This is a genomic window from Pseudomonas sp. IT-P171 (assembly GCF_949767765.1).
Taxonomy (GTDB): domain Bacteria; phylum Pseudomonadota; class Gammaproteobacteria; order Pseudomonadales; family Pseudomonadaceae; genus Aquipseudomonas; species Aquipseudomonas fluorescens_B.
On record NZ_CATKQN010000044.1, the window covers coordinates 337,113 to 392,095 of the forward strand.

A 54,983-nucleotide genomic window follows, 5' to 3' on the forward strand; every position below is an offset into this window, starting at 1 on the left:
ACGCGGTAATGACCGTCAACTGCTTGACCGTAAACGGAGGATCTTCCGCACGTCCCAGCTGAAAGAACGACAAGATGCCCGCAACGGCAATCAGGAAGATCAGAAACACCGTGATGGAGCGCTCACGAACTGCGATCGCGGAAAGATTGAAGCGCCCCTCGCTCATGGACGACCCCCGGCAACTTTGGCGTCATCCTGTTGAGGCAATCTCACCTCTTCACCTTCGCGCAACAGATGTGCGCCTAACGCTACGATCTGCTCGCCGGCTTTGAGGTCGCCCGCGACTCGCACTGTGTCGTCGCTCAAGCCCAGGACTTGTACAGGTCGCCAGGCCACCTTCGCTGGTGTACCGGCGATGACCCACACGCCAGTGCCTTGGCCTGGGTCATAAATGGCAGCGATCGGTACTCGCAGCTCCTGCCTTTGCGTGGCGCCTTCAGCGATCCGAAGCGTGACGGTCGAACCTATCGGCGCATTGGCCAGCGCGCCCTCAAGCACATACCGCGCCTCGAAGGTTCGTGTCATGCGGTCGGCCGAGTCAGACAGCAGCCTCAGCTTCGCTGTAATAGCGTCCGTGGTATTGCCATAAAGCGTTGCCTGCGCAGTGGATCCTGTTGCGGGGCGCAACGTCTCGGGCAGGTGCACGATGGCTTCGCGCTGCCCTGCCCGCGCCAGTCGAACCACGGGCTGTCCCGGGCTGACAACTTGTCCGGGCTCGGCGAGCGTCTCCACCACCACGCCGTCGGAATCCGCAACCAGCACCGCATAACCAGAAGCATTGCGGGCTACATCAGCCTGCGCTTCAGCGGCGCCAAGCTGCGCCTTTGCGGTATCCGCTGCGGCTTTGATCTGGTCGTAGGCCGATGCAGAAATAGCGCCAGCGGCGACCAGGTCGCGATATCGAGCTTCGTCATCTGCTGTCTGTTTGGCTCGGGCCCGAGCGGCTATGACTGACTCTTGCTGTGCTCGCGCCTGTAACCCCAGGTCGATTGGGTCGAGGCGCATGAGTGGCTGACCACGTTTAACGGTCTGACCGGTGTCAACCAGACGCTCAAGCACCTTGCCTGATACCCGAAAACCCAGATCGCCCTGGACGCGTGCAGCCACGACACCAGTGAAAGAACGTGAGGCGTCGGAGGAACCCTGAACCGCTGCGGACCTGACCAGAGGAGCATGCGTGCGCGGATCTTCAACGGTGGATGAGTCGCCACATGCCGTCAGGACAAGAGGCAACAAGCAAGCGGCAATGGGGAAAGGTCGAAGCCGGCGCATAGGTTCCCTTACTTAAAATAGGACGAGCGCCACATTCTCAGTCTAGTGACCATTTATGTCAATGGTCACAAATAATGAAATATTTAGCTTCTCAAGCTCAACACATAAACCGCCGAAACCAATGAAAACCCAAAATTTTCTCAAGCCACCTCAATTGACAGAGTGTGACTATTGCGTAACATGGTCACAAATATCCTCTATTGAAGGAATCTCAATGCCTCCCCTCCGTCCAATTGCTCTTTTGGTCAGCGCCGGCTTATTGGCAGGTTGCGCGGTTGGTCCGGACTACAATCGTCCAGACGCTCCGCTTTCGGATCGTTACTTGGGTCAGCATTCTGTCGAACAGCGTCATGGAGTGACGCCGACCAGCCTTGTAGCCTGGTGGGAAGGCTTTGGTGATCCAGTGCTAACCGACTTCATCTCCAAGGCGCTTGAGCAGAATCTGGACCTGGCGCAGGCGTCGGCGCGAGTCACACAGGCGCGGGCCGGACTAGGTGCTGCAAATGCCGCTTTACTCCCCTCAGGGAACATCAGCGGACAGGGCGCACGCTCCTACCAGTCAATCGAGACATCGCTCGGCCAGGTGTTGAACTCAACGCCTGAATATGACCGGTACGGAAGCTCCTACGAGGCCAACCTCGATGCCAGCTGGGAGGTAGATGTCTTCGGCGGACTGCGACGCGGACGCGAGGCTGCACTGGCCGAGTACCAGGCTTCCGAGGCGGGTGTCGCTGCCACACGACTGGCCATCGCCGCGCAGACCGCCGATATCTACATCACTGTCCGCGGATTGCAGGCCCGGCTGGACATTGCGAATCGGCAAGTCAAAACGCAGCAGGCGCTGCTAGATAAAGTCCAATTGCTCTACAGCAAGGGGCTCGCCGCAAACTATCAGGTTCGCCAGACAGAGGGTGCGCTATCGCAGGTCCAAGCGACAGTGCCGGTCCTGCAGACCGGTCTGGATGCGGCCATGAATGCGCTGGATGTCATGCTCGGCACGCCGCCAGGCACTCACCGCACGCAACTGGCAAGTGCGGCGAGCATTCCTGTAGCGCCGCAGTTGAAGGCAATGGGAACGCCGGCCGATTTGCTGCGCCGCAGGCCAGACCTCATTGTGGCTGAGCGCCGTCTTGCGGCCTCGAACGCTCGCATCGGGGAGGCGATTGCTGAGTACTACCCGAAATTCTCCCTTGGCGCATTGCTGGGCAGTGCCACGGCTGTCTCCGCAGGCAACCTGTTTACCGGCGGTGCCAGCCAGTCGGCGGGTGTATTGGGACTGCGCTGGAGACTCTTCGACTTCGGTCGCATAAACGCCCAAATCGACCAAGCCAAGGGACAGGAAGCCGAAAACCTGGCCGCTTACCGTCAGTCCGTGCTGCGCGCCACCGAGGATGTCGAGAACGCGTTCTCCGCACTGGTGAATCGGGAAGCTCAAGCAGCCACCCTCACTGGGGGAGAGGCGTCTCTGACTCAGGCTCGCCAATCGTCGTTCATTGCTTATGAGAAAGGCACGGCCAGCCTGATTGATGTCCTGCACGCTGACGAGACGATGCTGCAGGCTTCCGATGCTCGGGCGCAAGCGCGAACGGAGTCGGCACGGGCGGCGGTCGCGGCATTCAAGTCGCTAGGTGGTGGCTGGCAACTTCCTGGAGTACAGCCTGTTGCGACACGATGATTTAATCAGGTGCGGTAGCACTTGATGCACGCACCTGGTATCACTGAGATGAAACAGTAGAAGCGACGCATCACCCTATTTGCTCATGCGACCAATACAGTCAATAGTCACTACACAGACAAATAGAATGCCCTTCGACGGATGGAAGAAGGGCAAAGTGAGAGCGTTTTGGTGATCGGTCGCTTACCCGGGTATGCCGTAAACTGTTAACCGAAGCTCAGGGCATGAGGCTACGCAGGATGAGGTTGGAGGTAAGCGTGGGCGCCTCCTCGACGAAATCGAGGTTGTATTGCAACAGCAAAGGGTTGACGAATGGTCGCAGCGCGAGATGTATCGCTTCTACTGTCTCGTCCAGCGGAGTCTTGCGTTCAAATTCGCCAATCTCTCGCCCCTCTCGCACGATTTGCGACACGAAGCGTTTGATCTGTGCGTCATAAGCCTGCGTACTGAGCCAGCTTTCCGACGCCGCGAATGCTGCAATGTCATAGAGTTTTCGGTCGTTAAAGAAAAGATTCACACCTGTGGCGATCACTGTTTTGACCAAACGTCGAAAGCGCTCCGTCGGCGACAGGCCTTCTACATTGATAGCCTGCTCCACAGTCGCGACGATTTCTGCCAGACAATTAGCGCAGATGGCTTCACCGATCGCCTGCTTGGAATCAAAAAATTTGTAGATGTAGGCCTTTGAAAACCCGATGGCCTTAGCCAGGTCGGAAACCGTGGTTTTGCCGTAGCCATACTGACTGAAATGTTCATTGGCCGCCGCGACAATCTGGTCTCGAATGTCGTGATCGGCTGGGCCACGGGGGCTGGGCGAAGATGAAGATATTGATGGCTGATTCATGGGAACAGCTTACCCACCCTATCGAGGACTGACAACTTGTGACCGACAGGATAAATAGTCACAAATCGACTATTTTGGTACCCGGCCCCCCCACACCTGGTCGGTACCATTGCGAAACAAAGTCCAAGGCAATCAAAAAGGCGCCCCGAAAGGACGCCTTTTGAATTTACGAGGAGTAGTCGCAGCGATTCTTTAGCTCCCGGCCACGAATGACCTTGGGTTCAGAATCCGACCAGCATGCCAGTCGCCACTACATCAGAGGGCGCCAGTTTCTCTGCTGCCAACAGGATGGGGGCCAATACTGGAGGCCAAGCCCAAGGATCGCAATTGCGGACCTCGATCCGAATTTCGATCATCGGTGGAGCGTCACTCGTACCGAATTTTCCTGCAGTCAGACATGCTCACTGCTTTTCGCAGGCAACTCCCGTGGTTCTCCATGCCCATGATCCACCTCCACCACCGGGACCTCTTTACCGTCGCAGTCGTGCAACTTGCCTTCGCTGAAGTAATCCCCTTCGCGCAGCGCGGCCAGATCCTGATAACGCAGGACCCGTTCAGTACCCGCCGCAAACACCGACTGCTGATCCGAGTTACCGGCAGTAAGGTGGTTGAAGGTCAGGTTCAGCACGATGGCCATGATCGCCGAGGAGCTGATGCCCGAGTGGAAGATCGTCGCGAACCAGCTTGGGAAGTGGTCGTAGAAATTCGGCGCAGCGATGGGGATCATGCCGAAACCGATGGAGGTGGCGACGATGATCAGGTTGACGTTGTTGCGGTAGTCGACCTTGGACAGTGTGCGAATGCCGCTGGCCGCCACGGTGCCAAACAGCACGATTCCGGCACCACCCAGCACGGAAGTCGGCACGGCGGCGATGACTCGGCCCATGAATGGCAGCAGGCCGAGGATCACCAGAAACAAGCCGCCGGTGGCCACCACGAAACGGCTCTTGATCCCGGTCACCGCCACCAGGCCGACGTTCTGGGCGAACGCGCTTTGGGTGAAGGAGCCGAAGATCGGCGCGATCATGCTCGACAGCATGTCGGCGCGCAGGCCATTGCCCAGGCGTTTGGAGTCGACCTTGGTGTCGATGATTTCACCGACGGCGAGGATGTCCGCCGAGGTTTCCACCAGTGTCACCATGACCACGATGCACATCGACAGGATCGCTGCGAAGTGGAAGGTCGGCATGCCGAAGTGGAACGGTGTAGGGAAGCCGAACATCGGGCCCTGGGTGACGGACGAGAAGTCTGCCATGCCGAGAAACACCGCGATGACGGTGCCGATCACCATCGCCAACAGAATCGAGAGCCGGGAAATGGTCGCGCTGCCAACCTTGCTCAGCAACAGCACCAGCACCAGCGTCACTGCCGCCAGACCGATGTTCGCCATGCTGCCGAAGTCTGGTGCATGACTGTTGCCACCCATGGCCCAGCGCGCGGCCACCGGCATCAGCGTCAGGCCAATGGTCGTGATCACGATGCCCGTCACCAGCGGTGGGAAGAATTTGGTGATGCGCGAGAACACCGGCGTGATCAGCAATCCGATCAACGACGCGGCAATCACCGCCCCGAGAATCGACTGAAACCCGCCCTCGCCACCACTGCTGACGATCGCCACCATCGTCGCGACGCCAGAGAACGACACGCCCTGCACCAGCGGCAACTGGCAACCGAAAAACGGTAAACCGAGGGTCTGCAGCAACGTCGCCAAGCCCCCCGCAAACAATGAAGCAGCAATCAACAAGCCGATGTCCGCCGGCGAGAGCCCGGCCGCCTGGCCGATGATCAAAGGCACCGCGACGATACCGCCATACATGGTCAGAACATGTTGCAGGCCGTAAGCCATATTCGCGCCGACTCCGAGGTTTTCGTCCTCAGGCCGTTGGTGTGAAACATGGGGCGTTTTCATGGTTGGGGGGTTCCCTGGTTTTTTGTTATGCGCACACTGTATGCAAGACTCAGGACAAATGTCTATAGAGTTGTATACAACTGACCAGTCAGATTATGGACAGGTGTCCATCCCCACCCGCAGCATCCTTCAATAAACCTTGAAATATATCCGTCCCGAGCCTCGTTCGTTCCCCCGCTAGTCTTTTGAGTTCCTGGCGACCGCCGGTAGCGTCGCTCTCTTTTTTATACATATAAAGTATGCATAATGAAGCCATTCGAAATTCAGTATCACAAGGCAAAAAACGCGGCGAACAAACTGAAGCACCAAGGCATCAGCCTCGCAGAGACTGACGCCGTGTTCCATGACGAACGGGCGCTGACGCTCCAGGATGATCTTCATGACGAGCAACGATGGATCATCATGGGGCTGGACGCCAAAGGTCGCCTGCTGGTCGTCGCGTACACCTACCGTGAGCCGAATTTCGTTCGAATCATTTCCGCGCGTCTCGCCACAAAAAACGAGCGTCGCCAATATTTGGAGGCTTGAGTAATGAAAGATGAATACGACTTCAGCAATGCCAAGCGTGGGGCGGTTGCCCCCGGCAAAGGCAAGACCCGCATTACCATCATGCTGGATGAAGCGGTCATAGAAGCCGCTCGCACGCTTGCGGAAAGCGAGGGGTATGGCTACCAGACGGTGATCAACAACACACTGCGACACGCGTTGCTCAGCGACAGAAACACACCTGCCGGGACCGGGCATCTCAAAAAGGGCATAACGCCCTCCGATCTGAAAAGCCTGGAAAAGAAGTTGCTGGATGCCGTCAGCGAAATCCGTCAATTGATGGAGCCTGACGTCCGCCCCTAGTCCTGTTCGATCAACCGCCCAAGCACCTGCTTCAAATGTGCGTGCTCAGGCACCCGGATCCCGAACTCGCTCGCCAGCAACCGGACCAGATCAGCCACCTCAGTGATCTGCCGCCGCTCGCTCTCGCTACCGATCCGGTGGATGGCAAAACTGCCATTGTTCAGCGTACGGCGCCACCCTTCCCCTGTCCGCGCCACCATAAGCTGTTTGGCAAAAGATGATTCGGGATGGGTTGAGACATACCAGTTGCCGACGGCGTAATCGATGTCTTCCTGGCGTTGCAGGTCGAAGATGTACATCGCGCGCCACTCACCAGCGACATTGGCGCGCAGGGTGTAGCCGTCTGCGTGGCGTTCAATCCGATAAGGTTCATGAGGCGTGAGTTGCTCCTCCGGAGTGTCGAGCAGCAGCGGCGCGGTGGGGACCATACCGCCGAATCCCACATCGGTGATGTAGCGCGCGCCCCCCAGGGTGACCAGGCTCAAGCGGTGCGTACGCGCGGTCCACGCCCCCTCGGGCTGGCCCATGACCACGCGGCCGGAAATGCCGCAAGCGTCGAAACCCAGCGCCTGAAGCAGGGCCAGGAACAGGTTGTTGAGTTCATAGCAGTAACCACCGCGGCCATCGTGCAGGACTTTTTGCTCGATGGACGGCAAGTCGATGAGTACCGGCTCGCCAGACAACGTGGTGAGGTTTTCGAACGGGAACGCAGCGGTGTGACGAAACTGCAGCTGACGCAGGGTTTCCAGGGTTGGCGCCGGTGGCGCGTCGAAACCCAGACGTTGCAGGTACAACGCAAGATTGCTCAGACGTAGCTCGCTCATTGCTCGATCCTTATGCATGGGGCCGCGGATCTCTCCGCCGATGGGCGCCATGTATAAGGGAAAAAGCGGTCCGCCCGACAATTGATTTCGCCAATCGCCACGCATGGACAATCAACGGCGCTTGCGTGAACCCAGTTGAATCCACGTCGGGGCATGGTCGCTGGCATGTGGCTCGTTGCGCACCCACGCATCGACACCCGCGTCTTGCAAATAAGGACTCAGCGCCGGGTTGAGCAACAGATGATCGATGCGCAACCCGGAATTTTTCTGCCAATGCTGTCGGAAATAGTCCCAGAAGGTGTAGAGCCGATCCTCCGGATACAGATGGCGCAGGGCGTCGGTCCACCCCTGATCCAGCAACCGTTGATAACACTCGCGGCTTTCCGGTTGCAGCAGCGCATCCTTGAGCCAGGACCGTGGGTTATAGATATCCAGGTCAGTCGGCACCACGTTGTAGTCACCGGCCAGCACCACCGGGTGTTCGCTGCTCTGGAGATCCTTGGCGTAGGCAATCAGCCGCTCGAACCAGGCCAGCTTGTAATCGAACTTCGGCCCCGGCTGCGGATTGCCGTTTGGCAGATACAGGCAGCCCACCAGGACACCGTGCACGGCGGCCTCCAGATACCGACTGTGGGTATCACCGTCGTCACCCGGCAAACCACGGCGACTCTCCAGTGGTTGCGCATCCCGGGCCAGAATCGCCACCCCGTTCCACGAGGCTTGACCCTGCCATATCGCGCCGTAGCCGGCAGCCTCAAGCTCTGCGGCAGGAAATGCACTGTCCACCGACTTGAGCTCCTGCAGGCAGGCGATGTCCGGTTTCTCCCGCTCCAGCCAGGCCAGCAGGTTTGGCAGCCGGGCGCGCATGCCATTGACGTTGAACGTTGCGACTCGCAGATTCTTCATGGGCCAGCGCTCCGGACATGTGTGTTCAGTGTGTGACATCCACGCATTCCGGTGGTTGCGTCGGCCGGATCGACGATGGCGCCCAACAATGATCCCGGTGAGCCTTCCGGCGGCCACAGCAGCGACGGCGGCAATAAGGGCGATGGCGGCTCGGGCTCTTCAAGCGACAGCTCCGGCGAAACGGGCAGCTCCAGTCGCTCAGGTGCGGGAGGCGAAACTGGCGGTAGCTGACCGTGCGCAAGCCGACTTCATCTCAACGATCCGAGCGCATCAGTTCCCCGACACCGCCGTCCATCGACAGCACCGCCGAACGGTTTCGTCCGGAATGCTTGGCCTGATACAACGCTGCGTCCGCGCGCTCAATGAGCACTTCGGTGCTGTCCAGGCGCGTCGGTACGAAGGCATAACAACCGAGACTGACCGTCACATAACCACTGGGCGCGGCGCTGTGATTGATGTTCCGGGTCATGACGCTGCGGCGGATCTGCTCGGCAATGACCATCGCACCCTGAATATCCGTATTCGGCAGCAACACAGCGAATTCCTCGCCGCCGTAACGCACCGCCAGATCGGTGGTTCGATGGCAGCAACTCTTCACCACCCTCGCCACTTCGGCCAGGCAATGGTCACCCGCGACATGGCCGTAAGCGTCGTTGTAGCGCTTGAAGTAATCGATATCGAGCATGATCAGGCTCAACGAACTCGACTGCCGGATTCCACGGCCAAACTCGAGGTCCAGCGCTTGTTCGAACAGTCGGCGATTGGCCAGGCCGGTGAGACTGTCATGGGTCGCGATCAGCTTCAGCGCCTCCTTGGCCTTGCGCAAATCCTTCTCGACCCGTTCACCGAGGCGCACCTGGCGCACGAACACCCAACCGAACAGCCCCACGCCCAGCACAACCAGCGCCACAATGACGCTGGATTTAAACGCCGTGTCATACCAGCCCTTGAGAATCGAATCCCGGGACGAGGCCGCGGACACCACCAGCGGATAGGCGTCGAGTTGCCGGTAGCCTTGCAAGCGGACAGTGCCATCGAGTACAGAACTGATCATGGCGTTGCCGGACATTGCGCCTGCCAGGTACTTGCTGAAAATCTCCCCTTTGGCCAGTGACTGGCCAATCTGCGCTTCCACAAACGGCCGTCGCGCCAGCAGCGTTCCGTCAGTCAGCGCCAGAAAAATAGAGCCGTCGTCATCGATACTGAAGCTTTTGAAAAACTGATCGAAGTAGGACATTTTGATGCCGGCCAGCAACACGCCCTGAAAATGGCCGTCCTTGTCATTCACCCGCTTGGAAACCGGAATGATCCACTCGCCATTCACGCGACTGCGAATCGCCGGGCCGATGTGCGCCAGGGACGATACGTTCTGCTGGTGAAACAGGAAATAGTCGCGGTCCGCCACGCCGGGGCCGCGGGGCAGATCCTCGAATGAGGTGACGACCCATTGCCCCTTTTGATCGAACAGGAAGATCCCGTGCAACTGACTGAGTGTCTGTACCCGTCGGGCAAACGTTTTCTGTAGACGCGGGATCTGCGCCGGGACGAACCCGTCAACCTGAATCCAGTCCGCCAGGCTGGTCAGTACCAGGTCGGCTTTCATGAACGTGTCTTCAGCCTGCTGGGCCATGGCGCGGGTGAGGTTCGAAGACGCCACTTCGGCCACCGCCAGATCGTGCCGGCGCGATTGCTCCAGTTGCAGATAAAGCAAACCGCACAGGCACAGACACACCACGACAATAAACAGCACCGCCGCCTTGCGCAGGGGTAGCCGTTTCAAATTGACGCCACTGGCGTCGCGCGGGTCGTCACCGGAGATAGGCAAAAGCTCGTCCTGCAAGGGTAAGGCATGGGCGAAGGCCCAAAACCCTTAATGTTTGCGAGCTTAGTCTACGGGATGGTGCGGGGCAATTGTCCTTTGGGCAGGCGTCGCATTGCACTGCGCAAATGCGCTTGAGCACTTTCTGCATCTCCCAGGCGCATTTGTTCGTAGGCACGTTGCGCAATGGCGGGAGGCACTGGCTTGAGATCGCGCTGGGTCGCCATCGCCATCAATTGCACCTGGGCGGCGCGTTCCAGGTAATACAGATCATCCCAGGCTTCGGCGATGGTCGGCCCTGCGACGATCACGCCGTGGTTCTTCAAAAACAGGACGTCGGCATTGCCCATGACGCTGGCAATCCGGTCACCTTCGGACTCATCGAGGGCCAGGCCGTTGTAATCCTCGTCCACCGCCGTACGCCCGTAGAATTTCAACGCTGTTTGCCCCAGCCACAATAGCGGCGGGCCTTGCAGCAAGCACAACGCCGTGGCGTGGGGCATGTGCGTGTGGAACGCCACTTTGACCCTCGGCAGCAGTTTGTGCAGGCGCGCATGGATGTAAAACGCGGTCGCCTCGGGCTGGCCTTCGCCGGCCACGACGTTGCCGTGGAAGTCGCAGACCAACAGGTTGTCCGCAGTGACTTCTGCAAACGCGTAGCCGTAGGGGTTCACGAAAAACAGATCATCGCGCCCCGGCACCATGGCGGAAAAGTGATTGCAGATCCCCTCCTCCAGCCCATGCAGTGCCGCCAGTTGAAAGCACGCCGCCAATTCCGAGCGCGCCGTGATGACAGCCGGCAAGTCCAGGTTCAGGTCGGTGTAACGGGCGGAACGGGAACCGCCTGCAAGAGTGTGTGCCATGGCAATGACTCCGGGGTTTACCAGCCAAGGGATTCGAACAAGGGCAGGACTTGATCCAGCGTGCTCAATATCGCATCGGGTTGATAGTCGGGCAGCAATTGGCGACCGGTGCCGCGGTCGATCCACACGCAGCGAAAATGCATATCGCGCGCGGCGGTGTGGTCCAGCGTCGGGCTCGCGCAGATGTGCACCACCTGATCACGACTGACGCCCAGCTGCGCGTGAGCGTAGTCGAACAACCGCGGATCGGGCTTGTAGGCGCCGGCCTGCTGGGCGGTGATGACCCGATCGATGTGGCCACCGAGTTGCGCCACGTTGCCGGCGATGATGTCGTCATCGGTGTTGGACACGATGCACAACTTGAAGCCCATCGTCTTGAGCCGGGCAAGCGTGTCGATCACCTCGGGAAACGGCGGCATTTTCGGGATTGCCGCTGCCAGCCGTTGACTGTCTTCGTCCGAGCTCGCCAACCCCAGATCCTCCAGCGCCATTTGCAACCCAAGGGTGCTCAACTGCCGGAACGCACGATGCGGCGGTGTCTGCTCCAGCCGGTGTTCGTGCCGGTCATACACCTCGATCAGGCGATCGACATCGACGGTGTGATCACCCTTGTCGCGCAGGATCTGCGCGACCACGGCTTTCAAACCTTCATCCCATTGAATCAGCGTGCCGTAGCAATCGAAGGTCAGCCATTCGGGGCGTGGAGCGTTTTTGAGTGCCATGGTCATATCCTCTGAAAAGTGATCTTCAGGTTACGAGCGAACGGTGATAGTGTGAAATTAAATTAATATCGACTCGTCAGTGATAAATCGAATATCAAAGGAGCCCGCCATGCTCGATCTCGAACTGCTCAAGAGCTTCGTCTGCGTGGTGGACGAAGGCAGCTTCACCCGCGCTGCCGAACGTGTACACCGCACCCAATCCACCGTGAGCCAACAGGTTCGCAAACTGGAAGAACTGGTCGGGCATGCGCTGCTGCTTCGCGACCGCACAGGACAGAACATCAGCGTCACCGAGCACGGCGAGCTGCTGATTCACTATGCCCGGCGGCTGTTGGCCCTGTCCTCGGAGGCGGTGGAAGCCCTCGCCAGTGATCTCGACCTGGAAATACTGCGCATTGGCGTACCGGAGGATTTCGATGCACGGCGTATGGCTGTGATCCTCGCCGGCTTCAACCGCAGCCGACCTGAAGCGCGGCTGGAAACCGTCAGCGGCATGAGCACCGATCTCAAGCAAAAGCTCGCGACGGGCGCCATCGACATTGCACTGGTCAAGCGTGAACCGGACAGCGGCCCAAGCTGGGCGGCGTGGCCGGAAGCACTGGTGTGGGTCAAAGGTGCAGGGGTCGACTCCGCCCAGGGCGTCTTGCCGTTGGCGCTGTTCCCACAAGGCTGCATTTATCGGCAACGGGCAATCCGCCTGCTGGATGTGGCACAGCGACCGTGGCGGGTTGCGTTTGGCAGCCACAGCCTGACGGGGATTCAGGCGGCGGTGGCGTCCGGATTGGGCCTGTCGGTGCTGCCCGCTTCGGCGGTGTTGCCAGAGCACACCGTGTGCACTGATCTGCCCGAATTACCGCCAACAGAATTGGCGCTGATCAGTCGCGAAGGCGCGCTGACCGGATTGCAGCGAGGGCTGGTGGAGTTTTTGCGGGAGGCGCTGGGCAAGGCATGAACAGGAGAAATGGGCGTGAGATGAACGCCCGTTTCTCTATGCGGCTCAACTTCAAGGCGTCAGTTTCAAGTGCGCGTTGACTCTGCCGCTCTTCGGATCGACAAACCAATACTCATTGTTAGCGGTCTTCACCTGACCGCATTCGGTTGGGTAGCCTTTCGCTTCAATACAAATCACCCCGTCCTTCAGCGTCCACTTTTCCTTCTCCGGTTTGTAGGGCGCCATCTCGAATGTCTCGACTCCGTTCGGCGCAAAACTCATCGAATAAGGGTGACTGCCTTCTCGGGTGGTTCCGTAAAATTTCCTTCCCACCAGCGTGCTGGTTATCTGCGCGTCATCAAGGGCCACCGCCGATGCAGGCACCGGCGGTGGCTCGTAGTTACTACGCGGAGTGGTTGCGCAGCCTGCCAGGCAGACCAACAGGATGGACGCGCCGAACTTTAATGAAGTCATGCCACACCTTCCTTGTAAGTACCGGAAGAATTTCCAGTAAATCAAAGATTAGGCGATGCTGTTTTGGCGCCCCGGCGCAAGTGCCGAACGGTTGACAGCCATTTCCCCTACGGCTGCCCAGTTCCCGCCGATGCTGTCGCCGCATGTAGATTCAACACCGGCATTTGCGAAGGTCGATTCAATGCCCGCAGCAAGGGTTCATCGTAGCCATACACATCCGGTTTGAATGAGACGCGCCCGTCGCTGCCCAGATCGACTGTCCAATAGGCCAACAACACCGGCACCTTCACCGGTAGCCGAATATTCTCGGTCTTGCCATTGGCCAGCTGTTTCTGAATACCGGCGCTGTTCCACTTAACCGGGTCGTTGAACAGCAACTCCACCAGTTGCAGCGGGTTCTCCACCCGGATGCAGCCCGAACTGGTCGCGCGGACAGTCTTGGCAAACAGCTCGCGATGCGGCGTGTCGTGAAGATAAATCGCGTAGTTGTTGGGAAAGCGGATGACCACCTGGCCCAATGAGCTATCGGGCCCGGCATCCTGGCGCAAACTGATGCCACGCGGGTTGGTCCAGTCAACGGCCGCAGGATCCAGTTCGTGGCCTTCGCGATCGATCACACGAATACGGTTGGCGGCCAGGTAGCCGGGATTGCTCTGGATCTTCGGCAGCACGTCTTCCTTGAGGATCGTCGGCGGCACCGTCCAGGTCGGATTAAACGTGACGTAGGTGATCTGCGCCTGAAAGATAGGGGTATTGCGCGCCGCTTTACCAACCTGCACCCGGGATCGCCAGATCGGCTGGCCATCGCGGTACATCGCTACTTTGTAGCCGGCAATATCGACGATAACGAACGTGCCTTGAAGCTTGTAAAGCAGCCAGCGCGCCCGCTCCATGTTCACCCGAACCTGATCAATGCGTGCGTCAACGGGCACATTCAAAGCCGCCAGCGTCGTCGCCCCCGCTATCCCATCCGCTCCGAGGTATTGCTCGTTCTGATACTTTTTCACTGCGGCGGTGACGGCGCCATCGTACTTCGTACCATGGATCAATCGCGGATCGAGAAAACCTGCCGCGACCATCCTCGCGCGCAACTGCGCGACAGCCGGTTCGTCCATGCCAGGCTTGAGCGAATGGTCTACAACCACTTGCGGCCAGCCGCCCCGGTCCCGAATACCACGCAATTGCGCCAGCGCCTGACGCAATCCCACGTACACCGCTTCTTGCGGCGGAGCGATGGCAAATGCCTTCGCTACATCGTGATTGTCGAGCGCCGCGAAGAAAGCATTGACGTCGTCGCGCGGGTCGACGCCATCGGCGTCAAAATTCCAATGAATGTCGAGCCGCGCGGGATCGACCTTGCCCCGCCGCAGCTGCAGCAGCGCGGTAATAAACGTATGCGTCGTCGCCAAATCAAAGGCCGCCCGTTGCTCGGGGGTGACGGGCGTAGTCTGCATCGTGGCCCGGGATCGGATCAGCTCATCAATATGAAAATCCGTCGGGTTCAAACCATCGGCGTCAGTCGCGCTCAAGCTGGCGATCAATTGTGCGACGTCGCGGTCATCGGTCCACGCTGCGCGATAAGCGCGATGCGTATAAAAATCCATCACCAGACGGCTGACATCCACCCGCCGATGACGCGGCGCGGTCAGCAACGGCGGAAACGCGGTTTTCAGCGGCTCAAGCGAGGTCTGAATCGCCTGACCGACGTTATCGCCTGCTTCCGCCTCGATAACGGAGCTAGGCGCAATTGTCGGCTCAATCGGCGAAGTTTCCGCAAGCGCTGTGCCGCTGATCAGAAAGCCCATAAAAAATACGCGGCTTATGACGAATAACCTTGTTAAAAGCACCATGGATAATCCTTAATCTCCCGCATTCAACGCCTGGCTTTCAATGCACTGCTAGACTCGAACTTAACATGATGAGACATCTATATGGCGCCACTACGTATTGGCTATCTGCTGCCGGCCCTGCTATTGACTGCAATGTCCGTACCGTTAGCCTACGCCGATTCGCTCGCGGCCGCCCTCATCAAAGCGGCCCCGAAAGCCAACGCCAACGTCATTAACCTCGCCGTTCGCGCCTCGCAATGCAGCATCGCCCAAGGCGCTGCGCCTGTCCAAAGACTTGCGGTGATCGATTATTCCCTGCCCTCGACCGAACAGCGCCTGTGGGTGTTCGATTTGAAGAAGCGCAAGTTGCTGTTTCATGAACTGGTCGCCCACGGCCGCAACAGCGGCGAGAACATGGCCGTCAACTTCTCCAATCAAAATGAAAGCTTTGCCACCAGTCTCGGGCTGTATCGCACGCAACAGAGCTATGTCGGGCAAAACGGTTATTCGCTGCGCATGGAAGGCCTGGAGCCGGGTTTCAACGACAATGCGTTTGACCGGGCAATCGTGATTCATGGAGCGCCTTACGTCAGCCCGGTGCTTGCACGGGCCAATGGCCGAATCGGCAGAAGCCTGGGTTGCCCGGCGGTACGGCCGGCGATTGCACACAAGCTGATTGATTCGATGAAAGACGGGCAGTTGCTGTTTTCGTACTACCCGGATCAGCGCTGGTTGAAGAAATCTTCGTACATCAATTGCGGTAGCGGGACCGTGGCCACGGCGTCGAAATCCACAACCAACCGTTGACGCTTACTGTCCAAGTGACAACGCGTGACCGGTACCCGCGACGATCCAAGCTCCCCAACACGACAAAATAATCGGTGGCGGGCAGCCCCTTTGTAGAAGCTGCAGAAGACAGCACCTACGGCGCCAACCCGAAAAACGCCTGTATCAACCTCAAGTCCCTGCGCCGCTCCATACACCCGATCATGTGCCGATTCACCAATCCCTCACCCATGATCGGCACCGCCGCTACCCGAGGGTCATGGCTGACTTCCACCGATGACACCACCCCGACCCCCAATTGCGCCGCGACCGCCTCGGTCACGGCCTCGCGACTGTCCAGCTCCAGCAACACTCGCGGGTTTACCTTGGCCTGAACACAGGCTTCATCAAACGTGCGCCGGGTGATCGAACCTGGCTCGCGCAATACCATGATGACCTGATCCAGTTCCTTGAGCTGCACGCCCTTCGACTTTTGTGCCCACGGATGACCGGCGGGCACCAGCGCACATATCCGCGACTCGCTCAGTGCCTGCAAATGCAAACCCTTGCGCGGCTCGACCTCCGTCAGCACTGCCACGTCGGCATGTTCCGATAACAACGCCGCCAGGGTTTCCTGGGCATTGCCCAGGCGCAGGTTCACGGTGATCCCCGGATAACGCACGCGCAAACTGGCCAGCATCGGCATGACCATGTGCGGCCCGTCCGCCGCCACTTCCAGGCGGCCGGTGAGCAACTGACGATTGGCCTCCAGCATTACCTGCGCTTCTTCGGCCAGACCAAACATCGCCCGAGTGATCGCTGCGAGTTTGGTGCCCTCCTCCGTCAGCTCCACCCGTCGGGCGGTGCGCCGCAGCAAAGTGATCTGGTAGTGCTCCTCCAACGCCTTGATGTGGCCGGTGACTGCCGGCTGGCTAATGAACAGCCGCGCGGCGGCCCGGGTGAAGCTGCCCTCGCGGGCCACCGCATCAAAGGCGCGGAGCTGGAACAGGTTCATGAATAACCCTCACTGATGGCTGGCATAACAACAAACAATTTGATTGATAGCACGGCAAATTGCAATTTAAGCCCCGTAGCTTCATCCCATCGATTGCGAGGACACGAGAATGAGTACTGCCGAACCCATCCTGCTCACCCCCGGCCCGTTGACGACTTCGGCCCGCACCCGCCAGGCGATGATGGTCGACTGGGGTTCATGGGATGACCGCTTCAATCAACTGACCGCCAGCCTCTGCGAGCAATTGCTGGCGATCATCAACGGCGGCGACAGCCACCACTGCGTGCCTCTGCAAGGCAGCGGCACCTTCGCGGTCGAAGCGGCAATCGGCACGCTGGTGCCGCGCGACGGCAAAGTCCTGGTGCTGATCAACGGCGCCTACGGCAAACGCCTGGCGAAAATCTGCGAAGTGCTCGGCCGTTCCTTCAGCACGTTTGAAACCGCCGAAGACGAACCCACCACTGCCGCCGACGTTGACCGTCTGCTGCGGGCCGACGCCAGCATTACCCACGTCGCGCTGATTCACTGCGAAACCAGCACCGGCATCCTCAACCCGCTGCCGGAAATCGCCCAGGTCATTGCGCAACATGGCAAACGCCTGATCATCGACGCCATGAGTTCTTTCGGCGCGCTGCCGGTGGATGCGCAACAGGTGCCGTTCGACGCGCTGATCGCCGCTTCGGGCAAATGCCTGGAAGGCGTACCGGGGATGGGTTTCGTCTTCGCTCGCAAAGCATCGCTGGCCAATGCCGCCGGTAACTCGCACTCGCTGGCGATGGACCTTTTCGACCAGCACACCTACATGGCAAAGACCGGCCAGTGGCGCTTCACACCGCCGACCCACGTAGTCGCCGCGCTGCACGAGGCCCTGCTGCAATACAACGAAGAAGGTGGCTTGCCGGTCCGGCATCAGCGCTACGCCGACAACTGCAAAGTGTTGCTCGATGACATGGCGAAACTTGGCTTGCGCAGCTTCCTGCCCGCCGCCATCCAGGCGCCGATCATCGTCACTTTTCACGCACCGAAAGACCCGCGCTACCAGTTCAAGGAATTCTACGAACGCGTCAAGGCCAAGGGTTTCATTCTGTACCCCGGCAAATTGACCCAGGTCGAAACCTTCCGCGTCGGCTGCATCGGCCACGTCAACCAGACCGAGATGCACGCGGCCGTGGCGGCGATTGCCGACGTGCTGCGCGAGATGGAAGTGTTAGAGATCTAAACCACACCGATTTCCCCTGTGGGAGCGGGCTCGCGAATACGGACTGACATTCAACATAAATGTCGCTCGCTGCACCGCTTTCGCGAGCAAGTCGAATCGTCGCACCGCCGCTCCCACCAAAAGCAGCTCCTCATTAATCAGTTGCCACAGGATTTGATCACCATGAACTACACAAACCCAACCAAACTCCAGGCCGCCATCCTCGACTGGGCCGGTACCGTCGTCGACTTCGGTTCCTTCGCTCCCACGCAGATTTTTGTCGAGGCCTTCGCCGAATTCGACGTCCAGGTGTCCATCGAAGAAGCCCGTGGTCCCATGGGCATGGGCAAGTGGGACCACATCCGCACCCTGTGCGATCAGCCGGCAGTCGCCGAACGCTATCGCAAGGCATTCGGCCGCACGCCGACCGATGATGACGTCACCGCCATCTACCAGCGCTTCATGCCGTTGCAGATCGAGAAAATCGCCGAGCACTCGGCACTGATTCCGGGCGCGCTGGACACTATTGCCAACCTGCGCCAGCAAGGGATCAAGATCGGCTCGTGCTCCGGTTACCCGAAACAGGTCATGGACAAAGTGGTCGAGCTGGCTGCCACCAACGGCTACATCGCTGATCACGTGGTGGCTACCGACGAAGTGCCTAACGGCCGTCCATGGCCGGCTCAGGCGTTGGCCAACGTCATCGCCCTGGGCATCGACGATGTTGCTGCTTGCGTGAAGATCGACGACACCGTGCCCGGCATTCTCGAGGGCCGTCGCGCCGGTATGTGGACCGTCGCGCTGATCTGCTCGGGCAACGCGCTGGGCCTGGACTACGAAGGTTATCGCGCCCTCGGCAGCGATCAACTGGCGAGCGAGCGCAAGCGTATCCACGCGCTGTTCGAAGGTTCGCGCCCGCACTACATGATCGACACCATCACCGATTTGCCGGAAGTGATCGCCGACATCAACAAGCGTCTGGCCAAGGGTGAAATGCCGCAAAGCTACTGATTCACCAGCCAAAGTGCCGCGTTCCTACAAGGGAACGCGGCGCTTTTTTTTGCTCGATCACCTGATCTAGAGCATTGAACCGCCACTGGCGTCAGGCAAACCCGGCGAAACAGGATTACAGTGAAAGTGCACCGTCGACCAAGAAAGGTGGCTTGACCCGACCTGTGAGGATCACCGAATGCCGTGGAAAAACTCCGATTCACGCTACAGCACCGTCTCGATCACCCCGCACTGGTTGATGCTGGTCCTGCTGGCGCTGGTGTATGCCTGCATCGAATTTCGCGGGATCTTTCCTAAAGGCAGCGGCGGCCGAACGCTGATCACCGAATCGCACTTCATGCTGGGGCTGACTGTATTCGTGCTGGTCTGGCTCAGATTGTTCGCCCGCAGCCTCGGCCCGGCACCGCAGATCTTCCCCGCCTCACCGCACTGGCAAACCATCCTCGCCAGGTTGATGCACTGGGCGCTGTACATTTTCATGATCGCGATGCCGATCCTCGGTTGGCTGGTCACCAGTGCCAAGGGGCATCAGGTGATGTTCTATGGCTTTGATTTGCCGCTGCTGGTGTCGGAGGACAAGGCGCTGGCCAGGCAGATCGAAGGCTGGCATGTGCTCGGCGGCACCATCGGTTATTGGCTGATCGGGCTGCACGCCGTGGCGGGGCTCTATCATCACTATGTGGTGGGCGATAACACCTTGTTGCGGATGATGCCCAAGCGCGGTTGAACGCCTTTTATTGAAACCCGCGGCGGCCCTGCAAGCCGCCGGTGTGGACAAAGATCAGGCGAGTGCCCTTGGCAAATCGACCCGCCTCGATGTGCTGTTTGAGCGCCAACAGCGCTTTGCCCGTATACAGCGGCTCGAGGGGAATGCCGCTGGCCTGTTCGGTCTGCGCGATGAAGTCCAGTAACAACGGATCGACTTTGGCGAAGCCGCCGCGACTGGCGTCAAACAGTTCACACACGGGGTCGCGCAAGCCTGCTTCTTGCACAATCGATTCGACCTGCTGCGCCACACCATGGTCGTCGGGCACAGCAAGCGCGCCGTAAACCGGATGCTCCCCCGCTTCGGCCAGCACCAGGCCGGCCAGCGTGGTGCCGGTTCCACAGGCGAGCCACCAACCGTCGTAGCCGCTCCAGCCCAGACTGTTCAGTTGCTCACTGGCCATCACCTTCAACCGCATGCAGCCCTTTGCGCCGGGCAATCCTCCGCCACCTTCGGGCACCGGAAGCAGATCGGGATATTGCGCCCGCCAGGGTTCCCAGAAACCCGCCTCGTGCCGCGCGCGATAACCACCATAACCGAGCCAGTGCAACTGCATGCCGAATGCTTGCAAGTCTTTGACCGTAGGGGTTTCTTGCGGATGACCGCGCAGCAAACCCACCGTTTTGAACCCCAAGCGTTTGCCGGCAGCCGCCAGTGCATGCAGATGATTGGAATGAGCACCGCCCAGGCTGATGATGCCTTCGGCACCGGCGAGGTCGGCGGCTTTGAGGTGTTCGATGAGCTTGAACCACTTGTTGCCGCTGATCAGAGGGTCGATCTGGTCGAGGCGCAGGATGGCGAGTTCGATGCTCGATCGGCTTAGCCAATCAAGACGAAGGGGTTCGAGCGGGGCTTGGGGTAGCCAGTCACTGGGAGGGAGAAACATCGATGCCGGCTCTGGGTAAACAGCCAGCATCTTAGCAGCCAATTTGTGGCGAGGGAGCTTGCGCCCGCTGGAGTCCGAAGGACTCCTTTTATCAGCAATGGTGTTGTGTCAGGTTAATCACCATCACTGATTTACGGCTGCTGCGCAGCCGAGCGCGAGCAAGCTCCCTCGCCACAGGGATTGCGGTGATTACAACTGCGCAGCCAACCGCGAGCCCTGATTGATCGCCCGCTTCGCGTCCAGCTCTGCCGCCACGTCCGCGCCGCCAATCAAATGCACGTTCTGCCCGGCCGCGACCAACCCGTCGTGCAACTCACGCAACGGATCCTGCCCGGCGCAAATCACGATGTTGTCCACCGCCAGCACTTGCGGCTCGCCGGTTTCACCAATGCGAATGTGCAAGCCTTCGTCATCGATCTTCAAGTATTCGACGCTGTTGAGCATCTGCACCTGCTTGTTCTTCAGACCCGTGCGGTGAATCCAGCCGGTGGTCTTGCCCAGGCCGTCGCCGACCTTGGATTTCTTGCGTTGCAGCAGGAACACTTCACGGGCCGGCGCATGCACTTCGGCCTTGACGCCGGCCACACCACCACGGGCTTCCAGATGCGTGTCGATGCCCCACTCTTTCCAGAACGCTTCGCGGTCGAGGCTGGTGGCCACGCCTTGATGCACCAGGAATTCCGACACATCAAAACCGATACCGCCCGCGCCGATGACCGCGACACGTTTACCCACCGGTTTGCGTTGCAGAATCACATCGAGGTAGTTCAGCACCTTGGCGTTCTCGACACCCGGAATCGCCGGCGTTCTTGGAGCAATACCGGTCGCCAGAATGATCTCGTCGTAACCGCCTTCCACCAGTTTCGCCACGTCAACGCGGGTGTTCAGGCAGACCTCGACGTTGGTGGTCTGCAACTTGCGGTTGAAGTAGCGCAGGGTTTCAAAGAACTCTTCCTTGCCCGGCACGCGCTTGGCGATGTTGAACTGGCCGCCGATTTCGCTGGCCGAATCGAACAGCGTCACCTGATGGCCACGTTCGGCAGCCACGGTTGCAGCCGACAGACCCGCAGGGCCGGCACCGACCACCGCGACCTTCTTGATCTGCTGCACCGGCAGGTAATTGAGTTCGGTCTCATGACAGGCCCGCGGGTTGACCAGGCACGTGGTCAACTTGCCGCCGAACGTGTGATCGAGGCACGCCTGGTTGCAACCGATGCAGGTGTTGATTTCATCGGCACGGCCCGCGGCGGCCTTGTTGACGAAGTCCGGGTCGGCCAGGAATGGCCGCGCCATCGACACCATGTCGGCATCGCCTTCCGCCAATATCTGCTCGGCCACTTCCGGGGTGTTGATACGGTTGGTGGTGATCAGCGGAATGCTCACCGAGCCACGCAATTTGGCGGTGACCTTGCTGAACGCCCCACGCGGCACTTTGGTGGCGATGGTCGGAATCCGCGCTTCGTGCCAGCCGATACCGGTGTTGATGAGGGTCGCGCCGGCCTGCTCGATGGCCTTGGCCAGCGTCACGATTTCTTCCCAGGTGCTGCCGCCCTCCACCAGGTCGAGCATCGACAGACGGAAGATAATGATGAAATTCGGGCCAACGGCTTCGCGCACGCGACGGACGATTTCCACCGGCAGGCGCATACGGTTTTCGTAGCTGCCGCCCCAACGGTCGGTGCGGTGGTTGGTGTGGGCCGCGAGGAACTGGTTAATGAAATAACCTTCGGAGCCCATGATCTCGACGCCGTCGTACTCGGCTTTTTGCGCCAGGGCCGAGCAGGTGACGAAATCGTTGATCTGCTTCTCGATGCCCTCCTCGTCCAGTTCCTTGGGCTTGAACGGGTTGATCGGCGCCTGGATGGCGCTCGGCGCAACCTGTTTCGGGCTGTAGGCATAACGACCGGCGTGAAGAATCTGCATGCAGATCTTGCCGCCCGCCTCGTGCACCGCTCGGGTCACGATCTGGTGTTTGAGCGCTTCTTCTTCAGTGGTCAGCTTGGCCGCGCCAGAGTACACACCGCCTTCGTCGTTCGGGCCGATACCCCCCGTGACCATCAGGCCAACGCCGCCACGGGCACGTTCGGCAAAGTAGGCAGCCATACGCTCGAAACCGCCGGGTTTCTCCTCCAGACCGGTGTGCATCGAGCCCATCAGGGTACGGTTGCGCAGCGTGGTAAAACCCAGGTCCAGCGGGGCCAACAGGTGCGGGTAATGAGCGGCGGTCATCGGTAACTCCACAACGAGCGATCACGGAAAAAGTGTGGGCGCTCTTTGGCGCCCCTCTGTCTTGTGTAACAGACTATGAGCACTCCCCCGGCCGCTCAATGACCGTAACTGACAACTTATTGATCCAAATGCGCAGCAGCCCTTGGCAAGCGCCGACATGAGCCCTACCCTAGTCAGCGAACCCTGCAAACGGCCGTCGACTGTTTTCCCATGCGCAAACTTCTGTACCTGACTTTCTCCATGGCATTGATTGCCGCCCTGACAACCTACGCCATGTGGGCCGCGGACCGTCCGGTGGGTCATTACCTGTCGGACCTGCGAATCGATCTCGCCATCGATCAAGGCACCCCTGCCGATCGCGGCAACCTGCTGGGCATCCAGCCGGAACTCTTCCCCACCGACTATCAAAGCGCCGAACGCCTGCACCGCAAACTCGCGGCCTATCTGCAGAAAGCCCAGGAACAGGGCTTGTTGAATGAAAAAACCATCGTCGTGCTGCCTGAACATGTCGGCACCTGGTTGATGGTCAGTGGCGAAAAAGACGAGCTGTACCAGGCCACCACCATCAAGGAAGCCATGAACTGGCTGGCGGTGAGCAATCCCTTGCAGTTCGTCCGCGCCCTGATCAGCGCCAAGGGCGACAACCGCCTGGACGATGCGCACCTGCGCATGAAAGCCAAAGGCATGGCCAAGGAGTACCAGGCGCTGTTCGGTGGTCTGGCGAAAGAATTTCACGTGACACTGGTGGCGGGCTCCATCGTGCTGCCTGAGCCGAGCATCATCGACGGCACCCTGAAAATCGGTCGCGGCGCGCTGTACAACAGCAGCGTGGTGTTCGGTCGCGATGGTCTGCCGATTGGCCAGCCACAGCGCCAGATGCACCCGATTTTCGCCGAGCATGATGTCATCGAAGCAAATGGCGAACACACGCTCAGCGTCGTCGACACCCCGGCCGGCCGTCTGGGCGTGCTGATCGGTAGCGACAGTTGGTACCCGGGCAACTACCGCAAACTCGACGATCAGGGTGCGCAGTTGGTCGCGGTACCGGCGTTCGTCAGTGGTCGCGGGACCTGGGACAAGCCATGGCGCGGTTACAAAGGTTTGTCGACGCCCGGCTCCGTCAGTCTCAAGGCTGGCGAGCTCAGCGAAGGCCAGGCCTGGCATCGCCTGACACTGACCGCTCAACCGCCCAGCAGCCAGGCCATTGCCGGTGTGAGTGTGTTCCTGCGCGGGCAATTCTGGGATCAGGGCAGCGCCGGGCAGAGCTTTCTCAGCAGCAACGGCCAGCATTTCGTCGGTGGAAATGTCCGTGGCGCGCGCTTGCTGAATCTTTGGTTGTAAGCCATGAAACCGTTGCCGATGCGTCTGGGCGATTTGTCGGTCGGCTTTGTTCATAGCCTGGCCGACGCGGTGCGCAGTCACGGCATCGATCCTCAGCCCCTGCTCGACCAGTATGGCCTCGACCCCGCGCGGCTTGGCGAAGCCTGCGCCCGGCTGTCGATCCCGCGTTACATGCGCCTGGGCCACGGCGCGATTCAACTGACCGACAACCCGGCGCTGGGTTTGCGCATGGGCCAGCTCAGCCGTCTGAGCCAGGCCGGCCTGGCCGGAGTCACCGCCGCGCAGGCGCCGACAGTACGGGAAGCGGCACGTTGCCTGATTCGCTTCGAAGCCTTGTACGGCTCCAACTATCGCGGTCAATCGAGCTTCCACGAAGACGCCCAAGGCGCCTGGCTGCGGTTCTATTCCATCAGTCCTTACAACGCCTACAACCGCTTCGTGGTGGATTCGATCATCGCCGGATGGTTGCAGCAATTGTCCAGCGTCAGCCCTGTTCCCTTGAGCGCCGAACGCATCGAAATCGAATTCGACGAACCGGATTACCACGACGCTTATGCGGTGCTGGGCGATTGCCCAATCCAGTTCAGCGCCGAACAGAACCAGCTGCGCCTGAGCCTGAACAGCCTCGCCCAGCGCAACCCGCTGCACTGCCCGAGTACGTGGCGGCACCTGTTGCAACTGTGTGAACGGGAACTGGAACAACTGACACGCACCCGCAGCCTGCGTGAACGCATCACTCAGTTACTGGGGCCGTTGCTCAATGGTGGCCGGGAACCCGACCTGGAAGAAGTGGCGGCACGCCTGAAGCTGCCTACCTGGACCTTGCGCCGCAAACTCGCCGAGGAAGGCACGCAGTTTCGTGCAATTCTCAACGACACCCGTCGCGACCTGGCCATGACCTACATTCGTGACACCGAACTGGCGTTCGGTGAAATCGCCTACCTGCTGGGCTTTGCCTCAGCGGAAGCGTTTCAACGCGCTTTCAAACGCTGGAGTGGCCAGACTCCCGGCGAATTTCGCCGCAGTCACCGCCAATCCGCCTGACGCTTACAGCTCGGTAGCGTCTTCGGCGGGTTCCAGCGGGTCCAGTTCAAACGCCTGAAACTCGAGCAGCTCTTCTTGATAATCGTCCATTGTGAATCTCCCACAGCTCATTGAAAAAACGCTTGAATAAATGACCAGCGCCTTGAGCATAAAGTGCCCGAGTGAAAGAAAAATGACGCAGGCACGACGCTTCGTCGCTACTGAATAAAACGTAGCAGGCGGTCAGGAATTTATCACAGGATTTTTTCGATACAGGCTGCAGGAATACGGCCTGGGTTGACGCGGATCAATTGAACGCTGTTCCGGGATCAACGAGCTGTGGGCTGATCCCGGAACGTCAGGAGCGATTACTGGCTGGTGACCGGCATGGCTGGAATCGGTTCGCTCGGAGGAGGCAAATCCGACTGCGGCGGTGGCGTGACGTTTTCCGTCGACGGCGCCGATTCAGTGTTTTCGGCCGGGGCGACCGGTGCGGGTTCAGGTGGGGGTGCAACCGGCTCCGCGGCAGGTGCCGGTGCAGGTTCAGCGGCGGGCGCAGGCTCCGGCGCCAATGCAGCCGGTGCGGCCTTGGTTTCAGGCACGCCCAGGTCGGTTTTCGGCTTCTCGACGATGTGCGCGGCTTTTTTCGCTTCCGGCGGCAGGAACAATTCCACCAGGGTGAAGAAGCGCTCGTAGAACTTCGCCGACGATACGGTTTCGCTGGCAACCTTGACCATCGAATCATCGGACGAGCCGATCGGCATCGATACCGAACCCAGCACACCCACACCAAGGCTGGCGGAATTGTTGGTTTTCTTCAGCGCATAGCGATCCTGCAGTGCGTTGGCAAACATGGTGGCGTGGTGACCTTCGCTGCCATCATCGGCACAGACCACACTGAAACTGATCTCCATGTGGGTATCGCCAGTCTGCTGGAAGCTTTTGTGACCACTGATCAGTTTCGGATCGCTGCTGGTAATGATGTAGCCCTGACTGAGCAGCGCCCGACGGGCGGCTTCGCAGGTTTGCGCATCGGTCACCGGATAGTTTCGCGAAAACGTTCCGGAGTCGTCGAAGTTCTCATGCTCATAGATGGGGGCTTTTTTCGACGAGCAACCGGCCGCGGCCGCCAGCACCAGAGCCAGCCCGACAACCCGCACGGGAAATGATTTAAACATTGAACATCCTGAAGAAAACGGTCCGGGGCGTATTGTGCAACAGATCGATGCTTAGCGTCGCACCGATTAGTGTCTTGAAACAGTTACAAGTGTAATGACTGCCATTTACAGGAAAAAGTCGTTCAGTAAAAAACCAGGCGACGGGGAGCGCCTGCCTACTTTTCCGTCACCCACAAAAAACCCCGGATTTTCGGCCGGGGTCTTTGTGTTGCGCGGGAAACTCAGTCAGGCATCAGAAACGCTTGATGTCCGCTTCGGCTTCCAGCTGCTTGCGGTAAGCCGCAAAGTCTTGCTGGCCAATGCGCGAGGCGAGGAAGCGACGGTATTGAGCCTTCTCTTCTTCGGTCGGCGCAGCGGCTTCATTGACGCCGTTCAGGCGCACGATCACCAGGCTACCATCGGCCAGGGTCACGCTGCCGAAGGTCGGCTTGTCTTTGGCGGCTGGTTTAGGCATGCGGAACAGCGCTTGCAGCACAGTCGGGTCGATCCCTTCCTGAGCGCGTGTCGCTGCTGCGGTGACTTTCCAGCTCTGACCCTCAATCGCCTTGTCCAGTGGCGCCTTGCCTTCGCGCAGGCTGGCGATCAGCTCGTCAGCCTTGGTCTTGGCGGCAGCACTGGCGTGCTCCTTGGCCAATTGCCCTCGGATGGCGGCAGACACGCTTTCCAGCGGCAATTGCGCAGGCTTCAAGTGCTCCTTGGCGCGCAACACGATCACGGTTTCCGGATCGAGTTCGATGGCGGTGCTGTTGGCACCCTCATCCAGCACTTCAGGACTGAACGCGGCAGTGATCACCGCACGGTTGGCTGTAACGCCTTCGCCACCTTCCCGGCCGAACGGCTTGGAGGTGTGAATGGTCAGTTTCAGGTCCTGTGCCGGCTGAGCCAGATCGGAGGACTCAAACGACGAGTCTTCCAGCTGCTTGGTCGCCTCGACGAAACGCTGCTCGACCTGCTGGGTTTTCAGTTCACGGGTCAGCTTGTCTTTCAGGCTGGCGAGGGTCGGAACTTCCGGAGCCTCGACGCCCAACAGCTTGATCAGGTGGAAACCGAAATCAGTGCGGACCGGAGCCGAAACCTGATCCTTGGCCAACGCGTACAGCGCTGTTTCGAAGGCCGGATCGTAGACACCAGGACCTGCGTAGCCGAGGTCACCACCGTTGTTCGCCGAACCCGGGTCCTGGGAGAACTCCTTGGCCAGGGCTTCGAACTTCTCGCCTTTGGCCAGACGGGCCTGGACTTCTTCGATTTTGGCCTTGGCTTGCGCCTCGGTCACCTTATCGTTCACTTCGATCAGAATGTGCGCCGCCCGGCGTTGCTCGGACAGGTTCGCGATTTCTTTCTGATACGCCGCCTGCAGGTCTTCGTCCTTGACGGTGACCTGATCGAAGAAGGAAGACTTCTTCAACTCGAGGTAATCAATGATCACCTGATCCGGCGTCATGAACTCCTTGACGTGTTCGTCGTAGTAGGCCTTGACCTCATCGTCGGTCAGCTTCACAGCCGCCGGGTCAGCCTTGACGTTCAGGGTCGCGAAATCGCGGGTCTGTTTTTCCAGACGGGCGAAGGCCAGAACCTGTGCGTCGGTGACGAAACCGCTACCTGCCAGACCCGCGCGCAGCTGACCGATCAGCATTTCCTGAGCCAGCATCTGGCGGAATTGCATGCGGCTGTAGCCGAGCTGACGAATAACCTGATCGAAACGCTCGGAGCTGAACTTGCCGTCCACCTGGAACTCAGGGGTTTGCAGGATCACTTGGTCCAAAGCCGCTTCGGAAAAAGCGAATTTCGAGTTTTCTGCGCCTTGCAGCAGCAGTTTGCGGTCGATCAAGCCTTTGAGGGCCGATTCGCGCAGCATTTTTTCGTCGAGCAAGGAAGCATCGAAATCCTTGCCCAGCTGTTGCATGAGCTGACGGCGTTGCATATCGACCGCCTGGCTCAGCTCGTTCTGGCTGATTTCCTCGCCGTTGACCTTGGCCGCATCGTTACGATGGGTAGTGGCCTGAAAAATGGCGTCGAAACCGGTCAAAGCCATCAGTGCAACGATGACCCCGATAATGGTCTTGGCAATCCAGCCTTGTGAATTGTCCCTGATATTCTGCAGCATGCGTCCCCCAGAAACGGTTGAACTTCAAAATTAGGCAACCGTGGAGCGTGGGTAGAATCCGGATAGAAGAAAGGCGCATCCGAGGATGCGCCTTCTCGTAACTGGCGGAACGGACCAAGGGTTCGAACTTGCGACCCTCGGCGTCTCGGATCGGCGACTCGCCGACTGGACTACCGCTCCGCTGCCAGGTCAGGCATGACCCCGACCCGGATAGGCAAAAACCTGAATCGAACTTAGTTGACAGCTTCTTTCAGTGCTTTACCGGCTTTGAAACCTGGTTTTTTGGCTGCTGCGATTTCCAGTGTCTTACCGGTCTGTGGGTTACGACCAATGCGAGCTGGACGATCAGTCACGGAGAAAGTACCGAAACCAACCAGAACAACAGAGTCGCCAGCCTTGAGAGCGCCAGTGACGGATTCGATTACAGCGTCCAGCGCACGGCCAGCAGCAGCTTTCGGGATATCAGCGGATGCAGCGATAGCATCAATCAGTTCCGACTTGTTCACTCTAAGTCCCCTTATATCTATTTGAGTATGATTCTAAGTTTTTTGGTGAAAGCAAAAACGAGTGCTGAATGGCCTACAGACACTTAAGAGCCGCTTTATAACAAGGGCTCTAAAAAGCTGTCAACAAGCCCCCCAGGCAAATGCGTACTAATGCGTGCTAATTCTTTCCTTAGAGTCAGACTCGCGTTTTTCATCCTTTGCAACTATCTCCGGAGCTACATCGGGCAAGGGCTCCGGCGCGTATTGCAGCGCAATTTGCAGGACCTCGTCAATCCATTTAACCGGTTTAATCTGCAGATCTTGCTTGATATTGTCAGGAATTTCCTTCAGATCGCGTACGTTCTCTTCAGGAATGATCACCGTCTTGATCCCGCCACGGTGAGCCGCAAGCAGTTTTTCTTTCAGACCACCAATCGCCAGCACTTGACCGCGCAGGGTGATTTCACCCGTCATGGCCACGTCAGCACGCACCGGAATACCGGTCAATGCCGACACCAGGGCCGTGCACATGCCTACACCGGCGCTAGGGCCATCCTTCGGGGTGGCCCCTTCCGGCATGTGGATGTGCGTGTCGCGCTTCTCGTGGAAGTCCAGGGGAATCCCCAAGCTCTTCGCGCGGCTGCGGACAACGGTCAACGCGGCAGTGATCGATTCGACCATCACGTCACCCAGCGAACCGGTCTTGATCAGTTGCCCTTTGCCTGGTACGACAGCGGCTTCGATGGTCAGCAACTCGCCGCCCACTTGAGTCCATGCCAGCCCGGTCACTTGACCGATCTGATCCTGCGATTCAGCCAGGCCATAGCGGAATTTGCGCACGCCGAGGAAGTGTTCCAGCATGTCGGCAGTGACCTTCACCGAGAAGCGTTTTTCCAGCGCATGCTCTTTGACCGCCTTGCGGCAAACCTTGGCAATCTGGCGCTCCAGCCCACGTACACCGGCTTCGCGGGTGTAGTAGCGGATGATGTCGCGGATCGCTTCGGCGTCGAATTCCAGCTCGCCTTTCTTCAGACCGTTGGCCGTGATCTGCTTCGGCGAAAGGTATTTGACGGCGATGTTGATCTTTTCGTCTTCGGTGTAGCCCGGCAGACGAATCACTTCCATCCGGTCGAGCAGCGCCGGCGGAATGTTCATGGAGTTCGAGGTGCACAGGAACATCACATCGGACAGGTCGTAGTCGACTTCCAGATAGTGATCGTTGAAGTTGTGGTTCTGCTCCGGATCGAGCACTTCCAGCAACGCCGACGCAGGATCGCCGCGCATGTCGCTGCCCATTTTGTCGATTTCATCGAGCAGGAACAGCGGGTTGCGGACGCCCACTTTTGTCATTTTTTGAATCAATCTTCCTGGCATCGAACCGATATAAGTCCGGCGATGACCACGGATTTCCGCTTCATCGCGCACACCGCCGAGGGCCATGCGTACGAATTTGCGGTTGGTCGCATGAGCAATCGACTCCGCCAGGGAGGTTTTACCCACACCAGGAGGACCGACCAGGCACAACACAGGACCCCGAATCTTCTTCACGCGCTTTTGCACGGCGAGGTACTCGAGGATCCGCTCTTTGACTTCTTCCAGACCGTAGTGGTCCGCGTCGAGGATGTCTTCTGCACGTGCCAGGTCCAGGCGCACTTTGCTCTGAGCCTTCCACGGCACCTGAACCAGCCAGTCGATATACGAACGCACCACGGTGGCTTCCGCGGACATTGGCGACATCTGTTTCAGCTTGTTCAGTTCGCCCTGGGCCTTGGCCAGGGCATCTTTCGGCAGGCCAGCAGCATCGATGCGCTTTTTCAGCTCTTCGATTTCGTTGTGGCCTTCATCGCTGTCGCCGAGCTCTTTCTGAATGGCCTTCATCTGCTCATTCAGGTAGTACTCGCGCTGGCTGCGCTCCATTTGTTTTTTGACGCGGCCGCGAATGCGTTTTTCGACTTGCAGCAGATCGATCTCGGCATCCAGCAACGCCAGGACGTGCTCGACCCGGGCCGACAAATCGATGATTTCGAGGATTTCCTGCTTCTGCTCGATTTTCAGGGCCATATGTGCGGCCATGGTGTCGACCAGGCGGCCTGGTTCGTCGATGCTGTTGAGCGACGACAGGACCTCAGCGGGGACTTTCTTGCCCAGCTGCACATATTGTTCGAACTGAGCCAGCAGGCTGCGGACAAACACTTCCGACTCGCGTTCAGGCGCGTCGACTTCGTCGATCAATGAGACTTCGGCACGGCAGTGGCCGTCCACTTCGCTGAAGCGCTCCACAGCGCCCCGCTGCTCACCTTCGACCAGAACCTTGACCGTGCCGTCAGGCAGCTTGAGCAGCTGCAGAACGGTAGCAATCGTACCTACGCGATAGAGTGCATCTTCACCGGGATCATCGTCAGCAGGATTTCTCTGAGCCAGCAGAAGGATCTGCTTGTCGCCCGTCATCGCAGCCTCGAGGGCTTCGATGGATTTCTCGCGCCCCACGAACAGCGGGATAACCATGTGCGGATAAACCACAACATCACGCAATGGCAGGAGAGGCAATTCGATGGTTGTCTTCATGATTTCGCCTCTACGGCGGCCATAAGGCCGTAAACAGATGGAAGTAAGCTTGAAACCAAGATGGGGGCTGCCTTCAAAAAAAACAAGCGCAAAGACAGGGTTAAAACGCGCAAAAAGCAAAGGGGCCCGAAGGCCCCTTCTTTATTCCAGCTGCGTGACGCTTAAGCGTCTGGCGCAGCCTTGGCAGCCGGCTCACTGTTTTCGTAGATATACAGTGGCTTGGACTTGCCTTCTATAACGCTTTCATCGATCACTACTTTACTCACCTCGGACTGCGATGGGATTTCATACATAGTGTCGAGCAATACACCTTCGAGAATCGAACGCAGTCCACGGGCACCGGTTTTGCGTTCCAGGGCACGTTTGGCGACCGATTTCAGTGCGTCGGCCCGGAATTCCAGGTCCACACCTTCCATCTCGAACAACTTGGCGTACTGCTTGGTCAGAGCATTTTTCGGCTCGGTGAGGATCTGCATCAATGCAGCTTCATCAAGCTCGTCCAGCGTGGCAAGGACCGGCAGACGACCGACGAATTCCGGGATCAGACCGAACTTGACCAGATCGTCAGGCTCGACTTCACGCAGGGATTCACCGACTTTCTTGCCTTCTTCCTTGCTGCGCACTTCTGCGTTGAAACCGATGCCGCCCTTGGTGGAACGGTTTTGAATAACCTTTTCCAGACCGGAGAACGCACCGCCACAGATGAACAGGATGTTACGGGTGTCGACCTGAAGGAATTCCTGCTGCGGATGCTTGCGACCACCTTGGGGCGGAACAGAAGCGACCGTGCCTTCGATCAACTTGAGCAGGGCCTGCTGCACGCCTTCACCGGAAACGTCCCGGGTGATCGACGGGTTGTCAGACTTGCGCGAGATCTTGTCGATCTCATCGATGTAGACAATGCCCATCTGGGCTTTTTCCACGTCGTAATCGCACTTCTGCAGCAGCTTCTGAATGATGTTCTCGACGTCTTCACCCACGTAACCCGCCTCGGTGAGGGTGGTTGCGTCGGCGATGGTGAACGGAACATTCAACAAGCGGGCCAGTGTTTCGGCAAGCAGGGTTTTACCCGAGCCTGTCGGGCCGATCAGCAAGATGTTGCTTTTGCCGAGTTCGACGTCGTCATTCTTTTTGTCACGCTGGTTCAGGCGTTTGTAGTGGTTGTACACCGCTACGGCCAGAACCTTTTTCGCACGCTCCTGACCAATCACGTACTGATCAAGGATGCCGCTGATTTCTTTAGGCGAAGGCAATTTATGCGCGCTGCTTTCGGCCTGGGCTTCCTGCACCTCCTCTCGGATGATGTCATTGCACAGGTCGACGCACTCGTCGCAGATAAAGACCGAGGGGCCGGCAATCAATTTGCGCACTTCATGCTGGCTTTTGCCACAGAAGGAGCAATAGAGCAGCTTGCCGTTGTCCTCGCCGTTGCGGGTGTCAGTCATTCGTTCGATCCAAATCCGATAGGCTTGCAACACAAGATGAAGGCTATTGCGGGCTTTTTCAAGCCCGCTGGTGATCGGACCAGCCGACCCGCCTTATTTTGAGCTGCTTATTTTAAGCGGGGCGCTGGGTGATCACTTCATCGATCAAGCCGTACTCACGCGCGGCTTCTGCGCTCATGAAATTGTCGCGGTTGGTATCGCGCTCGATTTCTTCGAGCGTGCGCCCGCTATGCTTGGCCATCAGCGTGTTGAGACGCTCGCGAATGAAGAGGATTTCCTTGGCATGGATTTCGATATCCGATGCCTGGCCCTGGAAACCGCCCAGTGGCTGGTGAATCATCACACGCGAGTTCGGCAGGCAGAAACGCTTGCCCGGAGCACCGGCCGTCAGCAGGAACGCGCCCATGCTGCACGCTTGACCGATACAGGTGGTCGACACGTTTGGCTTGATGAACTGCATGGTGTCGTAGATCGACATGCCCGCCGTCACCGAACCGCCCGGGGAGTTGATATAGAGATGGATGTCCTTGTCCGGGTTTTCCGCTTCAAGGAACAGCAGTTGCGCACAAATCAGGTTGGCCATGTAGTCCTCTACCGGACCAACCAGAAAGATCACTCGCTCCTTGAGAAGACGCGAGTAAATATCGTAGGCGCGCTCGCCACGAGCGGACTGCTCGACAACCATCGGGACCAGGCCGCCTGCGGCCTGGATATCAGAGTTCTGCTGAATATACGAATTACGGAACATGCTCTGCAGTCACTCCCAAATAGTTATGTCTTGAATACGCATAAGCCAGCACGAAGGCTGGCTTATGGTGTGTAGTTCCTACCGCAAAAACGATCAGTCGGCTTGTGGAGCTTCTACCGGCTTGACTGCTTCTTCGTAAGAGACCGATTTGTCGGTCACGCTAGCTTTCTGCAGAACAGTATCCACAACTTGTTCTTCCAGCACAACCGAACGGACTTCGTTCAGTTGCTGGTCGTTCTTGTAGTACCAAGACACAACCTGCTCAGGCTCTTGATAAGCCGAAGCCATTTCCTGAATCATTTCGCGAACGCGGGCTTCGTCAGGCTTGAGGTCGAATTGCTTGACCACTTCAGCCACGATCAGACCCAGTACAACGCGGCGCTTGGCTTGTTCTTCAAACAGCTCGGCCGGCAGTTGGTCTGGCTTGATGTTGCCGCCGAACTGCTGAACAGCCTGCACGCGCAGACGGTCAACTTCGTTGGACAGCAGAGCCTTTGGCACTTCAATCGGGTTGGTGGACAGCAGACCGTCCATTACCTGATTCTTGACCTTGGATTTGATCGCCTGACGCAGTTCACGCTCCATGTTCTTGCGAACTTCGGCGCGGAAGCCTTCCAGACCGGTTTCCTTGATGCCGAATTGAGCGAAGAATTCTTCGTTCAGTTCTGGCAGTTTCGGCTCGGAAACAGTGTTCACGGTCACGGTGAACTCGGCGGTTTTGCCCGCCAGGTCGAGGTTCTGATAGTCCTCTGGGAACGTCAGGTTCAGAACGCGCTCTTCGCCGGCTTTAGCGCCAACCAGACCGTCTTCGAAACCAGGAATCATGCGGCCGGAACCCAGAACCAGCTGAGTACCTTTGGCGGAACCGCCAGCGAACACTTCACCGTCGACCTTGCCGACGAAATCGATGTTCAGCTGGTCATCGTTCTGGGCAGCGCGATCGGCCACTTCGAAACGGGTGTTCTGCTTGCGCAGGACGTCCAGCATTTTGTCCAGGTCAGCGTCAGCCACGTCAGCGCTCAGGCGCTCTACGGTGATGCCTTCGAAACCGGCAACGGTGAACTCAGGGAACACTTCGAAAATCGCGACGTATTCCAGGTCTTTGCCAGCTTCCAGGGATTTTGGCTCGATGGAAGGAGCGCCAGCCGGGTTCAGCTTTTGCTCGACAACAGCTTCGTAGAACGAGGACTGGATGACGTCGCCGACAGCTTCCTGACGCGCATCAGCACCAAAACGGCGCTTGATTTCGCTCATTGGCACTTTGCCCGGACGGAAACCAGCGATCTTGGCCTTTTGGGCGGTCTGCTGCAGACGCTTGTTGACCTGAGTCTCGATGCGCTCAGCCGGCACGGTGATGCTCATGCGGCGCTCAAGAGCAGAAGTATTTTCAACAGAAACTTGCATGGATATTCCTCGTTGCACAGACGTTGGCCGGCCGTTTCCGACCCCAGAATCAAGGGCATGCATTCTAGTAGGTCAAACTCAAGAAGTCACCCTACTGAAAACGGGTAAAAACGCAGCAGGCAATTTAGAGGGACGAATGCACGAATGCATCTCGCCCCGGTGGCAAATACAACCCATCACGCCAAGGCTCTGCGCCAACCCTTCTATATATAGAAGCGGTTGCCGATCATCGCCCTGACAGCCAACCCTGCAAGCAAGGCCGGCGGGCAACGCGGCATCATCGAGAAACATAAATACGACGAAACGCCCTGCCCTTGCGACCCGGAACCGCAGCCGCCGATACTCAAAACACTGAAACAAAAAAGGCGCCAGACTGTTAAATCTGGCGCCTTTCGAAATATGGGGTGGACGATGGGGATCGAACCCACGACAACGGGAGTCACAATCCCGTGCTCTACCAACTGAGCTACGCCCACCATATTGCGTAACAAAAAAGCCAAACAACTTCTTTGTTGAGCTCCAACCAGGCCAACCGGCATGAGAGAAGCTTTATTTGGTGCGGATGAAGAGACTCGAACTCTTACGCCTCGCGGCGCTGGAACCTAAATCCAGTGTGTCTACCAATTCCACCACATCCGCGTATAGCCGTTAAAGCAAAGGCGCCAGACTGTTAATCTGGCGCCTTTCGAAATATGGGGTGGACGATGGGGATCGAACCCACGACAACGGGAGTCACAATCCCGTGCTCTACCAACTGAGCTACGCCCACCATATCGCGCTACTTGTGCCAAAGCTGCCTAATGGCGCACCCGGCAGGACTCGAACCTGCGACCATCCGCTTAGAAGGCGGATGCTCTATCCAGCTGAGCTACGGGCGCCTTATTAATCTGTACTCTTGGAGGACTACAAACTAAGTGCTTTTCAGCTTTGCAGAACCGTAATTCCGCGCAGCCTTCTTAACCAGTGCTAGGCTGTGCCCGACAAGTGCGACGAATAGTATAGAGCCCCCCAGGGGTCGTCAAATCCTTTTTAAAAAAAATTCATTTAATTAAAGGGGTTAGGGGAATTTGCAGACCAAGCGCCTTTGCCCTCACCTCATGACATGCGAGAATGCGTTCTCTTTTTTTCCCCTCTCGATGGTTAATCACGCGCAATGACTGCACAACTAATCGACGGCAAATCGATCGCCGCCAGCCTGCGCCAGCAGATCGCCAAACGCGTTACCGAGCGTCGCCAGCAAGGCCTGCGCACGCCGGGCCTCGCGGTGATCCTGGTCGGCAGCGATCCCGCCTCTCAGGTTTATGTCTCGCACAAGCGTAAAGACTGTGAAGAGGTCGGCTTCATTTCCCAAGCCTACGACCTGCCTTCCGAAACCACTCAAGAAGCGCTGACCGATCTGATCGATCGCCTGAACGACGACCCGGCAATCGACGGCGTTCTGCTTCAGCTGCCTTTGCCTGAACACCTGGATGCTTCCAAATTGCTGGAGCGCATCCGTCCGGACAAAGACGTCGACGGCTTCCATCCTTATAACGTCGGCCGCCTCGCCCAGCGTATTCCGCTGCTGCGCCCGTGCACGCCAAAAGGGATCATGGCACTGCTGGAAAGCACCGGTGCCGATCTTTACGGGATGGACGCCGTGGTTGTCGGCGCCTCCAACATTGTTGGCCGTCCGATGGCAATGGAATTGCTGCTGGCCGGTTGCACCGTGACTGTCACCCACCGTTTCACCAAGGATCTGGCGGGCCACGTCGGTCGCGCCGATCTGGTGGTTGTCGCTGCCGGCAAACCGGGCCTGGTCAAGGGTGAGTGGATCAAGGAAGGGGCCATCGTGATCGACGTCGGCATCAACCGTCAGGAAGACGGCAAACTGGTCGGCGATGTCATCTACGAAACCGCCCTGCCCCGCGCTGGCTGGATCACGCCAGTACCTGGTGGCGTGGGCCCGATGACCCGCGCCTGCCTGCTGGAAAACACGCTGTACGCGGCAGAAACCCTGCACAGCTGAGTTCACGCTTGAGCAACAGCGATGAACAAAAGAACCCCGCCAATGGCGGGGTTCTTTTTGCCCGGAGAATGAACGCTACCATTCGCCGGAAACCCGCTGTTTTGTGGGGGGTTTCAAGGACTTTCACCGGTTGATTGAACAACCATCGACAGTTCTTCAGCCATACTCCTAAAATGCGTCGGTTTTCAAGAAACAGCCCGTTACAGAACGGCAAATCCACACCTTATGAGTCTGCCAGCGTGAAAATCCGTCTTTCCATCCTGAGCCTATTTTTTGCAATTACAGGGACGTTCATCACGCCAACGGTCAATGCTGCCGATACCACCGCGGCACCTCGAGATACGAAACAACTCAAGCTGGCTTCCGGCAGCTCGTTGCTGCTGGATATGCAGACCAACAAAGTCATCTATGCCAGCAACCCCGATGTGGTTGTCCCTATCGCCTCCGTCAGCAAATTGATGACCGGTCTCGTGGTGGTCGAAGCCAGGCAGAACATGGACGAGTACATCAATATCAACATCAGCGATACGCCAGAAATGAAAGGCGTATTTTCCAGGGTGAAACTCAAAAGCGAATTGCCGCGCCGGGAAATGCTGCTGATCGCCCTGATGTCCTCGGAAAACCGCGCCGCCGCAAGCCTGGCCCACCACTATCCGGGCGGCTATGTCGCATTCATTGCCGCGATGAACGCCAAGGCCAAGGCGTTGGGCATGACCAGCACCCACTTCGTCGAACCAACCGGCCTCTCCCCCCGTAACGTCTCTACCGCACGCGACCTGAGCAAATTGCTGATCGCCGCGCACAAGTACCCGTTATTGACCGAGTTGAGCACCACCAAGGAAAAAACCGTCTCGTTCCGCAAACCCAACTACAGCCTGGGCTTCCGCAATACCGACCATTTGGTCGGCAAGCCGAACTGGGACATCAAGCTGACGAAAACCGGCTTCACCAACGAGGCCGGCCATTGTCTCGTGCTGGTGACCAGCATGGGCAATCGTCCGGTGGCGCTGGTGATTCTCGACGCCTTCGGCAAGTACACGCACTTTGCCGATGCCAGTCGCATTCGCAACTGGGTCGAGACCGGCAAGGGCGCCGACGTTCCTTCCGTGGCCCTGCAATACAAATCGGAAAAGAACCTCAAGCACCGTCAGAGCGGTGTGGTTGAAGCCTCGAAGTAACGACGCTGACAACAAAAGCCCCGATCAGTCGGGGCTTTTTTTCGTCCGCGTTAATCATTCGGCAGCGGCATCTGGTGGTCATCCGGAATGCCATCGCCGGCACTCGGATCCCTTCTGCCCTGCGGATGTTCGGTCGGCACCACCACAGGCCTGGCCAATGGGTCGCGCATCGGGCTGTCAGGGTCCATCACCGGATCAATGTCGTCTTCGGGGGTGGTGGGAACACTGTCCGGACGCTTGTCGTCAAAACTCGAATCGGTCGACATATACACCTCGCACTGAACGTCAGGGTTTCAGATTTGCCAGCGGGTCGTAAGGTTTCGCGGGGGCCTTGGTATCCTCGCCAGGCTTTACATCCTTGGGCGCCTTGGCCGGGCCGACAGGATCGACCTGCGGATCGGCGAGGTCCGGCGAATCAGGGTCAAAACCCAACTCGTCGCCTGATGAATGCTCAGACGAGTGCGGGCCGGTGGGTGCAGTGGGATTTGTCATGAATGCCTCCTTGGAACTGGCCCGGAAAAATCCGGGCCCTTATTCCTCAGAGGCCAACCGCGCGCAGCAGTGCAATGCAGATGACGAACGGAAAGCTACTGAGCGCCCAGTGCCTTCTTCGCACGAGCCGCCGCTTGCTCCTGACCGGCCTGAGCCAGGTCACTCGCCGCTTTCAACCAGCGTTGCTGATCGACATTGGCCGGAATCTGGTTCGGTTTCTGGATCAGCACCGCCCAACCGCCGGCGTCCTTGAAAGCCGACTCAAACGAACCGAAGCTCATCAATTCCCGACGATTCATCCCGGCGCGCAGCAGGACGGTCCGCTTCTGACGGTTGTACCCGGCGAGAATCGCGTAACGCGGTTCCGCCCAAAAGGCCGAGCCCTCGGTGAAACGCACCATCACCGGATAGCCTGCCGCGACCTGGGTCAGCAGCGCAGGCAAATGGCTGTCGAGGGGATAAACGACCATGCCGTACTCGCGGGCGAGGTTTTGCATGTTCTGCTGCAATTGCGCTTCGGCGCCCGGTACGTGCAGGGGTTTTTCGAGCAAACCCGGTGTAATCACAATGCCCTGTTGCGACAGCATGCTCGCCAGGACCTGCGGTCCGCTTTGATAATCTTGCCCGCGGTAGAACGTGCCGCTGAGCTCAACCCGTTCCGGCAGCCGCTTGACCTCAGGCGCAACGCTTCCCGCGCAGCCGGCCAGACCCGCAACACAACCGGCAATCAGTGCTGCCATTCGAATTCGCGACATTACCCGCACCCTCATCACTCCGTTGTTCAATCGCCGTCATTCTGCTCCCGGCCTGGCCGTCGATCATAGGACGCCACGCAGCAGCGGTATAGCCTTAACCGGCAGTTCAGTGCATTCGATAGAGCGAACTGGTTGATGAAGGCGACCTTTGGTCAATAGCCTGAAACATGGCAGCGACTAGACTGTCACTTGCAGAGAGTGTGTGCCCGCAGCAGGGCAAAGAGGAGGCACCGATGAGCCTGACAATGACCATAATCATGTTGATTTCCGGCTGGCTGGCCGTTGCCGCCGCCATGTTGTGGGGCGTCCTGCGAATTACGCGCCGGCACCATCACCCTGCCCACCCCCTTCAGGTAGCGAAGACCGATAAACCGGCTCCCCGCCACGCAACGGCACATTGACCCGCGCATTCAAACGGCCCGAACAAAAAAGGCCGCCTGAGCTCTTGCGAGCGCAGGCGGCCTTTTGTTTATCGCAGGTTACGCTTCAGCGGCGATGCGTTTCTGCTTGGCCCGCCGGGACATCATGTTCAAGCCCTCGATCGTGGCCGAGAACGCCATGGCCGCGTAGACATAGCCTTTCGGTACGTGGGCGCCGAAGCCTTCGGCGATCAACGTCATGCCGATCATGATCAGGAAGCCCAGCGCCAGCATCACCACCGTCGGGTTGTCGTTGATGAACTTGGCCAATGGGTCCGCCGCGAGCAACATCACCAGCACCGACACCACCACCGCGATGATCATGATCGGCAAATGCTCGGTCATGCCGACAGCGGTAATGATGCTGTCGATGGAGAACACCATGTCCAGCATCAGGATCTGACCGATCGCTGCGGCAAAGCCCAGGGTCACGGTCGAGGTGGCCGACTTCGGATCATCCGGCGCAGGGTCCATGCTGTGGTGGATTTCGGTGGTCGCTTTCCACAACAGGAACAGGCCACCGGCGATCAGGATCATGTCTTTCCAGGAGAACGCGTGGCCGAGGATCTCGATCACAGGCTCAGTCAACTGGACGATGAACGCGATGGTGCTCAGCAGTGCCAGTCGCAGGATCAGCGCCATGCCGATACCAATGCGCCGCGCTTTCTGCCGATGCTGCTCCGGCAGTTTATTGGTCAGGATCGAGATGAAGATCAGGTTGTCGATGCCGAGCACGATTTCCATCACCACCAACGTAGCCAGGGCAACCCAGGCGGTGGGGCTTGCAGCAAGTTCTAAAAGGTATTCCATGGGTCAGTCCTGACTCGTTTAAGACGGTTTAGATTTCCTGGGACGAAGATTCGGATTTCTCTTTGTCGTCGCCCGATGGTTCTTTCTTGCTGATCAGCCCGCCGGTGGCATCGCTGATCGCTTGCTCGGCGGCCTTGTGGGTGTCGTCAATCGCCTGCTTGGCGGATTCGGCAGCCTTGCCCATCAGTTGCTGAGCGCTTTTTTCAGCTTGGTCGCAACCGGCCAATACCAGTAAAGACGCGATCAGCAGTGCCGTGGTTTTAAGCTTCATGATGCTTTCCTCGATAGAACCGAACAGGCCGAAACGATGGCCCGTTGATAGCGAGGCATTCTAGGGAGGCAAACACTTCAGGAAAATTCGTATTTTTGGCGGTTATACTTCGGTTTTAACGAACTGTAGGTCGCCATGCTCAACTATCGACAACTGCATTATTTCTGGGTGGTGGCCAAGACCGGCAGCATCGTCCGTGCCTGCGAGCAGCTGAACCTGACGCCGCAGACCATCAGCGGGCAGATATCCTTGCTCGAACAAACGTATGGCATCGAATTGTTTCGCCGGGTTGGCCGACAGTTGGAGCTCACCGAAGCCGGGCGTCAGGCCCTGCCCTACGCCGAACAGATGTTTCAGCTCGGCGGCGAACTGGAGTTGATGTTGCGGGCGCAACCCAACGAGCAGCAGATTCTGTTTCGGGTCGGCGTGGCCGACGTTGTGCCCAAATCCATCGTTTATCGCCTGATTGCGCCAACCATGGAGTTGAGCGAGCCGCTGCGTATCACCTGTCGCGAGGACAAACTCGAACGCTTGCTCGCCGACCTGGCGATTCAGCGCCTCGACCTGGTGATCTCCGACAGCCCGATGCCGTCGCACCTGGACATCAAGGGCTACAGCCAGAAACTCGGGGAATGCGGGATCAGCTTCTTCGCCACCCCTGAACTGGCGGCACAGTACGGTCGGGACTTTCCCCGCAGCCTGCACGGCGCGCCACTGCTGATTCCGGGACCGGAAACCGTTGTGCGCAGTCGCTTGCAGCGCTGGTTTGCCGAGCAACAGATCCAGCCGCGGATCGTCGGCGAGTTCGATGACAGCGCCCTGATGCAGGCGTTTGGCCAATCCGGCAGCGGGATTTTCATCGGCCCGAGCGTGATTGCCGATGAGGTGAAACGCCAATACAGCGTGGAACTGATTGGCCAGACCGACGCCGTGACCGAATCGTTCTACGCCATTTCGGTGGAACGCAAGGTCAAGCACCCCGGCATTGTTGCGATTACCGAAGGTGCCCGGCGCGAACTGTTCACCGCGATGTAAGGTGTCAGGCGCAGATTTCGCGGGGCTTGAAGGTCATCAGCGCCATGGCCAGCAGAATCGAAGCCAGGATGAAAGCCGCCGCCGCAAAGCCAAGCCCGCCCAAGCCAACGCTGTCGATCACGCGCCCGCCGACCATCGCCCCCAAACCGATCCCGAGGTTGGCCCCGGCAATGTTCAGCGACGCGGCAAAGGCCGGCGCCTCGGGCGCTGCCTTCATCAAACGCACATGACTGACCAGGAACAACGCAGCCTGCGTCACGCCCCAGATCCCCATCGCGGCCGCCAGCCCCAGCGGCGAATGAATGTTCGGCACCAGCGCCACCATGCCGGCAATCATGAAGGCGCAGAACGTCACGGAAGCGATCAGCGGATGACGATCCACCGCACGACCGCCCAACGAGTTGCCGATCAAGCCGACTGCGCCGAAGCCCATCAGGCACCAGCCCACCACCGTGCCGTTGAAACCGGCCAACCGCTCAAGGATGTCAGCCAGGTAGGTGTAAGCGGTGAACATGCCGCTGAACACCAGGATCGACAGCAACACGTGCCCAATCATCAGCGGACTGCGCAGGATCTTGAACTGTGAACGGAAACTCACCTGATGCTGGTGCAGGCTGGTTTTCGGCAAGTAGATAAACAGCAACAACGCCTTGGCAAACGCGATGACCGCCAGAATGCCGAAGGCACTGCGCCAACCGAATGCATCGGAAATCAGCGTGCCGACCGGAATCCCAAACACCGTGGCGCAGACGATGCCAAAACCGATCTTGGCGATGGCGCGTCCTGCGTAATCCGGCCCGACGATGTCCACCGCTGTCTCACTGGCCAGCGCCCAGAACACCGGCAGCCCGAGCGCGGGGATCAACCGCGCAACGGCCATCACCCAAATGTTCGGCGCAAACGCTGCGAGGGTGTTGGCCAGGCCGAACATGATCAACACCGAGATGAACAGCTTGCGCCGTTCGAATCGGGCGAAGTACGCAGTCAGGAATGGCCCGAACGCGGCGACGGTGAAGGCGAACAAGGTCACCAGCAAACCCGCTTGCGGGATGGTGACTTCGAGGTCTCGGGCAATCGCCGGCAACAGGCCGACGATGACGAATTCCGTGGTCAGCACCGTAAAACCGGCAGCGGACAACAGAAGGATGGGCAACAGCATGCAGAACTCCAGAAAACGGCGACACCAGCGATAGCCCGAAGGCCCACTGGCAGAGATGAAAATGAGGATGCGCAATGTTAACAGAGTGTTTCCGAAGGGGGTTGCACGAACCTGCAATTCGCGTTTAACCGGCGGGCGGCAGATCGTCACAGGTCTGAAGGATGACGACGACGCTGTGATAAAGTCCGCGCCCTGCGATTCGTACACCCTGATCATCGCCCATTTAATGGCCCCGATGTCGCGACAACCCCGCACCTAATAAAATCAGAGATGCCGTTATGACCGCTTCATCCCCTTCGTTATTGCAACGCTTGAAACGCTTGAGCCTGGTTTCGCAAATCATCATCGGCCTGCTCGCCGGGATTGCCCTGGCGCTGGTTGCGCCCGAGGTGGCGAAGTCCACCGCGTTTATCGGCAAAGTGTTCGTCTCGGCGCTGAAAGCCGTCGCGCCGATTCTGGTGTTCGTGCTGGTCATGGCCTCGATCGCCAACCACAAGCACGGCCAGGAAACCCACATCCGGCCGATTCTGTTTCTGTACCTGCTCGGCACGTTCGCCGCCGCAGTGGTCGCGGTCGTGGCCAGTATGATGTTCCCATCGAGCCTGGTGCTGGCCACTCACGACGTCGCGGTGACGGCGCCGGGCGGTATCAGTGAAGTGCTGAAAAGTCTGCTGCTGAGCGTGGTGGACAACCCGGTCAGCGCGCTGATGAATGCCAACTTCATCGGCATTCTGGCGTGGGCCATTGGCATGGGCATTGCCATTCGCCATGCCGGCGACACCACCCGTGAAGTGCTCGGCGATTTGTCTAACGGCGTGACCCTGATCGTGCGCCTGGTAATTCGTTTCGCGCCGCTGGGGATTTTCGGCCTGGTGGCATCGACGCTTGCCACTTCCGGTTTTGGTGCCTTGGTCGGCTACGCGCATCTGCTGGCGGTTTTGCTGGGCTGCATGCTGTTTGTGGCGCTGGTGATGAACCCGGTAATCGTGTTCTGGAAGCTGCGTCGCAACCCGTATCCACTGGTGCTCATGTGCCTGCGTGAAAGCGGCATCACGGCGTTTTTTACCCGCAGCTCGGCGGCGAACATTCCGGTCAACCTGGAACTGAGCAAGCGTCTGGGGCTGCACGAGGACACTTATTCGGTTTCCATTCCGCTGGGCGCCACCATCAACATGGCGGGTGCTGCGATCACCATCACCGTGTTGACGCTGGCGGCTGTGCATACGCTGGGTATCGCTGTGGATATTCCGACTGCCATTCTGTTGAGCGTCGTTTCGGCGATTTGTGCCTGCGGTGCGTCGGGTGTGGCGGGTGGCTCGCTGTTGCTGATTCCATTGGCGTGCAGCCTGTTTGGTATTCCCAGTGAAATCGCCATGCAGGTGGTGGCGGTGGGTTTCATTATCGGGGTGTTGCAGGATTCGGCGGAGACTGCGTTGAATTCGTCTACTGATGTGCTGTTTACGGCGGCGGCTTGTTTGGGGGAGAAGGAGAAGGAGAAGGAGAAGGTTCAGCAGTTGGCGTGATGCGCTAATGCCTACACATGAAAAAGCCCCCGCAACCTGAGGCTGCGGGGGCTTTTTTGTACCCGGGCGGTTTAGAACGCGCCCATGTAATCGCGCTTGCCCACTTCCACGCCGTTGTGGCGCAGCAGTGCATAAGCGGTGGTGACGTGGAAGAAGAACTGCGGCAAGCCGTAGCTCAGCAAGTAAGCCTGGCCGCTGAAGCGCTTCTCTTTCGGCGTGCCTGGACGAGTAACGATCTCGATGCCTTCCTTGCCGTTGATCTGCTCAGGCTTGATCTCACCGATGTAACCCAGAACCTTGGTCAGCAGCGCTTGCAACTCGGCAAAGGTGGTTTCAGTGTCGTCGTACTTCGGCACTTCGATCTCGGCCAGACGCGAAGAAACACCCTTGGCGAAATCCACCGCGATCTGCACCTGACGCACCAGCGGGAACATGTCAGGGAACAGACGGGCTTGCAGGAAAGCATTTGGGTCAATGTTCTTGGCGGTAGCGTGGGCTTCGGCCTTGTTCAGAACGTCGCTCAGGGCGGTGAGCATTTGTTTGAAAACCGGAACGGAAGCGTCATACAGGGAAATGGTCATGGCAGTCTCGTGTGGTGACAGATGTGAAACGTGGGGTCGATTATAGCGATGCACGGTCCCAGGTGAAGCGATAGATATGGCCGGGCGGGCCGGGATGACAATTGCCGTTATCGGCGTCGGCACCGACGATCGACCACTGCGCCCGGGAGGTTTCACCCAGCTCGCGGGCGGCCTGAGAATTGAAACACTGGGCGAGCTGATCATCCGGGACCAATGCGTACGCCTGCGGATGTTCGCGCAGCCACCGCGCCGCCTGCTCGACCGTTGAACCCGCCATTCCGAAATGCACGATCGGCTGCCTTGCGAACAACCAATGACCCTCACGCCAATTGACCAACACCAGGTCGGCGCCCTGGGTCATGGCCGCCGCCTGCGCCATCAACGCCTCGTGGGGATTGGCACCGTCCTTGACCGGCTCGATGAAACCGCGGGCGAACCACAGCGCAAACCAGGTCACGGCCACCCCCTGAAAGATCCGCCAGCCGAGCAGGCGTCGACGGAACCAGCGCTTGAACAGCCACGGCATCAGCGGCGCGGCAATCAGCACCAGCCCCGGTAATGCCGGGTAGATGTACAACTTGCGCTTGCCGCTGCTCAGGCAGAAAAAAAGCACGACCAGCAGCACCCACCCCAGCAGCACCAGCACTCGACCGTCGCGCTTGCGCAATTGCCGGCCCCAGGCGGGAATCAGCCATGGCAACGCGAGCACCAACGGCAGCCAATATTGCGGAATAACGCTGATGAAGAAATACCAGAACGGCTCGCGATGGTCCCAGGCTGCGGCATAGCGCCCCGCCGTCTGGCGCAGCAGGATTTCCCGCGCATAGGCGATCTCGTCAGCACCGCCATTGAGCGCGATGGACAGCGCCAAGGGCAGCAGCCAGATGGCAACCGCGCCCAGCACCACCACAACACCCATACACCATTTGCGCGCCTCGCCCGGCATCGCCACCACACCGGGCCAGCCTTTGCGCACCGCGTAGGCATACGGAATCAGCATCAAGGCCGGCACGAAGCCGACCCCTTTAGTGATCACGCCGATCCCCATGGCGGCGCATCCGGCGTAAAACCAGCGCCAGGCAGGCCCGAGCAGCAGGTGACGGGCCAGGCCATACAGGCCCAGCGAGGTGAACAGAATCAGAAAACTGTCGATCTGGCCGGTGCGCAGAATGCTGTACGTCTGATAGGTCGCCAGGTACAACAGCGCCGCCGTTCGACCGGCTCGCCGGTTCCAGAGTCGGCGGCCCAGGTCGTAGAGCATGGCCGTGACCGAAGTAGCGGACAGCAGCCCCGGAATATACAGGGCAATGGCGGGCATCCCGGTGATCCAGGTGAAAAACGCCACGGTCCACATGAATATTGGGGGTTTATCGCCGTAAATCTCCGCGGCGCGATGGGGAATCAACCACGAACCGTTGTGCAGCATCTCCAGCGCCACACCGAGGAAGCGTTCTTCATCGACATTCTGCGGCTGGCGCAATCCCAGTCCCGCGCCAACCAACAACAGAGCAAGCAGCATCAGCCCCAGGCATTCGACGCCGGGTGACAGGGTTCGGCGCATGGGTCAGTCCTTCACGGTTTTGCTGCGGGCAATCAATTGCAGGTTGCGCAAGTAAACGATGGAGCCGAACGCCTGGCCGGCGATGAACACCGGGTCCTGTCGGTAAATCGCATAGGCGAACAACAGCGTGCTGCCGATGATGCTCAGGTACCAGAAGCTCACCGGGATCACGCTGCGTTTTTTGTATTCGCTGTACAGCCACTGCAGGACGAAGCGACCGGTGAAGGCGATCTGGCCACTGAAACCGACCACCAGCCACAGGGTTTCGCGGGACAGGTTCATCCGTCGATCTCCTGCGCTTGGGTATTCAAACGCGTGCGCCGGATCAGCCACCAGACACCGATCAGGTCGAGAACCCCCACCAGCGCACGGTCAATGTTGCCGTACTTGGAAACCCCGGCCGTGCGCGATCGGTGGTTGACCGGGTGGGTAATCATGCGGCCGTTGTGGCGCTGGATCAGCGCAGGAATGTAGCGGTGCATATGGTCGAAATACGGCAAACGCAGAAACGCCGCGCGCTGGATCAGTTTCAGCCCGCAACCAGTGTCCGGCGTCTGGTCCTTGAGCATGCGCCGGCGTATGCCGTTGGCAAACCGCGAAGCCCAGCGCTTGCTCGCGGTGTCGCGGCGGTTGACCCGATGCCCTGCCACCAATTGCAGGTCGACGCCTGCGCGCTCACTGCGCACCAGTGCCAGCATGCCGGGGATGTCCGCCGGGTCGTTTTGACCGTCGCCATCGAGGGTGGCCAGCCATTGGCCCCGGGCGGCGAGCGCGGCATGGTAGAGCGAAGTGCTCTGCCCCAGCGATTGCTCATGCCGCAGGATGCGCAACGTGCTCAGGCCGCTGTGCCGGGTGTCGCGCAATGCCTGCAAGGTGGCGTCAGTGCTGCCATCGTCGACAACGATGACTTCGTACGCTTCATCCGCCAGTGCGATGCGGATTTCTTCCAGCAGCGTGGTGAGATTGCTCGCTTCGTTCTTGGCCGGAATCAGCACCGATACAAATAGGTCTTGGCTCATAGAGGCCCCTGTTTCCCTGGATTTTTCATGATCGAGGGCCAATGTTTCAAATCTGATAAAAGTGGCGATACCACTTCACGAATTGCGCAACGCCGGTCTCGACCGACACCTGCGGAAGAAAATCGACCCATTGCGCCAATGCCGACACGTCTGCCCAGGTCTTGAGCACATCGCCCGCCTGCATCGGCAGCAAATTGCGCCGGGCTTGCCGGTCCAGGGCCGACTCCAGACAATCGACGAAATCCAGCAGTGCCACAGGCATGCCGCGTCCGATATTGAAAATCCGGTTGATGCCCTCGCCAGCCGACTCCGGCAACGGCGGACGTGGACGCAGGCGCGCGATGCTTTCGATGATGTCATCGATGTAGGTGAAATCCCGCGACATCAAGCCCTGGTTGTAGAGTTCGATCGGTCTGTCGTTGAGGATCGCTTCGGTGAACTTGAACAGCGCCATGTCAGGGCGACCCCAAGGTCCGTATACGGTAAAGAAGCGCAGGCCGCTGGCCTTGATTCCATACAGATGGCAGTAGCTGTGGGCCATCAGCTCATTGGCGCGCTTGGTCGCGGCGTACAGCGAAACCGGATGATCGACGGCATCTTCGACGCAGAACGGCATTTTGCTGTTGGTGCCGTACACCGAGCTGCTCGAGGCATAGATCAGATGCTCGGGGCGATGGTGTCGGCAGGCTTCCAGCACATTCAGAAACCCCGTCAGGTTCGATTGCGCATACACGTCCGGATTGTCCAGCGAATAGCGAACGCCGGCCTGGGCGGCCAGGTGGATCACTTCTGTGAAGTCGTGCTTCTGGAAAAATGCCAATAGCGCAGGCTTGTCGACGATATCCAGCGTCTGGAACTGAAAGCCCGACAAGGCACGCAGCTCCTTGAGCCGGGCGTGTTTGAGTTCCACGCTGTAGTAGTCGTTGAGATTATCGATGCCGACCACTTCAAGACCTTGCTCACACAAGCGCTTGACCGTATGAAAACCGATGAAACCGGCGGCGCCGGTGACCAGCACGGTCATGGCAGGCACGCGCTGATCAGCGCATTATTACGGGTCGTTCCCAATGTCAGCGTCATGCCTTGCTCCAGGTTGCAGTCAGTAAGGCCAGTGACGTCGTCGATACGTTCTGACGCCGCGCCTGTCAGGCGCAGCCGTCATTTCGCGGCCCTGCATACGGTGCCCGCCGGAATGTAAAAATAGCGTTATGGATTGATGTAGCTTTTATGACCATTGTCGGGTGGCGCGACGAATTCATTTGCCATTGGCGCGCGCCAATCTAAAGTGCATGCCAGCAGGAGAAGACTATGAACCGGGGTAAGGACGCAGCATCATGAGCACTGAGCAAGAAACGACTTTCGACGAACCACGCCTGAACAGCACGGAAATCCGCATTCTCGGTTCGTTGATCGAGAAACAGGCCACCAGCCCGGAAACCTATCCGCTGACCCTCAATGCCCTGGTGATTGCCTGCAACCAGAAAACCAGCCGCGAACCGGTGATGAACCTCACCCAGGGCCAGGTCGGCCAGAGCCTGCGCGCCCTCGAAGGTCGCGGGTTTACCAGACTGGTGATGGGCAGCCGGGCCGACCGCTGGGAACACAAGGTCGACAAGGCCCTGGAGCTGGTGCCGGCACAGGTGATTCTGACGGGACTGCTGTTTCTGCGAGGTCCGCAGACGGTCAACGAACTGCTGACCCGCAGCGGCCGCATGCATGAGTTCGAAGATGCCGAACAGGTCGTGCATCAACTTGAACGGTTGATTGCTCGCGGTCTGGCGTTGCTGATTCCGCGGCAGGCCGGGCAGCGGGAGGATCGCTATATGCATGCGCTGGGTGATCCGGCGGATATCGAAGCGATCCTCGCGGCGCGGCAAAATCCGGTCGAGCGTGGGGCCGGCAGCGGTGTTTCCGTGGAGCGGATCGAAGAGCTGGAGGCGCGCATTGCGGCGCTGGAAGAGCGGCTGGCACGGCTCGAATAAACCGACGGCACATTTGGCGAGTGGCGTACCTACTCGCCGTCCCAGTAATCCACGCCGTCAGACGGCCGGGCAATGGCGACGAAGCCCGACGCATTGCCCTCGGCATCGACCTTGAAGTCGTCCATCACCGCGTATTTGCCAGAATCAGGGTACTCGCAGATTTCCGGCGATTGCTGGGTGCTGACCGCCAGGTAGCGCAGCTCGCCGGTGCTGGTGTTGATGATCTGGTGTGCCGCTTCCGGACCGCCCGGCGGGCAGGCGATCACGTCACCCGCACGGATGGGAAAACGCTCGGCCCCGAGACGGATCTCCCCTTCCCCGGCCACCACATAAAACATTTCCTCATTGACCCGATGACTGTGAAACGGACTGCCACGCATCCCCGGTTCCAGCACGTACAAGCGATAGCCAAGCTTTTGCGCACCCAGTTGCTGACCGACGCGGGCCATCCGCTGCCGATAGCGCCCGGCCGTTTCACCGGTCGGCGCAAGAGCTTCGGGCAGCGGTTCAAGGTCGACCTGATTCAGGTTGAGAATGGCGGGATGCATGAAAACCTCGGGGCACGGTGTTTGTTGTCTGGATGGGCAAGTCTTTGCTTGCTGGCGAGCAGTATAGGCCGGGAAAAGTACTGCGACCGGCTCGAATCCGGGTCGCGGCAATCATGGGCAAGCCGCTCGTGTCTTGAGCCGGAATCAGACTGGGGGTGAAAGCGGTGAGAGGCAAGCTGGGTGCCCGCAGTCATCGACTTCCAGAGGATACGGTTCAATTATTCTCGTCATGGAATCAACGCCGTTTGAAACCCGGTGAATCGTGAGGCGACCGGAGAGGTCATCCGGTCGCTTGAGCTCAACCCGCCAATACCCGCGCCAATGTGGATTTGACCTTGCCCATGCCGTCATGCAGCGCCTGCTCGATCTCCGCCATGGTGATCACCGCTGTCGACTTGCCCGCTGCCGGGTTCACCACCAATGCCAGACAGGCGTAATCCAGTTCCAGCTCGCGTGCCAACGCTGCTTCCGGCATGCCGGTCATGCCGACGATGTCGCAGCCGTCACGCTCCAGGCGCGCAATCTCCGCCACTGTTTCCAGACGCGGGCCCTGGGTGCACGCATACACGCCATGGCTGCTGTAGCCGACGCCTTCAGCCGCCAGCGCCGCGATCAATTGCTGACGCAGCGATTCGCTGTAGGGATAGCTGAAGTCGATATGGGTGACCTGCTCCAGGTCATCGGCAAAATAGGTGTGTTCGCGGCCGCTGGTGTAGTCGATCAGTTGGTGCGGCACGCAGAAATGTCCGGTGCCCATGGCGGCATGAATCCCCCCTACTGCATTGACTGCAAGGATCGCCTCGGCACCGGCCTGCTTCAATGCCCAGAGGTTGGCGCGGTAGTTCACCTGATGCGGTGGAAAACGGTGCGGGTGCCCGTGACGTGCGAGGAACAACACTTCCTTGCCGGCATACTCACCGATCTGCACTTCGGCCGAAGGTGCGCCATAAGGAGTGTCCACCGCCAACGACTGACGAATGCTCAGGCCTTCGAGTTGAGTCAGGCCGGTGCCACCAATAATCGCGTAAACCGTCATAACGTGAAGTCCTTATTCAATCAGTTGAGCGTCTTTGAGCGCGCCAATGGCTGTCAGCCATCGCGGATCCTGACGGTATTCAGTGCTGGCGTACGACTGGCCACGCATGCGCGCGATGCGCTCGGACGGCTTGACCTTCAAACGCTGGGCGGCGCTCAGGGCGAGTTCCGCAGCGGCGCGGTCGTTGCACACCAGGCCCATGTCACAACCGGCAGACAATGCGGCTTCGATTCGGCTGGCAGCATCACCGACCACATGGGCGCCGGCCATCGACAGATCGTCGCTGAAGATCACGCCATCGAACTGCAATTCGCCGCGCAGGATGTCCTGCAACCAGCGACGGGAGAAGCCGGCGGGTTGGGAATCGACTTGCGGGTAAATGACATGGGCCGGCATGACGGCGGCCAATTGCTTGCTCAACCGGGCGAACGGCACCAGATCGTTGGCGCGGATCTCGTCGAGGCTGCGTTCGTCATTCGGGATCGCGACGTGGGAATCCGCCTCCGCCCAGCCGTGTCCGGGGAAGTGCTTGCCGGTGGCCGCCATTCCCGCGCTGTTCATCCCACGGATAAATGCACCGGCCAGCAGCGCCGCGCGCTCCGGATCACCTTCAAACGAACGGGTGCCGACCACGGAGCTGCGCTGGTAATCGAGATCCAGCACCGGGGCAAAGCTCAGGTCGAGGCCCACGGCCAACACTTCGGTAGCCATGATCCAGCCGCACTGTTCCGCCAGGTATTCGGCGTTCGGATTGTCGGCAATGGCGCGCATGGCCGGCAGTCGCACGAAGCCCTGGCGCAGGCGTTGCACACGACCGCCCTCCTGATCCACTGCCAGCAGCAGATCGGGGCGAATGGCACGAATCGAGGCGCTCAGTTCGCGCACCTGACGCGGGTGCTCGATGTTGCGGGCAAAAATGATCAGGCCACCCACTTCGGGCTGGCGCAACAATTGGCGATCCTCGGCCGTCAGCCAGGTACCGGCGACGTCCACCATCAACGAGCCTTGCAGGCCAGCAGTCATAGAGATTCCTTGATAACGATAAACCTGGCTCGCACGCATTCGCCGCCCTGGGCTGTGCCCTGCAGGTCGGCGATAAAAATGGGGAGCGGGTTCAGAACGAGAGTCGGCATGGGCGGCTAGCTTAGCGGATGTCAGCTGCCGCGCCCACCCGTGTGCGGTTAAACCTTGGCGGCAACCTGTGTCGATTTGCTGCGCGGACGCAACTGCGCAGTGGCCATGGCCGTGTCGGTCACCCCGGTTTCAGCACGCATGCCGGCCGCCAGGAACGGCACCATCAGGCGCATCACTTGCTCGATGGAGGTGTTGACACCGAAATCGGTTTCGGCAATCGCACGCAAGGCCTTGATACCGGACATGCTGAACGCCGCAGCACCCAGCATGAAGTGCACACGCCAGAACAGTTCGATCGGCGGAATGCGCGGTGCGGCTTCGTTGACCAGCGTCATGTAGCGGCGGAATACCTTGCCGTACATGTCTTCGAGATACCGACGCAAGTGACCCTGGCTCTGGCTGAATGCCAGTCCCAGCAATCGCATGAAGATGGAGAGATCGTTGCCGCTGCGTGGCTGCACCACCAGGGCTTGCTCGACGAGGATTTCCAGCAGTTCTTCAAGTGTCGGCTTGTTCTCGGGCTTGGCCTGGCGCCGCTCCAGCTCTTTATCGAGGCTCAGGCAGAACGGTCCGAGAAAACGCGAGAATACGGCTTGAATCAGCGCCTTCTTCGAGCCGAAGTGATAATTCACAGCCGCCAGATTGACCCCGGCCTTGCTGGTGATTAAACGCAGTGAGGTTTCAGCAAAACCTTTTTCCGCGAACAACTGCTCCGCAGCATCGAGAATGCGTTCAACGGTTTCCGACTGGGCCATGGCTACTCCGCCTGACAAACACTTGTTTGAAACATACGTTTCAACCCTGGCCTTGTCAAGCCTGCCGGTTCGTTTCGGGAATGCTCGGTCAGCTATTTAACCATACATCTGCGCCGTGTTAATCAGCACGCTGAATGACCGTCCGGCGGCCGGAAAAAAATGGGGCATTGCCAAGATGCTTTCACTGTATATAATCCCAGTCACTGTATAAAAAGACAGAGCGATCAATATGCTAAAGCTGACGCCACGCCAAGCCGAGATTCTGGCCTTCATCAAACGCTGCCTGGAAGACAACGGCTACCCGCCGACCCGCGCGGAAATCGCTCAGGAACTGGGTTTCAAGTCGCCCAATGCGGCAGAAGAACACCTCAAGGCACTGGCTCGCAAAGGCGCCATCGAGATGACGCCAGGCGCCTCCCGCGGCATCCGCATCCCCGGCTTCGAAGCCAAGGCAGACGAGTCCACCCTGCCAATCATTGGCCGGGTCGCTGCCGGTGCGCCGATCCTTGCCCAGCAGCACATCGAAGAGTCCTGCAACATCAATCCTGCGTTCTTCCATCCTCGTGCTGACTATTTACTGCGAGTTCATGGCATGAGCATGAAGGATGTGGGAATTTTCGATGGCGACCTTTTAGCCGTCCATACCACCCGCGAAGCCCGCAACGGCCAGATCGTGGTGGCGCGTATCGGTGACGAAGTGACAGTCAAACGCTTCAAGCGTGACGGCAGCAAAGTCTGGCTGATTGCCGAGAACCCTGAATTCGCCCCTATCGAAGTGAACCTGAAAGATCAGGAGCTGGTGATCGAAGGCTTGAGTGTCGGCGTCATTCGCCGCTAAAGGAGGCTTTATGCAGTTCCAACACACATCACAGCAAGCCCAACTGCCGTTGTTCGAGGCTTTCATGGTGCAGCCGATGGCACCGATTCTGAAAGACGTGGTCGAGTCGCCCTGGAGCGCCGAACCCGAAGTTTTCAGTGAGCTGTCACTGCGTGGTGCGGCCGGGAACTGCCTGAGCCTTCTGGCACCGATCCTCAGGGAGTTGAGCGAGGATCAGGATGCGCGCTGGCTGACACTGATCGCCCCGCCCGCCAGCCTGACACAAACCTGGCTGCGAGAAGCCGGCCTGAATCGTGAACGTATTTTGCTGCTGCATCCGCGCGGCACCCAAAGCGCACAACAGCTGACCTGCGAAGCCTTGCGCCTGGGTCGCAGCCACACCGTCGTCAGTTGGCTCAACCCGTTGAGCACCACGTCACGCCAACAGTTGATCAGCGCCGCCCGGACCGGGGACGCACAAAGCCTGAATATTCGACTGGGCTGAACGAAGAGTGAGCTGAGCAATGCGGGGCTTCTCCAGGGACAGAGAAGCCGATCAATAGCGGTATCAGTTAAATGCGACGAACGGGGATCAATGAAGAACCCGAGCACCCTCATTGGTATTGAAATCGCCTTCAACCAGGCGACCAGCCATCTGAACACCCACGCTCAACATCGCCTTGGCGACTTCCACGTGCTGGCCTTGCAGGAACGCCTTGGCATCCTCGGAGAAATCCAAAGTAACCAGAGAACCCTCGTCCTCAGCCCTGCGCAGCTCGATTCGGCCGTCTGGTAACTCGACAATTTCTAGAAAGGACGT

At 59.0% G+C, this 54,983-nt stretch carries 54 protein-coding genes, 4 tRNA genes and 1 pseudogene (2 of these 59 cut by a window edge); 18 read left to right on the plus strand and 41 right to left on the minus strand.

Features of this window, described 5'->3' with window-relative positions; genetic code table 11:
- On the minus strand, nt 1–166 hold the start of the coding sequence (locus tag ACM6I5_RS21630; RefSeq protein ID WP_414884680.1) for an efflux RND transporter permease subunit. Its footprint begins 2,984 nt before the window's first position; 166 of the gene's 3,150 nt are visible here — the first part of the coding sequence; its start codon is at nt 164–166; its stop codon lies beyond the left edge, outside the window.
- Nucleotides 163–1,272 carry an efflux RND transporter periplasmic adaptor subunit gene (locus ACM6I5_RS21635; RefSeq protein WP_414884681.1) on the minus strand — a complete coding sequence of 370 codons (1,110 nt, stop codon included), beginning with the start codon at nt 1,270–1,272 and terminating at the stop codon, nt 163–165. Before ACM6I5_RS21635 ends, ACM6I5_RS21630 begins: the two co-directional genes overlap by 4 nt.
- Before the next feature lie 214 nt (nt 1,273–1,486).
- On the opposite strand from ACM6I5_RS21635, the gene ACM6I5_RS21640 reads away from it, so the two are divergent.
- A complete protein-coding gene (locus tag ACM6I5_RS21640; protein ID WP_414884723.1) occupies nt 1,487–2,947 on the plus strand; it encodes an efflux transporter outer membrane subunit in 1,461 nt (486 codons plus the stop codon).
- A 217-nt stretch (nt 2,948–3,164) separates the two neighbouring features.
- Here ACM6I5_RS21640 and ACM6I5_RS21645 read toward each other — a convergent pair whose 3' ends face one another.
- Together ACM6I5_RS21645 and ACM6I5_RS21650 are read right to left on the minus strand one after the other, a co-directional pair.
- Nucleotides 3,165–3,791, minus strand: a complete 627-nt coding sequence (locus ACM6I5_RS21645; protein ID WP_414884682.1) for a TetR/AcrR family transcriptional regulator — start codon at nt 3,789–3,791, stop codon at nt 3,165–3,167.
- Between the two features lie 391 nt (nt 3,792–4,182).
- Nucleotides 4,183–5,700, minus strand: a complete 1,518-nt coding sequence (locus ACM6I5_RS21650) for a nucleobase:cation symporter-2 family protein (RefSeq protein WP_414884683.1) — start codon at nt 5,698–5,700, stop codon at nt 4,183–4,185.
- Nucleotides 5,701–5,946: 246 nt separating this feature from the next.
- Between ACM6I5_RS21650 and ACM6I5_RS21655 the strand changes: the two genes are divergently transcribed.
- Together ACM6I5_RS21655 and ACM6I5_RS21660 are read left to right on the plus strand one after the other, a co-directional pair.
- A complete protein-coding gene (locus tag ACM6I5_RS21655; protein ID WP_017339675.1) occupies nt 5,947–6,228 on the plus strand; it encodes a BrnT family toxin in 282 nt (93 codons plus the stop codon).
- Nucleotides 6,229–6,231: 3 nt separating this feature from the next.
- The gene (locus tag ACM6I5_RS21660) at nt 6,232–6,549 is read left to right on the plus strand and encodes a BrnA antitoxin family protein (protein ID WP_414878686.1); all 318 of its coding nucleotides are present in this window, start codon (nt 6,232–6,234) and stop codon (nt 6,547–6,549) included.
- On the opposite strand, the gene ACM6I5_RS21665 is transcribed toward ACM6I5_RS21660, so the two are convergent.
- The 5 genes from ACM6I5_RS21665 to ACM6I5_RS21685 all read right to left on the minus strand — a co-directional run bounded on the left by ACM6I5_RS21665 (nt 6,546) and on the right by ACM6I5_RS21685 (nt 11,683).
- Entirely contained in the window at nt 6,546–7,373 is an 828-nt protein-coding gene (locus tag ACM6I5_RS21665) for an arylamine N-acetyltransferase family protein (protein ID WP_414884684.1), read from the minus strand. The genes ACM6I5_RS21660 and ACM6I5_RS21665 overlap by 4 nt on opposite strands.
- A gap of 111 nt (nt 7,374–7,484) precedes the next feature.
- On the minus strand, nt 7,485–8,279 hold the full coding sequence (locus ACM6I5_RS21670) for an exodeoxyribonuclease III (RefSeq protein WP_017339678.1): 795 nt from the start codon (nt 8,277–8,279) through the stop codon (nt 7,485–7,487).
- A gap of 253 nt (nt 8,280–8,532) precedes the next feature.
- On the minus strand, nt 8,533–10,104 hold the full coding sequence (locus ACM6I5_RS21675; protein WP_017339679.1) for a GGDEF domain-containing protein: 1,572 nt from the start codon (nt 10,102–10,104) through the stop codon (nt 8,533–8,535).
- A 65-nt stretch (nt 10,105–10,169) separates the two neighbouring features.
- Nucleotides 10,170–10,961 carry an aldolase gene (locus ACM6I5_RS21680; protein WP_414884685.1) on the minus strand — a complete coding sequence of 264 codons (792 nt, stop codon included), beginning with the start codon at nt 10,959–10,961 and terminating at the stop codon, nt 10,170–10,172.
- A gap of 17 nt (nt 10,962–10,978) precedes the next feature.
- Nucleotides 10,979–11,683, minus strand: a complete 705-nt coding sequence (locus tag ACM6I5_RS21685) for a haloacid dehalogenase type II (RefSeq protein ID WP_414878683.1) — start codon at nt 11,681–11,683, stop codon at nt 10,979–10,981.
- 109 nt (nt 11,684–11,792) lie between these two features.
- On the opposite strand from ACM6I5_RS21685, the gene ACM6I5_RS21690 reads away from it, so the two are divergent.
- Nucleotides 11,793–12,635 carry a LysR family transcriptional regulator gene (locus ACM6I5_RS21690; RefSeq protein ID WP_414878682.1) on the plus strand — a complete coding sequence of 281 codons (843 nt, stop codon included), beginning with the start codon at nt 11,793–11,795 and terminating at the stop codon, nt 12,633–12,635.
- 51 nt (nt 12,636–12,686) lie between these two features.
- Here ACM6I5_RS21690 and ACM6I5_RS21695 read toward each other — a convergent pair whose 3' ends face one another.
- Entirely contained in the window at nt 12,687–13,088 is a 402-nt protein-coding gene (locus ACM6I5_RS21695; protein WP_017339683.1) for a hypothetical protein, read from the minus strand.
- Nucleotides 13,089–13,195: 107 nt separating this feature from the next.
- Entirely contained in the window at nt 13,196–14,938 is a 1,743-nt protein-coding gene (locus ACM6I5_RS21700; RefSeq protein ID WP_414878681.1) for a L,D-transpeptidase family protein, read from the minus strand.
- An 81-nt stretch (nt 14,939–15,019) separates the two neighbouring features.
- Here ACM6I5_RS21700 and ACM6I5_RS21705 point away from each other — a divergent pair, with 81 nt between their 5' ends.
- Complete coding sequence (locus ACM6I5_RS21705; RefSeq protein WP_017339685.1) at nt 15,020–15,724, plus strand: murein L,D-transpeptidase catalytic domain family protein; 705 nt, start codon at nt 15,020–15,022, stop codon at nt 15,722–15,724.
- A 115-nt stretch (nt 15,725–15,839) separates the two neighbouring features.
- Here ACM6I5_RS21705 and ACM6I5_RS21710 read toward each other — a convergent pair whose 3' ends face one another.
- A complete protein-coding gene (locus tag ACM6I5_RS21710; protein WP_017339686.1) occupies nt 15,840–16,697 on the minus strand; it encodes a LysR substrate-binding domain-containing protein in 858 nt (285 codons plus the stop codon).
- 109 nt (nt 16,698–16,806) lie between these two features.
- On the opposite strand from ACM6I5_RS21710, the gene ACM6I5_RS21715 reads away from it, so the two are divergent.
- From ACM6I5_RS21715 to ACM6I5_RS21725, 3 genes are all read left to right on the plus strand, one after another.
- A complete protein-coding gene (locus ACM6I5_RS21715; RefSeq protein WP_017339687.1) occupies nt 16,807–17,916 on the plus strand; it encodes a 2-aminoethylphosphonate--pyruvate transaminase in 1,110 nt (369 codons plus the stop codon).
- Nucleotides 17,917–18,078: 162 nt separating this feature from the next.
- Complete coding sequence (phnX, locus tag ACM6I5_RS21720) at nt 18,079–18,906, plus strand: phosphonoacetaldehyde hydrolase (RefSeq protein ID WP_017339688.1); 828 nt, start codon at nt 18,079–18,081, stop codon at nt 18,904–18,906.
- 178 nt (nt 18,907–19,084) lie between these two features.
- Nucleotides 19,085–19,633, plus strand: a complete 549-nt coding sequence (locus ACM6I5_RS21725; RefSeq protein ID WP_414884687.1) for a cytochrome b — start codon at nt 19,085–19,087, stop codon at nt 19,631–19,633.
- 7 nt (nt 19,634–19,640) lie between these two features.
- Here ACM6I5_RS21725 and ACM6I5_RS21730 read toward each other — a convergent pair whose 3' ends face one another.
- Complete coding sequence (locus tag ACM6I5_RS21730) at nt 19,641–20,558, minus strand: 1-aminocyclopropane-1-carboxylate deaminase/D-cysteine desulfhydrase (RefSeq protein ID WP_414884688.1); 918 nt, start codon at nt 20,556–20,558, stop codon at nt 19,641–19,643.
- Nucleotides 20,559–20,747: 189 nt separating this feature from the next.
- Complete coding sequence (locus tag ACM6I5_RS21735) at nt 20,748–22,787, minus strand: FAD-dependent oxidoreductase (protein WP_017339691.1); 2,040 nt, start codon at nt 22,785–22,787, stop codon at nt 20,748–20,750.
- Between the two features lie 210 nt (nt 22,788–22,997).
- On the opposite strand from ACM6I5_RS21735, the gene ACM6I5_RS21740 reads away from it, so the two are divergent.
- Nucleotides 22,998–24,128, plus strand: a complete 1,131-nt coding sequence (locus ACM6I5_RS21740) for a carbon-nitrogen hydrolase family protein (protein ID WP_017339692.1) — start codon at nt 22,998–23,000, stop codon at nt 24,126–24,128.
- Between the two features lie 3 nt (nt 24,129–24,131).
- Nucleotides 24,132–25,172 (plus strand): AraC family transcriptional regulator, encoded by a 1,041-nt coding sequence (locus tag ACM6I5_RS21745; RefSeq protein WP_414884689.1) that lies wholly within the window; start codon nt 24,132–24,134, stop codon nt 25,170–25,172.
- Between the two features lie 347 nt (nt 25,173–25,519).
- Here ACM6I5_RS21745 and ACM6I5_RS21750 read toward each other — a convergent pair whose 3' ends face one another.
- The 11 genes from ACM6I5_RS21750 to ACM6I5_RS21800 form a co-directional block, all read right to left on the minus strand.
- On the minus strand, nt 25,520–26,329 hold the full coding sequence (locus tag ACM6I5_RS21750; RefSeq protein ID WP_017339694.1) for a DUF2242 domain-containing protein: 810 nt from the start codon (nt 26,327–26,329) through the stop codon (nt 25,520–25,522).
- Between the two features lie 232 nt (nt 26,330–26,561).
- Nucleotides 26,562–28,433, minus strand: coding sequence for a SurA N-terminal domain-containing protein (locus tag ACM6I5_RS21755; protein ID WP_414884690.1), 1,872 nt, complete (start codon nt 28,431–28,433; stop codon nt 26,562–26,564).
- A gap of 233 nt (nt 28,434–28,666) precedes the next feature.
- Nucleotides 28,667–28,939, minus strand: coding sequence for an HU family DNA-binding protein (locus tag ACM6I5_RS21760; RefSeq protein ID WP_002552737.1), 273 nt, complete (start codon nt 28,937–28,939; stop codon nt 28,667–28,669).
- Nucleotides 28,940–29,086: 147 nt separating this feature from the next.
- The gene (lon, locus tag ACM6I5_RS21765) at nt 29,087–31,483 is read right to left on the minus strand and encodes an endopeptidase La (protein WP_052909694.1); all 2,397 of its coding nucleotides are present in this window, start codon (nt 31,481–31,483) and stop codon (nt 29,087–29,089) included.
- A 161-nt stretch (nt 31,484–31,644) separates the two neighbouring features.
- Nucleotides 31,645–32,928 (minus strand): ATP-dependent Clp protease ATP-binding subunit ClpX, encoded by a 1,284-nt coding sequence (gene clpX / locus ACM6I5_RS21770; protein ID WP_007946893.1) that lies wholly within the window; start codon nt 32,926–32,928, stop codon nt 31,645–31,647.
- 112 nt (nt 32,929–33,040) lie between these two features.
- Nucleotides 33,041–33,676 carry an ATP-dependent Clp endopeptidase proteolytic subunit ClpP gene (gene clpP, locus ACM6I5_RS21775; protein WP_017339698.1) on the minus strand — a complete coding sequence of 212 codons (636 nt, stop codon included), beginning with the start codon at nt 33,674–33,676 and terminating at the stop codon, nt 33,041–33,043.
- Between the two features lie 93 nt (nt 33,677–33,769).
- Nucleotides 33,770–35,080 carry a trigger factor gene (gene tig, locus ACM6I5_RS21780; protein ID WP_017339699.1) on the minus strand — a complete coding sequence of 437 codons (1,311 nt, stop codon included), beginning with the start codon at nt 35,078–35,080 and terminating at the stop codon, nt 33,770–33,772.
- 400 nt (nt 35,081–35,480) lie between these two features.
- Nucleotides 35,481–35,556, minus strand: a tRNA-His gene (locus tag ACM6I5_RS21785).
- 78 nt (nt 35,557–35,634) lie between these two features.
- A tRNA-Leu gene (locus ACM6I5_RS21790) sits at nt 35,635–35,719 on the minus strand.
- 54 nt (nt 35,720–35,773) lie between these two features.
- Nucleotides 35,774–35,849: transfer RNA gene (locus tag ACM6I5_RS21795), tRNA-His, on the minus strand.
- A gap of 32 nt (nt 35,850–35,881) precedes the next feature.
- A tRNA-Arg gene (locus ACM6I5_RS21800) sits at nt 35,882–35,958 on the minus strand.
- A gap of 275 nt (nt 35,959–36,233) precedes the next feature.
- On the opposite strand from ACM6I5_RS21800, the gene folD reads away from it, so the two are divergent.
- Together folD and pbpG are read left to right on the plus strand one after the other, a co-directional pair.
- Nucleotides 36,234–37,088, plus strand: coding sequence for a bifunctional methylenetetrahydrofolate dehydrogenase/methenyltetrahydrofolate cyclohydrolase FolD (gene folD, locus ACM6I5_RS21805; protein ID WP_414878661.1), 855 nt, complete (start codon nt 36,234–36,236; stop codon nt 37,086–37,088).
- 239 nt (nt 37,089–37,327) lie between these two features.
- Nucleotides 37,328–38,266 (plus strand): D-alanyl-D-alanine endopeptidase, encoded by a 939-nt coding sequence (gene pbpG / locus ACM6I5_RS21810; protein WP_017337582.1) that lies wholly within the window; start codon nt 37,328–37,330, stop codon nt 38,264–38,266.
- A 50-nt stretch (nt 38,267–38,316) separates the two neighbouring features.
- Here the strand turns inward: pbpG and ACM6I5_RS21815 are convergent, their stop codons facing one another.
- The 3 genes and pseudogenes from ACM6I5_RS21815 to ACM6I5_RS21825 form a co-directional block, all read right to left on the minus strand.
- Nucleotides 38,317–38,532 (minus strand): hypothetical protein, encoded by a 216-nt coding sequence (locus tag ACM6I5_RS21815; RefSeq protein WP_414884691.1) that lies wholly within the window; start codon nt 38,530–38,532, stop codon nt 38,317–38,319.
- Nucleotides 38,533–38,551: 19 nt separating this feature from the next.
- Nucleotides 38,552–38,758, minus strand: coding sequence for a DUF6021 family protein (locus ACM6I5_RS21820; protein WP_017337580.1), 207 nt, complete (start codon nt 38,756–38,758; stop codon nt 38,552–38,554).
- A 95-nt stretch (nt 38,759–38,853) separates the two neighbouring features.
- Nucleotides 38,854–39,580 (minus strand): annotated as a pseudogene (locus ACM6I5_RS21825) (peptidase C39 family protein).
- 166 nt (nt 39,581–39,746) lie between these two features.
- On the opposite strand from ACM6I5_RS21825, the gene ACM6I5_RS21830 reads away from it, so the two are divergent.
- Complete coding sequence (locus tag ACM6I5_RS21830; RefSeq protein ID WP_017337578.1) at nt 39,747–39,914, plus strand: hypothetical protein; 168 nt, start codon at nt 39,747–39,749, stop codon at nt 39,912–39,914.
- 78 nt (nt 39,915–39,992) lie between these two features.
- Here the strand turns inward: ACM6I5_RS21830 and ACM6I5_RS21835 are convergent, their stop codons facing one another.
- On the minus strand, nt 39,993–40,742 hold the full coding sequence (locus tag ACM6I5_RS21835) for a TerC family protein (RefSeq protein ID WP_017337577.1): 750 nt from the start codon (nt 40,740–40,742) through the stop codon (nt 39,993–39,995).
- Between the two features lie 28 nt (nt 40,743–40,770).
- Complete coding sequence (locus ACM6I5_RS21840; protein WP_017337576.1) at nt 40,771–41,013, minus strand: hypothetical protein; 243 nt, start codon at nt 41,011–41,013, stop codon at nt 40,771–40,773.
- Nucleotides 41,014–41,148: 135 nt separating this feature from the next.
- On the opposite strand from ACM6I5_RS21840, the gene nhaR reads away from it, so the two are divergent.
- The gene (nhaR, locus tag ACM6I5_RS21845) at nt 41,149–42,048 is read left to right on the plus strand and encodes a transcriptional activator NhaR (RefSeq protein WP_414884692.1); all 900 of its coding nucleotides are present in this window, start codon (nt 41,149–41,151) and stop codon (nt 42,046–42,048) included.
- 4 nt (nt 42,049–42,052) lie between these two features.
- Here the strand turns inward: nhaR and ACM6I5_RS21850 are convergent, their stop codons facing one another.
- Nucleotides 42,053–43,207 carry an MFS transporter gene (locus ACM6I5_RS21850; RefSeq protein ID WP_017337574.1) on the minus strand — a complete coding sequence of 385 codons (1,155 nt, stop codon included), beginning with the start codon at nt 43,205–43,207 and terminating at the stop codon, nt 42,053–42,055.
- Nucleotides 43,208–43,485: 278 nt separating this feature from the next.
- On the opposite strand from ACM6I5_RS21850, the gene sstT reads away from it, so the two are divergent.
- Complete coding sequence (gene sstT, locus ACM6I5_RS21855) at nt 43,486–44,730, plus strand: serine/threonine transporter SstT (RefSeq protein WP_414884693.1); 1,245 nt, start codon at nt 43,486–43,488, stop codon at nt 44,728–44,730.
- A gap of 71 nt (nt 44,731–44,801) precedes the next feature.
- Here sstT and ACM6I5_RS21860 read toward each other — a convergent pair whose 3' ends face one another.
- The 5 genes from ACM6I5_RS21860 to ACM6I5_RS21880 are packed head-to-tail and all read right to left on the minus strand — an operon-like array spanning nt 44,802 to nt 48,915.
- A complete protein-coding gene (locus ACM6I5_RS21860; RefSeq protein WP_414878657.1) occupies nt 44,802–45,311 on the minus strand; it encodes a DUF1993 domain-containing protein in 510 nt (169 codons plus the stop codon).
- Between the two features lie 40 nt (nt 45,312–45,351).
- Nucleotides 45,352–46,872 carry an ArnT family glycosyltransferase gene (locus tag ACM6I5_RS21865; protein WP_414884694.1) on the minus strand — a complete coding sequence of 507 codons (1,521 nt, stop codon included), beginning with the start codon at nt 46,870–46,872 and terminating at the stop codon, nt 45,352–45,354.
- Between the two features lie 3 nt (nt 46,873–46,875).
- Nucleotides 46,876–47,154, minus strand: a complete 279-nt coding sequence (locus ACM6I5_RS21870; protein ID WP_017337570.1) for a lipid-A-disaccharide synthase N-terminal domain-containing protein — start codon at nt 47,152–47,154, stop codon at nt 46,876–46,878.
- Nucleotides 47,151–47,891: a glycosyltransferase family 2 protein gene (locus ACM6I5_RS21875; protein ID WP_414884695.1), complete on the minus strand. Its 741-nt coding sequence runs from the start codon at nt 47,889–47,891 to the stop codon at nt 47,151–47,153. The genes ACM6I5_RS21870 and ACM6I5_RS21875 overlap by 4 nt, the downstream gene beginning before the upstream one ends.
- 46 nt (nt 47,892–47,937) lie before the next feature.
- The gene (locus ACM6I5_RS21880) at nt 47,938–48,915 is read right to left on the minus strand and encodes an SDR family NAD(P)-dependent oxidoreductase (protein ID WP_414884696.1); all 978 of its coding nucleotides are present in this window, start codon (nt 48,913–48,915) and stop codon (nt 47,938–47,940) included.
- Between the two features lie 310 nt (nt 48,916–49,225).
- Between ACM6I5_RS21880 and ACM6I5_RS21885 the strand changes: the two genes are divergently transcribed.
- Nucleotides 49,226–49,873 carry a YceH family protein gene (locus ACM6I5_RS21885; RefSeq protein WP_414878654.1) on the plus strand — a complete coding sequence of 216 codons (648 nt, stop codon included), beginning with the start codon at nt 49,226–49,228 and terminating at the stop codon, nt 49,871–49,873.
- A 29-nt stretch (nt 49,874–49,902) separates the two neighbouring features.
- Here the strand turns inward: ACM6I5_RS21885 and ACM6I5_RS21890 are convergent, their stop codons facing one another.
- The 4 genes from ACM6I5_RS21890 to psrA all read right to left on the minus strand — a co-directional run bounded on the left by ACM6I5_RS21890 (nt 49,903) and on the right by psrA (nt 53,346).
- Nucleotides 49,903–50,421 carry a cupin domain-containing protein gene (locus ACM6I5_RS21890; protein ID WP_414878653.1) on the minus strand — a complete coding sequence of 173 codons (519 nt, stop codon included), beginning with the start codon at nt 50,419–50,421 and terminating at the stop codon, nt 49,903–49,905.
- A 298-nt stretch (nt 50,422–50,719) separates the two neighbouring features.
- On the minus strand, nt 50,720–51,457 hold the full coding sequence (locus tag ACM6I5_RS21895) for an S-methyl-5'-thioinosine phosphorylase (protein ID WP_017337565.1): 738 nt from the start codon (nt 51,455–51,457) through the stop codon (nt 50,720–50,722).
- A gap of 12 nt (nt 51,458–51,469) precedes the next feature.
- The gene (gene nagZ, locus ACM6I5_RS21900; RefSeq protein WP_414884697.1) at nt 51,470–52,480 is read right to left on the minus strand and encodes a beta-N-acetylhexosaminidase; all 1,011 of its coding nucleotides are present in this window, start codon (nt 52,478–52,480) and stop codon (nt 51,470–51,472) included.
- Between the two features lie 158 nt (nt 52,481–52,638).
- Complete coding sequence (psrA, locus tag ACM6I5_RS21905) at nt 52,639–53,346, minus strand: transcriptional regulator PsrA (RefSeq protein ID WP_017337563.1); 708 nt, start codon at nt 53,344–53,346, stop codon at nt 52,639–52,641.
- Nucleotides 53,347–53,575: 229 nt separating this feature from the next.
- Here psrA and lexA point away from each other — a divergent pair, with 229 nt between their 5' ends.
- Complete coding sequence (gene lexA, locus ACM6I5_RS21910; protein ID WP_007944149.1) at nt 53,576–54,184, plus strand: transcriptional repressor LexA; 609 nt, start codon at nt 53,576–53,578, stop codon at nt 54,182–54,184.
- A gap of 10 nt (nt 54,185–54,194) precedes the next feature.
- Nucleotides 54,195–54,668 carry an SOS-induced cell division inhibitor SulA gene (gene sulA, locus ACM6I5_RS21915; protein WP_414884698.1) on the plus strand — a complete coding sequence of 158 codons (474 nt, stop codon included), beginning with the start codon at nt 54,195–54,197 and terminating at the stop codon, nt 54,666–54,668.
- An 87-nt stretch (nt 54,669–54,755) separates the two neighbouring features.
- Here the strand turns inward: sulA and ACM6I5_RS21920 are convergent, their stop codons facing one another.
- A protein-coding gene (locus tag ACM6I5_RS21920; protein ID WP_017337561.1) for a hypothetical protein crosses the window boundary here: on the minus strand, nt 54,756–54,983 show its 3' portion. Its footprint extends 6 nt past the window's final position; the window shows 228 of its 234 coding nt (coding positions 7–234); the start codon falls outside the window, past its right edge; it ends in the stop codon at nt 54,756–54,758.

Excerpts from the sequence above, each read along its gene's own strand:
- ACM6I5_RS21635 (WP_414884681.1), bottom strand. The coding sequence starts at position 1,272 with ATGCGCCGGCTTCGACCTTTCCCCATTGCCGCTTGCTTGTTGCCTCTT.
- ACM6I5_RS21640 (WP_414884723.1), top strand. The coding sequence starts at position 1,487 with ATGCCTCCCCTCCGTCCAATTGCTCTTTTGGTCAGCGCCGGCTTATTG.
- ACM6I5_RS21645 (WP_414884682.1), bottom strand. The coding sequence starts at position 3,791 with ATGAATCAGCCATCAATATCTTCATCTTCGCCCAGCCCCCGTGGCCCA.
- ACM6I5_RS21650 (WP_414884683.1), bottom strand. The coding sequence starts at position 5,700 with ATGAAAACGCCCCATGTTTCACACCAACGGCCTGAGGACGAAAACCTC.
- ACM6I5_RS21655 (WP_017339675.1), top strand. The coding sequence starts at position 5,947 with ATGAAGCCATTCGAAATTCAGTATCACAAGGCAAAAAACGCGGCGAAC.
- ACM6I5_RS21660 (WP_414878686.1), top strand. The coding sequence starts at position 6,232 with ATGAAAGATGAATACGACTTCAGCAATGCCAAGCGTGGGGCGGTTGCC.
- ACM6I5_RS21665 (WP_414884684.1), bottom strand. The coding sequence starts at position 7,373 with ATGAGCGAGCTACGTCTGAGCAATCTTGCGTTGTACCTGCAACGTCTG.
- ACM6I5_RS21670 (WP_017339678.1), bottom strand. The coding sequence starts at position 8,279 with ATGAAGAATCTGCGAGTCGCAACGTTCAACGTCAATGGCATGCGCGCC.
- ACM6I5_RS21680 (WP_414884685.1), bottom strand. The coding sequence starts at position 10,961 with ATGGCACACACTCTTGCAGGCGGTTCCCGTTCCGCCCGTTACACCGAC.
- ACM6I5_RS21685 (WP_414878683.1), bottom strand. The coding sequence starts at position 11,683 with ATGGCACTCAAAAACGCTCCACGCCCCGAATGGCTGACCTTCGATTGC.
- ACM6I5_RS21690 (WP_414878682.1), top strand. The coding sequence starts at position 11,793 with ATGCTCGATCTCGAACTGCTCAAGAGCTTCGTCTGCGTGGTGGACGAA.
- ACM6I5_RS21695 (WP_017339683.1), bottom strand. The coding sequence starts at position 13,088 with ATGACTTCATTAAAGTTCGGCGCGTCCATCCTGTTGGTCTGCCTGGCA.
- ACM6I5_RS21700 (WP_414878681.1), bottom strand. The coding sequence starts at position 14,938 with ATGGTGCTTTTAACAAGGTTATTCGTCATAAGCCGCGTATTTTTTATG.
- ACM6I5_RS21705 (WP_017339685.1), top strand. The coding sequence starts at position 15,020 with ATGGCGCCACTACGTATTGGCTATCTGCTGCCGGCCCTGCTATTGACT.
- ACM6I5_RS21710 (WP_017339686.1), bottom strand. The coding sequence starts at position 16,697 with ATGAACCTGTTCCAGCTCCGCGCCTTTGATGCGGTGGCCCGCGAGGGC.
- ACM6I5_RS21715 (WP_017339687.1), top strand. The coding sequence starts at position 16,807 with ATGAGTACTGCCGAACCCATCCTGCTCACCCCCGGCCCGTTGACGACT.
- phnX (WP_017339688.1), top strand. The coding sequence starts at position 18,079 with ATGAACTACACAAACCCAACCAAACTCCAGGCCGCCATCCTCGACTGG.
- ACM6I5_RS21725 (WP_414884687.1), top strand. The coding sequence starts at position 19,085 with ATGCCGTGGAAAAACTCCGATTCACGCTACAGCACCGTCTCGATCACC.
- ACM6I5_RS21730 (WP_414884688.1), bottom strand. The coding sequence starts at position 20,558 with ATGTTTCTCCCTCCCAGTGACTGGCTACCCCAAGCCCCGCTCGAACCC.
- ACM6I5_RS21735 (WP_017339691.1), bottom strand. The coding sequence starts at position 22,787 with ATGACCGCCGCTCATTACCCGCACCTGTTGGCCCCGCTGGACCTGGGT.
- ACM6I5_RS21740 (WP_017339692.1), top strand. The coding sequence starts at position 22,998 with ATGCGCAAACTTCTGTACCTGACTTTCTCCATGGCATTGATTGCCGCC.
- ACM6I5_RS21745 (WP_414884689.1), top strand. The coding sequence starts at position 24,132 with ATGAAACCGTTGCCGATGCGTCTGGGCGATTTGTCGGTCGGCTTTGTT.
- ACM6I5_RS21750 (WP_017339694.1), bottom strand. The coding sequence starts at position 26,329 with ATGTTTAAATCATTTCCCGTGCGGGTTGTCGGGCTGGCTCTGGTGCTG.
- ACM6I5_RS21755 (WP_414884690.1), bottom strand. The coding sequence starts at position 28,433 with ATGCTGCAGAATATCAGGGACAATTCACAAGGCTGGATTGCCAAGACC.
- lon (WP_052909694.1), bottom strand. The coding sequence starts at position 31,483 with ATGAAGACAACCATCGAATTGCCTCTCCTGCCATTGCGTGATGTTGTG.
- clpX (WP_007946893.1), bottom strand. The coding sequence starts at position 32,928 with ATGACTGACACCCGCAACGGCGAGGACAACGGCAAGCTGCTCTATTGC.
- clpP (WP_017339698.1), bottom strand. The coding sequence starts at position 33,676 with ATGTTCCGTAATTCGTATATTCAGCAGAACTCTGATATCCAGGCCGCA.
- tig (WP_017339699.1), bottom strand. The coding sequence starts at position 35,080 with ATGCAAGTTTCTGTTGAAAATACTTCTGCTCTTGAGCGCCGCATGAGC.
- folD (WP_414878661.1), top strand. The coding sequence starts at position 36,234 with ATGACTGCACAACTAATCGACGGCAAATCGATCGCCGCCAGCCTGCGC.
- ACM6I5_RS21815 (WP_414884691.1), bottom strand. The coding sequence starts at position 38,532 with ATGTCGACCGATTCGAGTTTTGACGACAAGCGTCCGGACAGTGTTCCC.
- ACM6I5_RS21820 (WP_017337580.1), bottom strand. The coding sequence starts at position 38,758 with ATGACAAATCCCACTGCACCCACCGGCCCGCACTCGTCTGAGCATTCA.
- ACM6I5_RS21830 (WP_017337578.1), top strand. The coding sequence starts at position 39,747 with ATGAGCCTGACAATGACCATAATCATGTTGATTTCCGGCTGGCTGGCC.
- ACM6I5_RS21835 (WP_017337577.1), bottom strand. The coding sequence starts at position 40,742 with ATGGAATACCTTTTAGAACTTGCTGCAAGCCCCACCGCCTGGGTTGCC.
- ACM6I5_RS21840 (WP_017337576.1), bottom strand. The coding sequence starts at position 41,013 with ATGAAGCTTAAAACCACGGCACTGCTGATCGCGTCTTTACTGGTATTG.
- nhaR (WP_414884692.1), top strand. The coding sequence starts at position 41,149 with ATGCTCAACTATCGACAACTGCATTATTTCTGGGTGGTGGCCAAGACC.
- ACM6I5_RS21850 (WP_017337574.1), bottom strand. The coding sequence starts at position 43,207 with ATGCTGTTGCCCATCCTTCTGTTGTCCGCTGCCGGTTTTACGGTGCTG.
- sstT (WP_414884693.1), top strand. The coding sequence starts at position 43,486 with ATGACCGCTTCATCCCCTTCGTTATTGCAACGCTTGAAACGCTTGAGC.
- ACM6I5_RS21860 (WP_414878657.1), bottom strand. The coding sequence starts at position 45,311 with ATGACCATTTCCCTGTATGACGCTTCCGTTCCGGTTTTCAAACAAATG.
- ACM6I5_RS21865 (WP_414884694.1), bottom strand. The coding sequence starts at position 46,872 with ATGCGCCGAACCCTGTCACCCGGCGTCGAATGCCTGGGGCTGATGCTG.
- ACM6I5_RS21870 (WP_017337570.1), bottom strand. The coding sequence starts at position 47,154 with ATGAACCTGTCCCGCGAAACCCTGTGGCTGGTGGTCGGTTTCAGTGGC.
- ACM6I5_RS21875 (WP_414884695.1), bottom strand. The coding sequence starts at position 47,891 with ATGAGCCAAGACCTATTTGTATCGGTGCTGATTCCGGCCAAGAACGAA.
- ACM6I5_RS21880 (WP_414884696.1), bottom strand. The coding sequence starts at position 48,915 with ATGACCGTGCTGGTCACCGGCGCCGCCGGTTTCATCGGTTTTCATACG.
- ACM6I5_RS21885 (WP_414878654.1), top strand. The coding sequence starts at position 49,226 with ATGAGCACTGAGCAAGAAACGACTTTCGACGAACCACGCCTGAACAGC.
- ACM6I5_RS21890 (WP_414878653.1), bottom strand. The coding sequence starts at position 50,421 with ATGCATCCCGCCATTCTCAACCTGAATCAGGTCGACCTTGAACCGCTG.
- ACM6I5_RS21895 (WP_017337565.1), bottom strand. The coding sequence starts at position 51,457 with ATGACGGTTTACGCGATTATTGGTGGCACCGGCCTGACTCAACTCGAA.
- nagZ (WP_414884697.1), bottom strand. The coding sequence starts at position 52,480 with ATGACTGCTGGCCTGCAAGGCTCGTTGATGGTGGACGTCGCCGGTACC.
- psrA (WP_017337563.1), bottom strand. The coding sequence starts at position 53,346 with ATGGCCCAGTCGGAAACCGTTGAACGCATTCTCGATGCTGCGGAGCAG.
- lexA (WP_007944149.1), top strand. The coding sequence starts at position 53,576 with ATGCTAAAGCTGACGCCACGCCAAGCCGAGATTCTGGCCTTCATCAAA.
- sulA (WP_414884698.1), top strand. The coding sequence starts at position 54,195 with ATGCAGTTCCAACACACATCACAGCAAGCCCAACTGCCGTTGTTCGAG.